The sequence below is a fragment of the Pseudomonas sp. Root71 genome (assembly GCF_001429045.1).
Taxonomy (GTDB): Bacteria; Pseudomonadota; Gammaproteobacteria; order Pseudomonadales; family Pseudomonadaceae; genus Aquipseudomonas; species Aquipseudomonas monachiensis.
In genome coordinates, this window is the sequence record NZ_LMHY01000003.1 from 171,039 (window position 1) to 214,792 (window position 43,754).

The 43,754-nt window shown below is 61.4% G+C and carries 41 protein-coding genes and 2 pseudogenes (1 of these 43 only partly in view); 22 read left to right on the top strand and 21 right to left on the bottom strand.

Going from position 1 to position 43,754, the window contains the following annotated elements:
* The 3 genes in view from ASD95_RS05335 to ASD95_RS05345 are tightly spaced (at most 15 nt apart) and all read right to left on the bottom strand, a layout consistent with a single transcriptional unit that may run on beyond the window.
* Window positions 1–1,106, bottom strand: the 5' portion of a protein-coding gene (locus ASD95_RS05335; protein ID WP_056723056.1) for a tripartite tricarboxylate transporter permease. 403 nt of this gene lie to the left of the window's left edge; only the first 1,106 of its 1,509 coding nucleotides appear in the window; its start codon is at window positions 1,104–1,106; its stop codon lies beyond the left edge, outside the window.
* A 15-nt stretch (window positions 1,107–1,121) separates the two neighbouring features.
* Window positions 1,122–1,604 (bottom strand): tripartite tricarboxylate transporter TctB family protein, encoded by a 483-nt coding sequence (locus ASD95_RS05340; protein ID WP_056723059.1) that lies wholly within the window; start codon window positions 1,602–1,604, stop codon window positions 1,122–1,124.
* 1 nt (window position 1,605) lies between these two features.
* Entirely contained in the window at window positions 1,606–2,571 is a 966-nt protein-coding gene (locus ASD95_RS05345; RefSeq protein ID WP_056723061.1) for a Bug family tripartite tricarboxylate transporter substrate binding protein, read from the bottom strand.
* A 312-nt stretch (window positions 2,572–2,883) separates the two neighbouring features.
* Between ASD95_RS05345 and ASD95_RS05350 the strand changes: the two genes are divergently transcribed.
* A complete protein-coding gene (locus ASD95_RS05350) occupies window positions 2,884–5,289 on the top strand; it encodes a DUF3772 domain-containing protein (RefSeq protein WP_056723064.1) in 2,406 nt (801 codons plus the stop codon).
* A gap of 105 nt (window positions 5,290–5,394) precedes the next feature.
* Here the strand turns inward: ASD95_RS05350 and ASD95_RS05355 are convergent, their stop codons facing one another.
* The 4 genes from ASD95_RS05355 to feaR (ASD95_RS05370) form a co-directional block, all read right to left on the bottom strand.
* Window positions 5,395–6,885, bottom strand: a complete 1,491-nt coding sequence (locus tag ASD95_RS05355) for an aldehyde dehydrogenase family protein (RefSeq protein WP_056723066.1) — start codon at window positions 6,883–6,885, stop codon at window positions 5,395–5,397.
* A gap of 48 nt (window positions 6,886–6,933) precedes the next feature.
* A complete protein-coding gene (locus tag ASD95_RS05360; protein WP_056723067.1) occupies window positions 6,934–7,323 on the bottom strand; it encodes a c-type cytochrome in 390 nt (129 codons plus the stop codon).
* A gap of 328 nt (window positions 7,324–7,651) precedes the next feature.
* Window positions 7,652–7,984 (bottom strand): hypothetical protein, encoded by a 333-nt coding sequence (locus tag ASD95_RS05365; protein ID WP_223542451.1) that lies wholly within the window; start codon window positions 7,982–7,984, stop codon window positions 7,652–7,654.
* 454 nt (window positions 7,985–8,438) lie between these two features.
* Window positions 8,439–9,347, bottom strand: a complete 909-nt coding sequence (gene feaR / locus ASD95_RS05370; RefSeq protein ID WP_056723069.1) for a transcriptional regulator FeaR — start codon at window positions 9,345–9,347, stop codon at window positions 8,439–8,441.
* Window positions 9,348–9,628: 281 nt separating this feature from the next.
* Here feaR (ASD95_RS05370) and ASD95_RS05375 point away from each other — a divergent pair, with 281 nt between their 5' ends.
* Window positions 9,629–10,951: a hypothetical protein gene (locus ASD95_RS05375; protein WP_056723071.1), complete on the top strand. Its 1,323-nt coding sequence runs from the start codon at window positions 9,629–9,631 to the stop codon at window positions 10,949–10,951.
* 239 nt (window positions 10,952–11,190) lie between these two features.
* On the opposite strand, the gene ASD95_RS05380 is transcribed toward ASD95_RS05375, so the two are convergent.
* Both ASD95_RS05380 and hpaC read right to left on the bottom strand, forming a co-directional pair.
* Window positions 11,191–11,487: a DUF6124 family protein gene (locus ASD95_RS05380; RefSeq protein ID WP_056723073.1), complete on the bottom strand. Its 297-nt coding sequence runs from the start codon at window positions 11,485–11,487 to the stop codon at window positions 11,191–11,193.
* A 237-nt stretch (window positions 11,488–11,724) separates the two neighbouring features.
* On the bottom strand, window positions 11,725–12,234 hold the full coding sequence (gene hpaC / locus ASD95_RS05385) for a 4-hydroxyphenylacetate 3-monooxygenase, reductase component (RefSeq protein ID WP_056723075.1): 510 nt from the start codon (window positions 12,232–12,234) through the stop codon (window positions 11,725–11,727).
* A 259-nt stretch (window positions 12,235–12,493) separates the two neighbouring features.
* Here hpaC and ASD95_RS05390 point away from each other — a divergent pair, with 259 nt between their 5' ends.
* A complete protein-coding gene (locus tag ASD95_RS05390) occupies window positions 12,494–13,123 on the top strand; it encodes a response regulator transcription factor (protein ID WP_053161157.1) in 630 nt (209 codons plus the stop codon).
* A gap of 152 nt (window positions 13,124–13,275) precedes the next feature.
* On the opposite strand, the gene feaR (ASD95_RS05395) is transcribed toward ASD95_RS05390, so the two are convergent.
* The 9 genes from feaR (ASD95_RS05395) to ASD95_RS05435 form a co-directional block, all read right to left on the bottom strand.
* Entirely contained in the window at window positions 13,276–14,196 is a 921-nt protein-coding gene (gene feaR, locus ASD95_RS05395; protein ID WP_056723076.1) for a transcriptional regulator FeaR, read from the bottom strand.
* A gap of 152 nt (window positions 14,197–14,348) precedes the next feature.
* Window positions 14,349–15,299: a PDR/VanB family oxidoreductase gene (locus ASD95_RS05400; protein WP_056723078.1), complete on the bottom strand. Its 951-nt coding sequence runs from the start codon at window positions 15,297–15,299 to the stop codon at window positions 14,349–14,351.
* A gap of 156 nt (window positions 15,300–15,455) precedes the next feature.
* Window positions 15,456–16,196, bottom strand: a complete 741-nt coding sequence (locus ASD95_RS05405) for an SDR family NAD(P)-dependent oxidoreductase (protein ID WP_056723080.1) — start codon at window positions 16,194–16,196, stop codon at window positions 15,456–15,458.
* Between the two features lie 10 nt (window positions 16,197–16,206).
* Window positions 16,207–16,707, bottom strand: coding sequence for an aromatic-ring-hydroxylating dioxygenase subunit beta (locus ASD95_RS05410; protein ID WP_056723082.1), 501 nt, complete (start codon window positions 16,705–16,707; stop codon window positions 16,207–16,209).
* The gene (locus tag ASD95_RS05415; protein ID WP_056723085.1) at window positions 16,704–17,987 is read right to left on the bottom strand and encodes an aromatic ring-hydroxylating oxygenase subunit alpha; all 1,284 of its coding nucleotides are present in this window, start codon (window positions 17,985–17,987) and stop codon (window positions 16,704–16,706) included. Before ASD95_RS05415 ends, ASD95_RS05410 begins: the two co-directional genes overlap by 4 nt.
* A 23-nt stretch (window positions 17,988–18,010) precedes the next feature.
* Window positions 18,011–19,159 (bottom strand): amidase, encoded by a 1,149-nt coding sequence (locus ASD95_RS05420; protein WP_056723087.1) that lies wholly within the window; start codon window positions 19,157–19,159, stop codon window positions 18,011–18,013.
* Window positions 19,156–19,626 carry a nuclear transport factor 2 family protein gene (locus ASD95_RS05425; protein WP_056723088.1) on the bottom strand — a complete coding sequence of 157 codons (471 nt, stop codon included), beginning with the start codon at window positions 19,624–19,626 and terminating at the stop codon, window positions 19,156–19,158. The genes ASD95_RS05420 and ASD95_RS05425 overlap by 4 nt, the downstream gene beginning before the upstream one ends.
* Window positions 19,627–19,629: 3 nt before the next feature.
* Window positions 19,630–20,001: a hypothetical protein gene (locus ASD95_RS05430; RefSeq protein ID WP_056723091.1), complete on the bottom strand. Its 372-nt coding sequence runs from the start codon at window positions 19,999–20,001 to the stop codon at window positions 19,630–19,632.
* 31 nt (window positions 20,002–20,032) lie between these two features.
* Complete coding sequence (locus ASD95_RS05435; protein WP_056723093.1) at window positions 20,033–21,196, bottom strand: acyl-CoA dehydrogenase family protein; 1,164 nt, start codon at window positions 21,194–21,196, stop codon at window positions 20,033–20,035.
* A gap of 321 nt (window positions 21,197–21,517) precedes the next feature.
* Between ASD95_RS05435 and ASD95_RS05440 the strand changes: the two genes are divergently transcribed.
* The 7 genes from ASD95_RS05440 (at window position 21,518) to ASD95_RS05470 (ending at window position 27,503) form a co-directional block, all read left to right on the top strand.
* Window positions 21,518–22,999: a PAS domain-containing sensor histidine kinase gene (locus ASD95_RS05440; protein WP_056723095.1), complete on the top strand. Its 1,482-nt coding sequence runs from the start codon at window positions 21,518–21,520 to the stop codon at window positions 22,997–22,999.
* Window positions 23,000–23,222: 223 nt separating this feature from the next.
* Window positions 23,223–24,371, top strand: coding sequence for an amine dehydrogenase large subunit (locus ASD95_RS05445; RefSeq protein WP_056723097.1), 1,149 nt, complete (start codon window positions 23,223–23,225; stop codon window positions 24,369–24,371).
* A gap of 11 nt (window positions 24,372–24,382) precedes the next feature.
* On the top strand, window positions 24,383–24,922 hold the full coding sequence (locus ASD95_RS05450) for a MauE/DoxX family redox-associated membrane protein (protein WP_056723100.1): 540 nt from the start codon (window positions 24,383–24,385) through the stop codon (window positions 24,920–24,922).
* A gap of 5 nt (window positions 24,923–24,927) precedes the next feature.
* Window positions 24,928–25,554 (top strand): methylamine dehydrogenase accessory protein MauD, encoded by a 627-nt coding sequence (mauD, locus tag ASD95_RS05455; protein WP_056723101.1) that lies wholly within the window; start codon window positions 24,928–24,930, stop codon window positions 25,552–25,554.
* 18 nt (window positions 25,555–25,572) lie between these two features.
* Window positions 25,573–26,094: a methylamine dehydrogenase light chain gene (locus ASD95_RS05460; RefSeq protein ID WP_008050506.1), complete on the top strand. Its 522-nt coding sequence runs from the start codon at window positions 25,573–25,575 to the stop codon at window positions 26,092–26,094.
* Window positions 26,095–26,197: 103 nt separating this feature from the next.
* Complete coding sequence (locus ASD95_RS05465; RefSeq protein WP_056723103.1) at window positions 26,198–26,719, top strand: hypothetical protein; 522 nt, start codon at window positions 26,198–26,200, stop codon at window positions 26,717–26,719.
* Window positions 26,720–26,831: 112 nt separating this feature from the next.
* Window positions 26,832–27,503 carry a class I SAM-dependent methyltransferase gene (locus tag ASD95_RS05470; RefSeq protein WP_056723106.1) on the top strand — a complete coding sequence of 224 codons (672 nt, stop codon included), beginning with the start codon at window positions 26,832–26,834 and terminating at the stop codon, window positions 27,501–27,503.
* Between the two features lie 191 nt (window positions 27,504–27,694).
* Here ASD95_RS05470 and metE read toward each other — a convergent pair whose 3' ends face one another.
* On the bottom strand, window positions 27,695–29,983 hold the full coding sequence (gene metE / locus ASD95_RS05475; protein WP_056723146.1) for a 5-methyltetrahydropteroyltriglutamate--homocysteine S-methyltransferase: 2,289 nt from the start codon (window positions 29,981–29,983) through the stop codon (window positions 27,695–27,697).
* Between the two features lie 298 nt (window positions 29,984–30,281).
* Here metE and ASD95_RS05480 point away from each other — a divergent pair, with 298 nt between their 5' ends.
* The 5 genes from ASD95_RS05480 (at window position 30,282) to ASD95_RS05500 (ending at window position 34,332) form a co-directional block, all read left to right on the top strand.
* On the top strand, window positions 30,282–31,319 hold the full coding sequence (locus ASD95_RS05480; protein WP_056723108.1) for a FecCD family ABC transporter permease: 1,038 nt from the start codon (window positions 30,282–30,284) through the stop codon (window positions 31,317–31,319).
* On the top strand, window positions 31,319–32,086 hold the full coding sequence (locus ASD95_RS05485; protein ID WP_056723110.1) for a heme ABC transporter ATP-binding protein: 768 nt from the start codon (window positions 31,319–31,321) through the stop codon (window positions 32,084–32,086). The genes ASD95_RS05480 and ASD95_RS05485 overlap by 1 nt, the downstream gene beginning before the upstream one ends.
* An 18-nt stretch (window positions 32,087–32,104) precedes the next feature.
* Window positions 32,105–32,989: a ChaN family lipoprotein gene (locus ASD95_RS05490; protein WP_056723113.1), complete on the top strand. Its 885-nt coding sequence runs from the start codon at window positions 32,105–32,107 to the stop codon at window positions 32,987–32,989.
* Between the two features lie 226 nt (window positions 32,990–33,215).
* A complete protein-coding gene (locus ASD95_RS05495) occupies window positions 33,216–33,821 on the top strand; it encodes an SCO family protein (RefSeq protein WP_056723114.1) in 606 nt (201 codons plus the stop codon).
* Between the two features lies 1 nt (window position 33,822).
* Window positions 33,823–34,332: a copper chaperone PCu(A)C gene (locus ASD95_RS05500; RefSeq protein WP_056723116.1), complete on the top strand. Its 510-nt coding sequence runs from the start codon at window positions 33,823–33,825 to the stop codon at window positions 34,330–34,332.
* 120 nt (window positions 34,333–34,452) lie between these two features.
* Here the strand turns inward: ASD95_RS05500 and ASD95_RS05505 are convergent, their stop codons facing one another.
* Together ASD95_RS05505 and ASD95_RS05510 are read right to left on the bottom strand one after the other, a co-directional pair.
* Entirely contained in the window at window positions 34,453–34,869 is a 417-nt protein-coding gene (locus ASD95_RS05505) for an organic hydroperoxide resistance protein (protein ID WP_046040328.1), read from the bottom strand.
* A gap of 121 nt (window positions 34,870–34,990) precedes the next feature.
* A complete protein-coding gene (locus ASD95_RS05510; protein WP_056723118.1) occupies window positions 34,991–35,320 on the bottom strand; it encodes a hypothetical protein in 330 nt (109 codons plus the stop codon).
* A gap of 184 nt (window positions 35,321–35,504) precedes the next feature.
* Between ASD95_RS05510 and potE the strand changes: the two genes are divergently transcribed.
* From potE to ASD95_RS29590, 7 genes and pseudogenes are all read left to right on the top strand, one after another.
* Entirely contained in the window at window positions 35,505–36,914 is a 1,410-nt protein-coding gene (gene potE / locus ASD95_RS05515) for a putrescine-ornithine antiporter (protein ID WP_056723119.1), read from the top strand.
* Window positions 36,911–39,196 carry an Orn/Lys/Arg decarboxylase N-terminal domain-containing protein gene (locus ASD95_RS05520; protein WP_056723121.1) on the top strand — a complete coding sequence of 762 codons (2,286 nt, stop codon included), beginning with the start codon at window positions 36,911–36,913 and terminating at the stop codon, window positions 39,194–39,196. Before potE ends, ASD95_RS05520 begins: the two co-directional genes overlap by 4 nt.
* A gap of 194 nt (window positions 39,197–39,390) precedes the next feature.
* Window positions 39,391–39,792: a hypothetical protein gene (locus tag ASD95_RS05525; protein WP_056723123.1), complete on the top strand. Its 402-nt coding sequence runs from the start codon at window positions 39,391–39,393 to the stop codon at window positions 39,790–39,792.
* Window positions 39,792–40,331, top strand: coding sequence for an HD domain-containing protein (locus tag ASD95_RS05530; RefSeq protein WP_056723124.1), 540 nt, complete (start codon window positions 39,792–39,794; stop codon window positions 40,329–40,331). The genes ASD95_RS05525 and ASD95_RS05530 overlap by 1 nt, the downstream gene beginning before the upstream one ends.
* 200 nt (window positions 40,332–40,531) lie before the next feature.
* Window positions 40,532–42,145 carry an arylsulfatase gene (locus ASD95_RS05535; RefSeq protein WP_056723126.1) on the top strand — a complete coding sequence of 538 codons (1,614 nt, stop codon included), beginning with the start codon at window positions 40,532–40,534 and terminating at the stop codon, window positions 42,143–42,145.
* 68 nt (window positions 42,146–42,213) lie between these two features.
* Window positions 42,214–43,582 (top strand): annotated as a pseudogene (locus tag ASD95_RS05540) (OmpP1/FadL family transporter).
* Window positions 43,583–43,632: 50 nt separating this feature from the next.
* Window positions 43,633–43,754 (top strand): annotated as a pseudogene (locus ASD95_RS29590) (DUF3313 domain-containing protein); the annotation flags it as partial.

Sequence of the window (43,754 nt, forward strand, 5' to 3'; positions counted from 1 at the left end):
CCAATGTACAGCGAGGCCACCAGCGTCCAGACCAGTTCCGCGGAGGTTTCGAACAGCATCGGCCCCGGTTGCAGGTTGTAGTTCTGGAATGCCGCCAGCAGAATCGCCGCGGTGGCGGACGTCGGGATGCCCAGGGTCAGCAACGGCACCAGAGACCCGGTCGCGCTGGCGTTGTTGGCCGCTTCCGGGCCGGCCACGCCTTCGATGGCGCCTTCGCCCTTGTTGGCGGAAAACTCCTTGGGGTACTTACTGAGTTTGCGTTCGGCGGAATAGGACAGGAAGGTCGGAATCTCGGCGCCACCGGCCGGAATCGAGCCAAACGGAAAACCGATCAGCGTGCCCCGAAGCCACGCAGGCACCGAGCGTTTCCAGTCGGCGCGGGTCATCCACAATGAGGTCAGGCGATGCCGGCCTTCGTTTGATTCCTTTTGATAGAGCAGGCTGTACAAGGCCTCGCCCACCGCGAACAAACCGACCGCCACCAGCACTACTTCGATGCCGTCCACCAGTTCGGGAACACCCAATGTGTAGCGGGCAATGCCCGAGGTCGAGTCCAGGCCGATCAAACCGATGGTCAGCCCGACGCCCAGTGAGGCAAACCCGCGCAGCATGGAAGCGCCGAGCACCGCCGACACGGTGGTGAACGACAGCACCAGGATCGCGAAATACTCGGTCGGGCCGAAGTTCAGGGCCAGCCTGGCCACAATGGGCGCAAACAGCGTCAGCAAAATCGTGGCGATGGTGCCGGCGACGAACGAGCCGATCGCCGCCGTTGCCAGCGCGGGACCGGCCCGGCCGTTGCGCGCCATCAGGTTGCCTTCCAGGGCCGTGACCATGGAAGACGATTCGCCGGGTGTGTTGAGCAGGATCGAGGTGGTGGAACCACCGAACTGCGCGCCGTAATAAATACCGGCGAACATGATCAGCGCGCCGGTAGGATCGACCTTGGCGGTGATCGGCAACAGCAGGGCCACCGTCAGCGCCGGACCGATCCCCGGCAACACGCCGATGGCAGTGCCGAGCAGGCAGCCGATGAACCCCCACATCAGATTGATCGGCGTCAGCGCCGAGGAAAAACCCATCGCCAGGCTTGAAAGAATGTCCACGGTGTCGAGCTCCTTTCAAAGCCAGATGTTGATCAGCGACGGCAGGGAAACCCCCAGCCCGGCGTTGAACAGCCAGTAGATCGGCAGGGTCAAGGCAATGCCGATGGCCAGGTCCCGCACGGGATGACGGCTGCCGAACCCCCGCGCCGAACAGGCGAACAGCAACCCGGCTGCCAGCACAAACCCGATCAGGTTGATCAGCAGCGCCACCCCGACAAGCCCCGCCGTCACCCAGGCCGCACCGGTTTTTCCACCGGGCACCGTGGTGGCGTCATTATCCAGCTCGCGAAAACCGCCACTGACCGCCTGATACCCCAGCAGCAGTCCCACTGCACCGAGAAACGCCGCCACGACATTGGGATAGACGTACGCCGGGAGGATCACGAAGCCCATTTCCGGCGGAAACCGGTAGGCGCCGATCGCCAATACGACGCTGATGGCGATCAGGCCGATGCCGACCGCCAATTGCGTCGGTACCACTGCGCGCTGTGTGGCCATCTCAAAGCAGCCCGACCTTGACCAGCATGGCGCGCAACCGCACGTGTTCTTCCTCGACGAATTTGCCGAAGTCATCGCCAGTCAGCACGCTGGGCGTCCAGGCATTGGCCTGGATATTGTCCTGCCAGACCTTGCTGTTGGTGGCGGCCACGACCGCGTCTATCACCTCTTTACGCTGCTGCAGGGTAAGGCCCGCTGCACCATAAACGCCGCGCCAGTTGCCGATCGTCACGTCATAGCCGCTTTCCTTGAGGGTCGGTGCATCAATGCCGGGAACCCGCTCCGGCGCGCCGATGGCCAGGACACGAAACTGACCAGTCTTGATGTATTGGCCCAGCTCGGCATAACCGCCGGTGATCACCTTGAGCTGGCCGCCCAGCGCCTGGGCAACCACCTCGCCACCACCGCCAAAGGCCACGTAGTTGACCTTGTTGACCGGCACGTCCAGCTTGCCGGCCAGCTCGGCAATGCCAATGTGATCCACCGAGCCCTTGGAGCCGCCGCCCCAGGTGATGCTCGTTGGACTGGCCTTGAAGGCCTTGATCAGATCATCGAGGGTCTTGTATTCAGACTCCTTGCGCACGGCGATCACGTTGTACTCGGTGAACAGCCGGGCAATGGGCGTCACATCCTTCAGGCTGATCTGCGGTTTGTTCTGTTCGATGCCCGCGACCATGATCGCGCCGACCACCAGCAATGCGTTCGGGTCACCCTTGGTGCTGTTGGCAAATTGCGCCAGTCCCAGGGTCCCGCCCGCCCCACCCTTGTTCTCGAAAGTCACGGCCTTGGCCGTATTGGCCTCGACCATGGCCTTGCCCAGCACCCGGGCGGTCTGGTCGTAACCACCGCCCACGGAACCCGGGGCCATGAATTTCACGGTATCCAGCGCAAAGGCTGGTGCGACAAGCACGGCAGCGGTCAAGCCGGCGGCCATGCAGCGACTGAAACGACGGATCAAGGCGGACATGGGTATCTCCTGATTGCATTGTTTTTATAGGTGCCGCTTGCCCATCGAGGTGCACGATAAGCAGGGGCCTGCAAACAAGCTTAGGCCATGGTTCCGTGGGTTGATCTGTTTTGCTCAAACCACCCGCCAACGGCGCCGCAACCCGCTGAGGGATCGCCTCGCTAACCTGAACGCTGTCAGGCCAGCCACCGGCTACATGAGTCACACCCAGGCAAAAACCAGCCGGGGCCCTTCCGACAAAACAATGCTCTAGGGTGCGTGTCTTGACCTAACCTCATTGGCTAAGTGACTAACAACCCGTCGAGCTCGCCGATGCGCAATGTCTTGAAGTCAATGATTCACGTCGCCTTCGCGGTTCTGGCGGCAAGCCCGGGATGGCTGTTGGCGGGGGACATGGCCGACGCCCCGACTCCTGCACTTGCCCCCGCTCCCGCCCCCGCGGCCCCGATCATCAGCATCTCCGACGGCGAATTGCTGGGGGTGCAGAACCAGCTCAACAGCCTCAAGCAGCAGGTTTCCCAGGCCAGCAATTACACCCAATTGGAAAGCTCACAGGACCAGGTACAAGTACTGATTCAGGAGATTGAACGCCTGTCTACATCGCTGCTGCCTGGACAGGCGCAATTGCAGGCGCAACTCAACGTGCTGGGGCCAGTGCCGCTTGACGAGAACGCACAGGTGACGTCTGCCATCACCACCCAACGAGATGCCCTCGGCGAGCAAAAGGACAAGATCGACAGCCAACTCAAAACCCTGGCCGCGCTAAAAATAAGTGCCGCCGAACTGATCACCCAGATTGCCAGCATCCGGCGCAGCCTGCTGGAAGCGGAAGTGACCCAGCAGACCAGCAGCATCCTGAACCCGGGTTTCTGGTCGCCATTGTTCGCTCTGCCGATCGAGGACCGTCAGCGGTTCAGCGCCCTCATCGAGCAACTCGAGGCCACGCACCGGGCCGCCTGGCAACCCGGACAACGCGGGATCACGGCCGCCCTGCTGTTGCTGGCCCTGGTCATATGGACCGTGGGGCGAAACCTCGCCGGCCGGGGCCTGGCGTGGCTGTGCTTTCATCGAATGCCTGCAGGCCGGTTGCGGCGCAGCTCCCTTGCGCTGGCGTCGGTGATCGCGACGCTACTGACCGCCGGCATCGCCCTGCAATTGCTGCACTTTGCCGGGACCCGGCAACTGCCCTACACCCCCCTGCTGGCCGACCTGGCGCAATACCTGGAAAAGCTGGCCTATACCTGCGTGCTGATCACCGGATTGAGCCGCGCGTTGTTATCCACCAAACATCCTTCATGGCGCCTGCCCGATATTGCCGACCCGGTGGCTCTGGCGATGGAGCCTTATCCGCGGTTGCTGGCCAGCCTGCTGCTGGTGCTGGTGACCCTGGTGCAGATGAGCAATGTCACCGGCATGAGCGCCGAAGTGGTGTTGTTCGGTCGGGGCATCGTGGCACTGGTCGCGGCACTGGTGATCGGTGCGCTGCTGTTGCGCGTCAGCAAGACACGCAGAGACCTGATCGTTGCCGGAGAAGCCCCCGAAGGCGTCACCACCTTCGCCGGTCTGATTTACACCTTCACCGGCGCGGCCGTGGTGGTGTCCCTGTTCGCCCTGCTGATCGGCTATGTGACGATGGCCCGGTTCATCACCTATGAACTGGTCTGGATATTCATCATCTTCGCCGGTTTCTACCTGCTGACACAGGTCTACCAGGACACCTGCGACTACCTTTTCTCGCCCCGGCAAGCCTCCGGCAAGGCGATCAAGCAGCTGTTGGGCATCGGCAATCCACGCCTGGAGCAGATCTGCACCGTCATGTCCGGGGCTGGCCGCGCCATCCTGATGCTGATCGGCGTCATTGCCCTGTTCGTCGGCGGCGTGGGGACGACGCTCGGGCAACTGGTCACCGGCACCGTGGCCATACTCGGCGGCGAAGGGCTGCGCAAGCTGAACATCGTCCCGGACAACCTGCTCAATGCCGTCCTCGCCCTGGTGATCGGCATCTACCTGATTCGCGCCTTCCGACGCTGGCTGGATAACGAGTTCCTGCCAAAAACCGAGATGGACCCGGGCATGTGCGCCTCGCTCAGCACCCTGTTTGCCAACATCGGTTACGCATCCGTGGTGCTACTCACACTGTCGTCGCTGGGGGTCAAGTGGACCAACCTGGCCTGGATTGTCAGTGCATTGTCGGTGGGCATCGGCTTCGGTCTCCAGGAGATCGTGAAGAACTTCATCTCCGGCCTGATCCTGCTCACCGAGCGTCCGGTGAAGGTCGGCGACCTGATCAGCATCAGCGGAGTCGAAGGCGATATACGACGGATCAACGTGCGGGCCACGGAAATCCAACTGGCCGACCGTTCGATCATGATCGTGCCCAACTCCCACCTGATTTCGCAGAACCTGCGCAACGTCACCCTCGGCGGCAGCGCCCAGGGCGTGGTGATACTCGAACTGATGTTCCCGCTGGATATCGACCCGGAGCTGGTGCAAAACCTGCTGATGGACACCTACACCGAGCATGAATCCATTCTGGATAAACCCGCGCCGTTTTTGCGTTTCAGTCAGCTGAAGCCTGAAGGCATCACCTTGACCATCACCGGTTATGTCGGCAGCCCACGCACGGTCGGCGCGATCAAAAGCGAGCTGCTGTTTGAAATACTCAAGCGGCTGGGGGCCGCCGGGATTGAACTGGCGAAATCGCCACCTGGCGCGTAACACCAATCCGTAGGAGCTGCCGAAGGCTGCGATCTTTTGATCTGATTTTTAAACCAGGATCAACAGATCGCAGCCTCGTGGCACTCGACAGCTCCTACAGGTATATCAATGGGCGATACACACCGACTTGAGCTCGGTGTAAGCCTCGATCATCGCACGCCCGAACTCACGGCCCATACCCGATTGCTTGACGCCACCGAACGGCATCGCCGGGTCGAGCAGCACGTGGGCGTTGACCCAGACCGTACCGGCTTCGATGCGTGGCACCAGGTTCATGGCTTTGCCCAGGTCGTTGGTCCACAGGCTGGCGGCCAGGCCGTAGCGGTTGTCGTTGGCCAGTTCGATCACGGCGTCTTCGTCGTCGAACGGCATCACGCCCAATACCGGGCCGAACACTTCTTCACGGGCCACGGCCATGCTGTGGTCGATGTCCGCCAGGATGGTCGGCTGCACGAAGAAGCCGTCGCCTTCCAGCAACTCGCCGCCAGTCACCACCCGCGCACCTTGCTGGCGGGCCAGTTCGATGTGTTTGAGCACGCTTTGTTGTTGCTTGCGCGACACCAGCGGGTTGATGGCCGCGTCGCAATTCATGCCGGCGCCAATCGGCATCGAGGAGACGGCGGCGGCCAGGGCTTCGACGAATGGGTCGTGGATCGAGCGGTGCACGTAGAAGCGCGAGGCCGCCGCGCAGACCTGGCCGTTGTTCAGCAAGCCGCCGAGGATCGCACCCTGCACGGCTTTTTCGATGTCGGCATCGGCGAACACGATCATCGGGTTCTTGCCGCCCAGTTCCAGGGAGAAGCGCGTCATGTTTTCCATGCACGCCACGCCGACGCTCTTGCCCACGGCGGTGGAACCGGTGAACGACACTTTGCTCACCAACGGATGCGCGGTCAGCACGCCGCCAACGGAGGCGCCGCCACCGGTGACCACGTTGAATACGCCGGCCGGGATGCCGGCTTCCATAGCCAGTTCAGCCAGGCGCATGGCGGTCAGCGGGGTTTCCATGGCCGGCTTGATGATCACCGTGCAACCGGTGGCCAGGGCTGGCATCAGTTTCCAGGCGGCGATCAGCAGCGGGAAGTTCCACGGCACGATACCGACCACCACGCCCACGGGCTCGCGCTTGGTGAACGCGGTGAACTTGGCGCCCGGTGGCAGCGGGATCGACACATCGAAAGTCTGGCCTTCGATCTTGGTCGCCCAGCCGGACATGTAGCGCATGAATTCCACGGTGGCGTTGAGGTCCAGCGCGCGGGCCATGTTGATCGACTTGCCCTGGCTCAGGGTTTCCAGCTGGGCCAGTTCTTCGGCGTGTTCTTCGACCAGGCGGGTGAAGTTCAGCAGGATGCGTTCACGGTCCGCCGGGCGCAGGCTCGACCACACACCGGACTTGAACGCCTTGTGGGACGACTGCACGGCGCGCTCGACGAGTTCCAGCGGCGCATCCAGGGTTTCACACAGGGTTTGCCCGGTGGCCGGGTTGACCACGGCGATGCTGTCACCCTCGGCAAGCACCCACTGGCCATCGATGAAGCAGCCGTGGCGACGTGCAAGGAATGCAGCAACCTGGGGCAGGATTTCAACGTTGCTCATAATTCACCTTTCATTCAGACGAGTTGTTCAGGCGCCAATCCGGCCTGATCAGTGTTGTTCTTTGAGGAAGCACGCGACCGCCTGGCGGTCGTCGGCGGAAGCCAGGCCCATATAGGGCATGTAGGTACCCGGCACGAAGGCCTGGGGCTGGGTGATCAATTGCGTGATGTTCTCGGCCAGCCAGTCGACGTCTTTGTCGCGCATCGCCTGGGAGTAGCTGAAACCCGCCAGCGAGCCGGACTTGCGCCCATACACACCGAACAGGTTCGGCCCCATCATGCCGGTCGTGCCCTTGGTCACCGCGTGGCAGACGCTGCACTCGGTGGCAAACACTTCGCCGCCACGGCGCGTGTCCGGGGCACACTCAGCGGCGGACACCGTCTGGACCAGGGTGAAGGACAGCAAACCGATCAGGGGCACACGCAGCGAAGTGAACATAGGAAAACGACCTTGAAAATCCATGCGCCCGCCGGCAGGCGAACACCAACACTAAAAATGCCGAGGCAACGGTGCTTCGGCAGGTTGGTAGGGATTGTCGGTGGTCGCCGGCACGCAGGTTTTGCCCTGCGTGCCAGTTGTGTTGGCGGTTGTGCCAGATTGCGCGGGAGCTGCCGCAGGCTGCGATCTCTTGATCTTCATGCTCTCGATATCGTCGACAGCAAGATCAAAAGATCGCAGCCTGCGGCAGCTCCTACCGGAAGGTGCACTCAATTTATGCAGTGCAGATTTGCGAGACCAACACTTGTACTAGCCAATCAGGTGATGACTACTTGAGCTTTTTCAACTCTAAAAGCTCGTAATCCGCTTCCGGATTCAAGCCATACTCTGACAACACCTCATCAAATTCTGCCTTTGAAACATTCTTGTAGTTTTTTAGTTTGGCCAGAGCCACCGCTAAAGATGGTGAACGCATTATCGACCTGCCGCTCTTCGAAACCTCCACACTACTGGAGTCAAAATAAAGTATTTCGTAGCTTTGTATATTTAACATCATGAAGTCTCTTTGCAGGGTCAGGTATAGCATTCCTGCCACACCCACCGTCACATCCTCTGCCACTTTGTGCCCCAAGGCCTTCGGCAATACGCGGAGATGAGCCATATTCAAGCTCATCGTCAAAACAAGGAACGTCCCAAAAATTTTCGCATTTCATTTTTGATTACTCGCTATTAGAGAGAACGCCACCAAAATCAAGTGACGCATTTGCTTTTAATAACTTTCAAAACAGAGCGCAAGAAACGATTTCTTTTACACGTAGGAGATTTCACTCAATATAAAAGGAGGGTTCGCACAGGACATTCGGAATATTTTTTTGCTTATCAACATCGTAAAAGCATCATTACATCGATAAGTTTTTATAAGCTTTTAAAAACAAAATAAACGTTAACCACAAAGCGAACGATGCTGGCGTCGGCCTTCTGTAGGTCGGAGTAGGAAATTTCTTTCTTTTTCCAAAGTATCTTTTTTGAATTTGCATTTTAGCTTTTTAAAAAGGCGACGGACGGCAACCTTGCTGATCGGTTGCCATTGCGTGACGGGATCCTGACCGGACCACTCAATTCGTATACCGCTTCCGATACTCACCCGGCGAAACGCCAAACCGCGCCTTGAACGCCGTAGAGAAATAGCTCGAATCGTTAAAGCCCCACTCATAGCCCAGTGCACACAGCTTGCCCTCGCCCCGGGCATGGCGCAGTTGTTCGGCGCAAAGGTCGAGGCGACGGTTTTTCACGTATTGCGCCACCACCAGGCCGTGTCGGGAAAACAGCCGGTACAGGCCGCGCACGGAGACGCCCACCTGGGTCGCCAGCCATTCGGGGCACAGCGCCTCGTCACCAATGTGCTCATCGATAACGCGCAAGGCCTTGCGGAAGGTGCGCACCTGGGGTGAGTCGTCCAACTCGCTCGCCCCCATCGCCGGACGCAGCAGGCTGATCACCGCGTCCAGCGTCGCTTCGCTTTCTGTGTGACTGAGGCCTTGTTCCGTTGAACCGAGGATCAGGCGCTGGGCCAGCCCCGCCATCGGCGCCGACGCCTGAATGCGTTGCGCGGGTTTGACCGTGGTGAAGCGCAGCTGCTGCTCCACTCGCTCCCTGGGCAGTATCAATGACAACTGACGGGCGTTGTTGCGGTAGACAAAGTTGCTTGGGCGCGTGGAGTCGATCAGCGTGATATCCCCCGGCAACAGAGTGATGCAACTGCCCTGCTGCTCCATCACGGCTTCGCCGGCCAGCTGGAACGCCGCGTAATAATGCGAGTCTTCGCCCTGATCGATCTCATGCTGCGTGCGGAACAGTCGGGCCTGGGCCACGTCGACAAAACTCATCTTGAGCTCACCGCTGCGGTACTCATCGATCGAGCCCGCAAACTGCGTCCCCAACACATTGGCACCAAAGCGCCCGCACACCTGATTGACCTTGTCGAGCCATTGATCAAAGCGCTCGACCTGTTGTGCATTGCTCATCGCAGCCTCATCCATTGCATTAGTCGCTGCGAGGCGTCCTGCACTTTTCGTTCCTGTCGCTGGCCACCGCGAAATACCGCGGCGGCCATGCCCATCCGTGCGCGATTGCTGCGCAGCGCCTGTTTTCGCGCACCAGGAACCGGCGTCGTGGCAACGCGCCATGCAATCTGGCATGCACAACCAACTAATTGGCAAACAGGGAAAAGGGCAAACAATGGCCGCGTCTTAGTATCCGGACAGACCGCAAACCTGCGCTCAAGAACAAGAACGGATGCCACACCATGCTCAAGTCCCCCTTGCTTCGTCTCTCGACGCTCGCGCTGATGATCAGTGCCGGCAATGCCGGTGCCTATGAACTCTACGCCGACGACGACAGCCATCTGAACGCTACCCTCGAAGCCGTGTTCGGCATTTTCCACAGCCAGGAAAACTACGCCCTGTCCGGTCGCCTGAGTGAAGGCAGCTCGTCGTGGCGCGAGGGCTACATCAAATACGGCTTGAGCTTCGATCAAGGCCTGGGCGGTATGGGCACCGCGTACGGCGCGGGGAACATGCTCAGCTCCGGCACCTGGGGCGATGGCGATGCCGCCGGCTTCACCGATGGTTCGGAACGCACCACCAAGTTCGAAGACGCCTACCTCGGCTGGCGCTCGGCCGATCTGTTCGGCGCGTTGGGCAGTGACGGTGTCGACCTGTCCTTCGGCCGACAGAACATTGTGGTCGGCGACGGCTTCCTGATCGACGGCGACGCGCTGAACATGGGCAAGGGCCTGGCCGACGGCGAATTCAACCGTGGCGGTGCCTACTACCTGGCGGCACGCAAGGCCTTCGACGAAACCGCCGTATTGCGTCTGGGCGGCAAGGAAGGCTGGCGCAGCGACCTGATGTGGCTCAAATCCGACAACCGCGCCCAGGCCAAGACCGAAATGTACGTCGGCACCCTGGAGCACGTGGCCGAGGCCGGCACGGTCGGCCTGACCTTCATCAAGACCACCGATATCGATGAACAGTACGCCTCGCCGATCCAGCTCGAACGCGACGGCATGAAGACCTACAGCCTGCGTGCGGCGGGCAACGCCGGGGTGAAAGACCTGTTCCTGTCCGGTGAATACGCCAAGCAGGACAAACCAAACACCTCCAGCGAAGACGCCTGGTACCTGGAAGCCGGCTGGACCTTCTCCGACGCAGTCTGGACACCGAGCGCCAGCTACCGCTACAGCCGCTTCTCGGAAGGCTACGACACCCTGTTCTACGGTTTCAGCCGTGGCTACGGCACCTGGTTCCAGGGCGAAGTGGCGGGCAACTACGCCGGGCCGTTCAACAGCAACTCGCGCATCCAGAACGTCACGCTCAAAGTCTCGCCGCTGGAGAACCTCAACATCGGCGCAATGTACTTCAACTACGACACCATCGACCGCAACCTGGGCAACACCGATGGCCACGAAGTCGACCTGTATGCCGAATGGCACGTCAACGACCACCTGACCGTGATGCCACTGGTGGGCATCTACCAGCCGGACAAGAGCGCCGAAGACGGTGGTACCCAACTGGGTAACAACGACAAGAACGTCTACGCCCAGGTGGTGTTCGCCACCGGTTTCTGATTTCGGCCGAGGGGAACTTTCGTATCTGAGATTTGCAGTGCCTGATACACCGCCTTCGCGGGCAAGCCCGCTCCCACATTTGGATTTCTGCTGCACACAAAATCCGTGTACACCGCAGATCCCCTGTGGGAGCGGGCTTGCTCGCGAAGAGGCCATCACATCCAACATCTCCACTGACTGACACTCCGCAATCGTCGGAACGCCGCCCGGAGCAAGCTCGCTCCCACAGTGTTTAGTGGTTAGCCGGGCCGATCGACCTGATCCAAAGCCCGATTCACCGCCAACTCCCCCAGCATGATCACTTGCGCGATGCCCAGCAGGGTGTTGCGGTGCGTGCCTTCCAGGAATCCCGCCAGGTCATTGGCCATGACGTTCGCCGAGGCCAGCGATTCGCAGGCGTGGGCCAGCAGGGTTTCGGTGTCGATGTCGGGGTTGATGGTGAACAGCGTGGAGGGTTTGTGCGGGGTGGCCATGATGTGCAGGGCCGGGTTGGGACAAGCGTCGTTGTCCGATGGATCAGGGGTAACCTTCAACATCCTTCGGTCTCCAGGGCGCACAAGCCGGCGGATTCTGGCGTACCTGTAGGCAACGACGCAAGGCGCTGTAGCTTGCAGGAAGTGACGCCTACAGCTGTTAAACAACCCACCAATACACACCCAATCCGTAGGAGCTGCCGAAGGCTGCGATCTTTTGATCTTGCTTTTCTGTTAGATCGAGAAAAGCAAGATCAAAAGATCGCAGCCTTCGGCAGCTCCTACAAAAGAAGGTCTCAATCAAGCCGCGCTGGCATGCTCAACACGATGAAACAAGCGGTTGAAATACACCAGGCTGTCACGCGGTTCGCGCACGCCCACCTTCGTCAGTTCCACGAACATCACCGAATGCGAGCCCACTTCCTTGCACTCGCTGATCCGCCCTTCAAGCTGCACCAGGGCATCGCGCAGCACCGGCACATCGGCCGCGCCGTCGTCCCACAGGTCCCAGGCAAAACGTTCGTCCATCGGCACCTTGGTCATGCCGGCGAAATGCCGGGCCAGTTCTTCCTGCTCGCCACACAGCACGTTGACGCACAGGTGGCCATTGGTGCGGAACACGTCGTGGGTGGCGCTGTTGCGGTTGACGCACACCAGCACCGTAGGTGGCGAGTCGGTCACCGAGCACACGGCGCTGGCGGTGATGCCGCAACGACCGCCGGGGCCGTTGGTGGTGATGATGTTCACCGCGGCAGGCAGCTGCGCCATGGCGTTGCGAAAGTCGATTTGCTGCTGGCTCAGGTCGGCCATGTCGATGCCCCTTCCTTCAGGAGGGCCGCGATCTTGCGGCCCGTAGGTGATGGAACAAGACTAAGGCTGCGGGCGCGGCGCAACCATTCTGACGATCCCCATGGCAGGGTTGGGTTTCCGCTAGTCGACTAGGTGGTTTCTTTATCGCAAGGGCCGGTCACAGTGGGTATTCTGCATACTGGTTCCAGAAAGATGAGCCAATGCGTGCCGCACGCTCCCGTGCGAAAACAATAATTAGAAAACTTTCGTGGCAGCCCCGATGGAAATCCGTAAACCGATTGTTTATATCGTTGACGACGACAAGGACCTGCGAACCTCACTGGCCTGGTTGCTGGAGTCGGTGAGTGTGCAGGCGCAGTGCTTTGCCGGCGCCGAAGAGTTCCTCAGCCAATACGACCCCAAGCAGCCCGCCTGCCTGGTGCTCGACGTGCGCATGCCGGAAACCAGTGGTTTCCAGCTGCAGGAAATCCTCAACCAGCGCGGCAGCACCCTGCCGACCATTTTCGTCTCGGCCCATGGCGACATTCCGATGTCGGTCACGGCGATGAAGAACGGCGCGCTGGATTTCGTCGAGAAGCCCTACAACCCGCAGCAGATGATCGACCGCATCCAGGCCGCGCTGAAGACCGCCGTGCACGCCCAGGCCGATCAGCAGCAGCGTCAGAACCTGCAAGGCAAGTTGGCACTGTTGACCAGCCGTGAGCGGGAAGTGTTGATGCTGGTGATCGATGGCAAGGCGAGCAAGGTGATCGCCCGGGAGCTGAACATCAGCGTGAAGACCGTTGATGTGCACCGTACCAAGATCAAGGAGAAGATGGGCGTGAGCAGCATCGCCATGCTGGTGCGCGAGGTGCTGCATTTGCCGGTGGATGAGCCGGTGCGGCACTGATCATTCTGTATTCGCCGTCAGGCCGCCATCGCGGGCAAGCCCGCTCCCACATTTTGATCTCGGCCGGACACAGACTTTGTGTTCACCGCAGATTCAATGTGGGAGCGGGCTTGCTCGCGAAGGGGCCGGCACATTCAACATCAATGGCGGATTCAGATCTGGCTATACCGCTTGCGATAAGCCCCTGGTGACACGCCAAAGCGCGATTTGAAGGCCGACGAAAAGTAGCTCGAATCCGAAAACCCCCACGCATAACACAACGCCGACAGCTTCTGTTCGACATCGGCGCGGCGCAGGTTTTCGGCGCAGAAGTCCAGGCGGCGGTGCTTGATGTATTGCGCCACCACCAGGCCGCGCTTGGAGAACATCCGGTACAGGCCGCGCACGGAAATCCCGACTTCACGGGCAATCAGCTCGGGGCACAGTTCTTCGTCGCTCAGGTGCGCGTCGATGAAGGCGATGATCTTGCGAAATTGCCGCTCGTGGGCGTCCGCACCGCAGTCGCGGGCGCTGATGCCCGGCAGCAACAGGCTGGCCAGGGCATCGAGCACGGCTTCGCTTTCCTGCATCTCCAGCCCGTCCTGCTGGCTGGTGTCCAGCACCAGCTTGCTGGCCATCGCCGCCAGGGGGCTGCCGGCCGCGATGCGCGTGGCGCAGTTGACGGCATTGAAGTGCGAACCGCGCTCGACCACCTGGCGCGGCAAAATCAGCGACAGCTGTCGGCAATCGTAGTTGTAGATCATGTCGCTCGGACGGCTGGCGTCGATCAGGGCGATGTCGCCACAGCCCAGTTGCGCGCGGTTGTCGCCCTGCTCCAGTTGCGAGCTGCCACGCAGCTGGAACACCGCGTAGTAGTGGCCGTCGCTGCTGGTGCTGACGTCCTTGCTGGTGCGGTACAAATGCACGTGCGCCATGTCGACCACACTCAGGTTGATCGCGCCGCTGCGAAATTCTGTCAGTTCGCCATAGAAATCGGAGTCCAGCGCCCGGGCATCGAAACGCCCACAGGCCTGGTTCACCTGGCTCAACCAACTTTCGAACGCCTCGTTGCGCACCGTCGATGCTGTAATCATGTCCGCAAAGCCTCACGTTTTTGTTGTTATTTTTCGACCGCTTCATCGAGCGGTTCGTCAAAACGGTAATTTCTGTAGCCATCTCCTCCTTCGACGGCAGCCGGGCGCCCATTCAACAGACTCCGGCCCAAGCTTTCCAGTGAACTTTCGGTTTAAAGGTCCAGTACCAGACGAGCGGAAAGTGCCCGTGATACACAGGCACAGATCTGCTTGTTGGAGGCCTTTTCCTTGTTCGACAGGCAGTTGTCGCGGTGCTCCGGCAAGCCGTCCAGCACCTCGACGATGCAGGTACCGCAGATGCCTTCGCGGCACTCGGTGTCGATGTCGCAACCATGGGCCTGCAACACGTCGACCAGGCTGGCATTGGCCGGCACTTGCAGCACCACGCCGGAACTGGCCAGTTCCACTTCGAAGGTGCCCGCCGGGGCGCTGTTGGCGGCCGGGTCTGCGGCGAAGTGTTCCAGGTGAATGGCATCGTCCGAGCGACTGCGGGACGCCACTTCCACCACTTTGTTCATGAAAGGCGCCGGGCCGCAGGTGTAGACGTGGGCCGCAGCATTGGCGCGGTTCAGGCATTCGCTCAATGCGCCGTCCAGATCCGCAGGTTCAACGCCGTAGTGGAACTCCACGTTATCAGCGAAATTCGTCGCCAACAGTTCGGTAAACGCCGCGTACTGCGCCGAACGAGCGAAGTAATGCAGACGATACGGCTGGCCGCTTTCCGCCAGTTTGTAGGCCATGCTCAGCAGCGGCGTGACGCCGATACCGGCGGCGAACAGCACGTGTTCGCTGGCCGTTTCATCGAGGCGAAACAGGTTGCGCGGCGCACCCATTTCCAGCTCCATGCCCTCTTCCACTTGCTCGTGCAACGCCAGTGAACCGCCGCGCGACTGCGCTTCTTTCTTCACCGCCACCAGATACGCACGGCGATCCTGTGGCGGGCTGCACAGCGAATACTGGCGGGTCACCCCGGTCGGCCCGGTCAGGTCGACGTGGGCACCCGGTTCATAGGTGTCGAGCGGCTGGCCGTCACTGCGCACGAGGCGAAAGGAACGGATATCCAGCGCTTCGTCGACGATCCTTTCGATCTTCACCTTCATCATTGCATCACCTGAATACTGTTGTTTGTGTTAAACACGCTTGCTACCCCTGTAGGAGCTGCCGAAGGCTGCGATCTTTTAGAAGCAAGATCAAAAGATCGCAGCCTTCGGCAGCTCCTACGGGTTCATTTGTCCGGCCAAGAAATCCATGGCCAGCGCTCAGCGCATGAACAAGCCGCCGTTGACGTCCAGGCACGCGCCAGTCACGGAGGTCGCGTTATCGGCGATCAGCAGTAACACGCTGTCGGCGATGAACTCGGGATTACCGAGGGTGCCGGCCGGGATCATTTTCAGGATCTGTTCCAGTCGCTCCGGGGCCACGGTCTCGCGCACCACGGGCAAGTCCAGCGGGCCTGGCGAGATGCTGTTGACCGTCACACCCTGGGGCGCCAGCTCGCGGGCGAAGACCTTGGTCAGGGTCGCCACGCCGCCCTTGGCCGCCGCGTAATGCGCGCCGGTGGCGGTGCCGCCGTTCTGTCCGGCCAGGGACGCGATGTTGACGATGCGCCCGAAGCCGCGCTCGGCGAAGTGCGCGCCGAACACCTGGCAGGCAACAAAGGTGCCGCGCAGGTTGATCGCCATCGACTCGTCGAACTCTTCCGGCGTGATGTCCATCAGCGCCGCGACTTTCGACACGCCGGCGTTGTTCACCAGAATGTCGGTGCCGCCCCACTGCTCAGTGAGCAGGTCGCGAGCACGCTGGAAGTCGGCTTTGCTGCGCACATCCAGCTCGATTGCCACGGCAGTAACGCCGCTGCCATCCAGCTCGGCAGCCAGTTGCTGCACGCCATCAAGACGCACATCGGCCAGGCCGACGCGATAACCCGCGGCGTGCAGACGGCGGGCGATACACTCGCCCAGTCCGCGCGAGGCACCCGTTACAAGGGCTACTCGACTCATGATATTGCCCTCACAAAAGGAAGCCGAGCGCGCTCAGGCTGTCGGTGGAGTTGATCAGGCGCACCACTTTGCGCTCCAGGGTCGGCACGCCGTCGGTGAAGCGGATACGGTGGTTCAGGTCGGCCACGAACGGCGTGTGCACGCCGCGCTTGTAGGCGTACAGCAACTGCGCCGAATTGACTTCGACGATGTCGCCGGCCGCTTCCACCAGGCGGAAACGCGAGATGGTGCGGATGGTTTTCGCCGCGTCCACCGCCGACGGCGAGTAGCCGGCGGTCAGGCGTTCGATGCGCAGGTCACGCATGCGCGCATCGTCGTAGGCGTAGTTCAGGGTCGCCTCGAAGTCTTCGGTGTCCGGGTCGATCGGCACGATGTACTTACCGCTTTCGCTCCACAAGGTCGCCCACTCGGCGTAGTTCTTGTGGTCGAGCAGTTCGGCTTCGCGCCAGATGAATTCGATGGCCTGGGCCAACGGGCCGGAAAAACCGTTCAGGGTGTCTTGATTGCTCATTGGCTCATCATCCTTTTCCACATGTCGTAGGCACCGCGCATGCCGCCTTCGTCGGTGGCGTGGCTGACCTTGTCGCCGTTTTCAGCGGTGATTTCGCGGTTCAGGCCGCGGTTGACCAGGATTGGCGCATCGACGCCGGCATACGAGCCGCGCTGCACGCGGTCCCAGGCTTCGGCATCGTCAGGGCTGCCGAAACCGAACGGGCCCTGGAAGTGTTCGTGGATGCGCATGCGTTCGCGGTTGGCGATTTCCGGGCCGCCGTCCATGCCAAGGGCCACGTGACGGATCTCGGTTTCGCTGACCGACACCGGGCGCAGTACGCGGAAGAACGACATCGACATCGCCACGTTCGGGAACAAGTTCAGGTTGAAACCGGCGCCGTGCAGCGAGCGCACGATGCGACGCACCTGATCGGCCGGCAGGGTTTTCGACAGTTCTTCTGTGACGTGAGCGAAGCGTTCCTGCAACTGTTCGGTGCCGTCGTCATGATCGAGATCGACGTGCTCCGGCACCATGACCATCACGCTGTGGCCGTTGCCCAGCGAATGGGTCACGGCTTGTTCGTCGGTCATGAACGAGAGCATTTCCGAGGTTTCTTCATCGACCGACGACATGAACGACTTGTGCACGATCGGGAAATGGTAACCGTCGGTGGTGTTTTCCAGCTGGATCTTCCAGTTGCCCTTGAAGCTGAACTTGTGTTCGCCCTGAGTCTTTATCGGGTAACCGGCGCCCTGTTTCATGAACAGGTCCATCCAGTGTTTCGCGCCGCCAAGGAAGTCTTCCAGCGGTTCGATCTCGTCGTTGTAGCTGGCGAAGACCATGCCGGCGTAGCTTTCGACGCGCAGGCTGGTCAGCGGCAATTCGGATTTCTCCAGGATGCCTTCGTAGCCATCCGGATACGGCAGCGCACGCAACTTGCCGTCCAGGCCGTAGGACCAGCTGTGGTACGGGCAGGTGAAACCGGTGGCGTTGCCCTTGTGCTTCTCACACACGGTGGCGCCACGGTGGCGGCAACGGTTTTCCAGCACGTTGATGTTGTTCTTCTTGTCGCGCACGACAATCACCGGGCGACGGCCGATGGTGGCGGTCTTGAAGTCGCCGCTGTTGCGCACTTCGCTTTCGTGGGCAACCCACACCCAGGTGCGGTAGAAAATCTTGTCCAGCTCGGCTTCGAACAGCGCCGGGTCGTTGTACAGCGAGACGTCGACGCGGTCGTGCCGGACCAGGTCTTCCGGGCTTTTCGACGATGCGATCAGCTGATATTCATGAGTGCTCATGCGGTTCTCCTCATGGCTTCTTTTTATGATTTTGATTTAGAGCCAGGCCGCTCACCGGCCATGCTCTGTTGCAGTTGCGCACCAAAGGCGCAGACCAGTTCGTCCTGACCCTTGCGACCGACGATTTGCAGGCCGACCTTCAGCCCGCCGCAGTCGAGCTCCACCGGCACCGTCAGGGCCGGGTGGCCGCTGAGGTTGAAAGGCCGAACCAGCGAGGTCATGCCGGCCACGGCTTTGCTGCTGGCGCGGGCTTCGCTGAGGGTCGGCGGCAGGCTCGGCATTGTCGGCAGCAGCAATACGGCAAAGTCTTCCAGCGCCGCGTCCACTTGTTGGGTGAACGCTGTGCGCACGGCTTCGGCTTCGGCCAGGTCTTGGCGCGTGGTGCGGCTGGCCGCCAGCAAACGTATTTCCACATCGGCGCCGATCAGGCCCTTGCCGGTCAGGTGACCGAACGCCGCCCAGTTTTCGAAATTGATCACGGTCAGGCCGGCGGCGAACGCCGCTTCGAATTCACTCAGGTGCAGGTTGTTGCGACGCCATCCGGCGCGGTCGGCGGCGGCTCCGAGACTTGCTTGCAGATGCGCATCGCAGGCCACCTCGAGAAAACCGACCCTGGCGCCGTCACCTGGCAACCCTTGAGCGGTAAAGCCCGGGCAGATCACCTGCATCGCGGCGATCAGGTCGTCCATGCTTTTGGCGAACGGCCCGACACAATCGAGGCTCGATTCCAGCGGATGGGCGCCGACACGGCTGACACGGCCATAAGTCGGCTTGAGCCCGGCAATCCCGCAGCAGGCTGCCGGCACGCGCACCGAACCACCGGTATCAGTGCCGATGGCGATGTCCGCCAGGCCTGCCGCGACCGCCGAAGCCGAACCGCTGGACGAGCCGCCAGGAACGCGATCCGGCGCTTGCGGATTGATCGGTGTGCCAGTCCAGTCGTTGATGCCGGTCACGCCGAACGCCAGTTCATGCAAGTTGGTCTTGCCGACGATCTGCCAGCCAGCGTCGAGGATCGCATCGACCACTTCGGCGTTTTTCGTCGCCGCCGGTGCATCGGCGAAGGCGCGGCTGCCCGAGCGGGTCGGATGGCCGGCGATGTCGATGGAATCCTTGATGGCGACGCGCTTGCCGTTGCCGCCGAGGAGGAATTCGCTGATGAAAGTACTCATGCATTCAGCTCCGTGTTGAACAGCCGTTGCGTACGGAAATGCGCGATCAGCCAGACGCCGTCGACACAACGAAAATCGATGTTCAGGCGCGTGCCGAACAACTCGTTGCGGCCATCGGCGTACGTCGAGATCTGCTGCATGATCCACTGCCCCTGCGCCGCCTTGCCGGCGACCACGATCGACTCGCTGGTGAGGTAATGCAGGTTCAGCTTGAAGTGGTCGGACGGCGGCAGATAGCCGCCGACAAACGCCGCCACCGCTTCACGCCCCTGATGCTGACCGAAGGTCTGTGCGGTCTGGGTGCCGAGGCCTTCCCAGATCGCATCCTCGGTGAACAGTTGCGCCAACTGACTCAGATGAATCGCCGCCCGCGGCACGTCGCACAGGTCCATGTAGCGCGCCATCAGGCGACGCACTGCGCTTTCCCCTTCGAGCGTCGCCAGACGCTGCAGCAAGGCCTCGTTCATGGCTTACACCTTGGCCGCATCAGGAATGGTCAGCGGGCGACCGATGCGCGCTTCGATCCTGGCGTAGCGCCACAGGCTGTACTGGCCGACCGGCGTGGTGCGGAACAGGTTGCAGGCGTCGATTACCGACTGGTGGCAGTCGACGTCGGCCATGATGTACACGGTCCAGGGCGAGGTGGTGGATGGGCCGACCATCAGGCGGTCGTCATCCATCGCGCCGAGCACGGTGATGCCGGGCATGGCGCCGAGGTCACCCATCATCTGGCTGAAGCCTTTCCACACGCTCAGGCCTTCGCCGGTGGGCAGGTCGAAAAAATTCTGGGTGATGCCGATGCAGAAGACGACGCGCAATGGTTCTTGGGTGGTTTGCGACATGGGTGCGATTCCTTGAAAAAGTAATGGGGATTCAGATGTAGCCCGGGAACGGCGGCACGCCGAGGAACACCGAGCCGGCGCCGTCGTACAGGCCTTCGCTGAGGAAGGCGTGCTGAGTCACCACCATCGAGTCGCGCAGGTAGCGTTGCAGCGGATGGCGCAGGTAAATGGCGGTGGTGCCGGCCAGGCTGTAGGCGCTCTGCACCACCTCGGCACCGGCCTGGGACACGTGAATCGCCGACAGGCGCAACAGGCTGGTCTGCTCCGGGGTGACCGGGTTGCCGGCCAGGATCGAGTTCCACACCTGTTCGGTGGCGTTGTAGAAGAAACCGCGGGCGGCGCTGAGCTTGGCTTCAGCCTTGGCGATCTCGATGCGCACGTAGGCGCGGTCGGACAATTTCGGCGCGCCGGTGATGCCGCTGCCGCCAGCCATGCGGCTGATTTCGTCCAGCGCTGCACGGGCCAGGCCGAGGTTGACCACCGCCAGCACTTGCGCGGCATAGGCGATCGACGGGTAGCGGAACAGCGGTTCGTCGATGGTCGCGGCTCCGCCACGGATGAACGTCCAGCGCTCATCAACGCGTTTATCGCTCACTCGCAGGTCATGGCTGCCGGTGCCCTTGAGGCCGACCACTTCCCAGTTCTCGACGATGTCGACCTGCTCCGGGCGGAACACAGCGGTGCGCGGCTTGCCGCCGGCAGCGCCGATGCCAACGCCCAACAGGTCTGCGCCTTTACAGCCGCTGGCGAATTTCCAGGTGCCGTTGACCTGATACCCGCCTTCCACGGTCTCGGCCGGTTGCAAGGGGAACAGGCCGCCGGCGAATACCAGGTCAGGGCTTTCGGCGTAGAGCTCAGCCAGGGTTTCCCGTGGCAAGGCTGCCAGGTAGACACCGGCGCTGCCGAAGCTGGCCACCCAGCCCGCCGAGCCGTCGGCTTCGGAGATGCGCTCGATCATTTCCAGGAACAGCACCGGTGCCAGGGCGTCACCACCGAAGCATTTCGGCGTGGCGGCGCGAAAAATGCCCACCTGCTTGAAGCGCTCGATCATGTCCCGAGGCACGTGGGAGCCGGCGTCGAATTCTTCGCGACGCTGGCGAACCTCATCCAGCACTTGCTGGAATAGCTGACTCTCTACCATTGGCACGACCGGGGCGGACACAGGGTCTTGTTGCGCGACAGCTGAACGCAGCATGGGCTAGTTCTCCGTTTTGATTATTGTTAGTAGGCTCCGCTGCTCCCCTGCCTGTAGGAGCTGCCGCAGGCTGCGATCTTTTGATCCCGACAAATCAACATCAAAAGATCGCAGCCTTCGGCAGCTCCTACAGAGAAGATGTGTGGATGCCTTTGCATTGAGGTCCAGTGTAAAAACCGCGTCCCGGCACAACTATTGGTGCGTGCAACCCCCCCGCTAAAGAAATCCCCTAGCCCGCCACCGATTACCTCTGAGCGCATCCCGCTGTGCGAGCAGGTATAAAACGCCATACTGCAAATCTCTGCCGCCAGGGGCCGTGCGATGTACCAGCCAAAACCGAACGACTTTTATGCGCTGATCGAAGCCATGCCGCTGTGCATCATTCTTCATGACGCGCACACCAAGGAAATTCTCTGGGCCAACGGCGCTGCCCTGGCGGCGCTGGGCTTTACCCTGGAAGAACTGACGCCGCTCAAGGCCCCGGACATGACCCGCGACGCCCCGAAGTACCGACGCTCGGTGGGCTTGCGCTGGCTGGAAGGCGCCGCGCGCACCGGGCAACGGGCCATCGAATGGTGCTATCGCTCCAAGCAAGGGGTGGAGATTCTTTCCGAGGCGGTGGCGACCCTGGTGCACCTGGACGATCGCGATGTGCTGATGGTGCAGTTCCGCGACATTTCCAAGGAAGACAAGGTCAAGCGCGACCTCAAGCGTTTCGAGAGCCGGCTCAAGGCCTTCATGCAGGACCTGGCCGAAGGCGTGGCGGTGCTCGGCCCCGAGGGTGATATCGGTTTTATCAGCGACTCCGGCGCGCACCTGCTCAACAGCGAAGTGCACCAGCTGATGGGCAAGAACTTCCTGGCCTGGTGCGACGACGCATCCGGCCAGCGCCTGCTGCAACAGCTTGCCCAGGAGAGACCGAAGCACGCGCCGTTCAACGTGCATTACAAGGTGCAGCGCCGCGATGGCGAATGGCGCTGGCATGACGCAACCTGCCGCTACATCGAGATCGAGGACGATCTGGTCGGCCACCTGCTGCTGTTCCGCGACGTGACCGAACAGGTGCAGGCCGAAGAGGCACGGCGGGTCAGCGAGCAGAAACTCGAATACCTGGCGCGCTACAACGCCATGGGTGAAATGGCCGTGGCGATTGCCCACGAGTTGAGCCAGCCATTGGCGGCGACCCGCAACTTTATTGAAGGCGCGGTGATTCGCCTGGGCAACGCCGGCGAAACCGATCAAGGCGTCGCCTGGGGCTTGCAGAGCGCCGTGCGGCAGATCGAACACGCCTCGGTGATCATCAAGAGCGTGCGCGATTACGTGGTCAAGCTGGAGCAGAGCGAAGAGCTGCTCGACCTTAATGAGCTACTGCGCGAAACCCGCTACTTCATCAGCCTGCGGGCCGATCCGAGCCTGGTGCGCGTGGAAATAGTCACCGCCTCAGAACCGCTGCGGGTGAGTTGCGAGAAGGTGCTGATCGGCCAGGTGATCCTCAACCTGGCGTTCAACGCCATCGAAGAAATGGCCGACCTGCCTACCGAACGACGCTTGTTGCGTATCCATGCCAGCCGCGAGAACGATGTGGCCCTGGTGCGCATTGAAGACAGCGGGCGCGGCATCCAGGCCCAGGCACAAGAGAAGCTGTTCGACGGCTTCTTCTCGTCCAAGGTCAGCGGCAACGGCATCGGCCTGGCGCTGTGCAAGAACATCATCGGCCGCCACCGTGGCGATATCTGGGCGCAAAACCTGGAGCCGTGCGGCGCTGTTTTCAGCTTCTCCCTTCCCCTCGCTTCCCTCGTCTAAAGCAAAAGATCGCAGCCTGCGGCAGCTCCTACGGGGACCTCATTGCCCTGTAGGAGCTGCCGCAGGCTGCGATCTTTTCGCTCTTCCATACGACTGGCACAGACACACAAACACTTGGCAGGCAGGGCAATTCTCGCGATCGCGGGGCACGGCAGAATCAAAGGGTAAAAATCTGCCAAAGCACCCGCGATCCGCGTTACCAACAATTCAGGAAGTTCCCCTTATGCGAACAAACAGGATCTCCGTACAGTCAGCGCTAGGCCTGAGCCTGCTTGTACTCGGTTTGAACAGTGCCCGCGCGGACTTGCCCGCCGGTACGATTGGCCAGACCGTTCTGGCGTTTCCACCCGAAGCTCACCGCGCGTTTGTCATCGACGTCGAGTTCGACAGCTTCGTGGCGGGCCGCGTGACCGTGGTCGACCCGGACCAGAAGCGCATCCTCGGCATGGTGCCGACCGGTTTCGCGGCGCCGTCGACCCTCAGTCACGACAAGAAAACCCTCTACAGTGCGGACATCTGGTATTCCCGTGGCACCCGCGGCACCCGCACCGACGTGCTCACCGCGTGGGACAGCTCGACCCTGTCGCCGGCCTGGGAAGTGCTGATCCCGAACAAGCGCGCCGAATCGCTGACCCAGCGTTACTCGCTCAAGCCGAGCGGCGACGACAAGTTCGTCTACGTCTACAACTTCACCCCGTCGACGTCGGTGACCGTGGTCGATACCCAGGCCAAGGCCGTTGCCACGGAAATCGCCATCCCCGGTTGCGTACTCAACTACCCGGTCGGCAACCGCCGCTTCGCCTCGCTGTGCGGCGACGGCAGCCTGCAGGTGGTGACCCTCAACGATCAGGGCCAGGAAACCGCGCGCAGCCGCACGCCGTTCTTTGATCCGAACGCGGAAAAACTGGTAGAGCGCGCGGTCAACGTCGGCGATACCTACTACTTCACCACCACGACCGGCACCGTACGCCCGGTGGATTTCGCTGGAGATGCGCCGAAAGTCCTGCCGTCCTGGTCGCTGGTTTCCGACGAGGAAAAGAAAGCCGGTTGGGCGCCGGGGGGCTGGCAGTTGATGGCCGTGGCACCAAAGCTGGACCGCCTGTACGTGCTGATGCACGACGCCCACGAACCGTTGAAGTGGGAAGACCCGAGCCCGTTGATCTGGGCGTTTGACCTCAAGACCCACAAGAAGGTGGCGACCCTGGAAGCCCCGGTTCCGGTGTGGAGCATGCAGGCCACTGGCGACGACAAGCCGTTGTTGCTTGGCACCGACGTGGAAGGCGGTTTGCAGATTTTCGATCTGAAGACCAACAAGCTCACCGGCAGCATGCCGAAAGTCGCCAAAACCGCGACTCAGGTTCTGAGCTACTAAGAGGTTCGGCCATGCACACAGATCCGATCTTCATCATTGCCAGCGCCGTCGCCATCGCGGTGTTGCTGGCCAACGCCGCGACCCACAAGTTGCGCGCGCCGGCCCGCTTCGCCCGGCAACTGGCGGACTATCAACTGCTGCCCGAGGCGCTGGTGCGCCCGACGGCACGGCTGGTGCCGCTGCTGGAACTGGCCATCGCCTTTGCCCTGCTGGTGCCGGTCAGCCGTGGTTATGCCGCGTTGAGCGCCGCCAGCCTGTTGGCGCTGTACGCCGCTGCCATCGGCATCAACCTGTGGCGCGGTCGCGCCGACATCGATTGCGGTTGTGCCGGCCCCGACCAGGCACAGCCGCTGCGCCCGGTGTTGCTGGCACGTAACAGCGCGCTGGTGCTACTGGCGCTGGTGGCCAGCGTGGCGCCGGTTGCCCGCGACCTCAACCTGTTCGATGGCTTCGTGACCCTGGCTGCGGCCGCCGTTGCGCTGCTCATCTACGCCGCGGCCGATGGCCTGCTGGCGAACTCCCCTCTTCTGCTCAAATTGATTGGTAGGTAATCGAAATGGAAGGCTTGATTGTTTCCAACGTTCTGCTCTGGGTGCTGCTGGTGGCCGTGGCATTTGTCGTCATGGGCCTGGTGCGGCAGATTGGCGTGCTGCACGGTCGCCTGGCGCCGGCCGGCGCGTTGATGGTCGACAAAGGCGTGGCGGTCAATGAACCCGCGCCGCAAGTCACTGCCAGCGACCGTCACGGTCGTCCGGTGAACTTCGGTTATGCCGGCGAGAAATCGCAACTGCTGTTCTTCCTCTCGCCGACCTGCCCGATCTGCAAGTCGCTGCTGCCGGCGATCAAGTCCATCGCCAAGGAACAGGCCGGCACGCTCGACGTGGTGTTCGTCAGCGACGGCGACATGGATGCCCAGCAAGCGCTGATCCGCGAACATAAACTCGAAGACACCACCTATGTGGTCGGCCCGGAAGTGGGTATGACCTACCAGATCGGCAAGCTGCCGTACGCCGCGTTGATCGACAAGGCCGGCACCCTGCGCGCCAAAGGCCTGGTCAACTCCCGCGAGCACCTGGACAGCCTGTTTGAAGTCGAGCACTTGAAGCACGCCACGCTGCAGCAGTACCTCAATGCCCAACCGCACACCCACGATCACGACCACAGCCACGGCCATAGCCACTGATAAGGCAGGGAGACCTTTATGAAACTGCTGGATCTGTTGTTTGAGCGTTCGTCCCGCCGTGTCGCCGACACCACGTCGCGTCGTAAATTGCTGGCACGCATGGGTTCGCTGATGGTGGCCGGTGCCGCCCTGCCCCTGCTGCTGCCGCTGGACCGCACCAGCAAGGCTCTGGCCGCGGAACCCGCGCAGGCCGGCGACCCGGGTGATCCAAACAGTTGCGACTACTGGCGCTACTGTTCCATCGATGGCTTTCTGTGCAGTTGCTGCGGCGGGTCGGTGACGTCCTGCCCACCGGGCACCGAAGCCTCGCAAGTGACCTGGATCGGCACCTGCCGCAACCCGGCCGACGGCAAGGACTACATCATTTCGTACAACGACTGCTGCGGTAAGCAAAGCTGCGCCCAATGCGCCTGCACCCGCAACGACAGTGAAGAACCGGCCTACCGCCCGTTCAACAACAACGATGTGAACTGGTGCCTGGCCGCCAAATCCCACATCTATCACTGCACCGTTTCGGTCATCCGCGGCGTCGCCGTTTAAAACAAACGCGCTTTGCGCCGGTTGTTCGCGCAATCGGCGGCTTTTTTATTTTGTCCGGCTGTTTTTTTAACTTTCGCCCGCAACAAGCAAAAGGTGCTCAGTCATGCGCAAGTTGCTACTCCTCGGTCTCGTCTGCGCCCTTGGCGCCCCGCTCGCCTATGCCCGGGCCATTCCCGACCCGAACCAGCATCACGCGCCGGGCAATGAATCACTGCAAACCCCGATTGCCCAGGCCGGTTACAGCGTCGGCGTGAACTACCAGCTGCAATGCGCCGGTTGCCACCTGGGCGACGGCACGGGTTCGGCCGCCAACGACACGCCACGGATGAAAGGCTTTGTCGGCAACTTCCTGAAAGTCCCCGGTGGCCGAGAATTCCTCGTGCGGGTGCCGGGCATGTCGCAGTCGGCGCTGAACAACGCGCAACTGGCGGACTTGCTCAACTGGCTGATGCGCAAAGACGGCATGGCGGGCGACAGTCTGCCGGCCGACTATCAGCCCTACACCACCGAAGAAGTCACAGAGTTACGGGCCAAGACCATGCTCAACCTGCCCGGCACCCGTAGCGGGTTGATCAAGGCCATGCGCGCCAAGGGCATCGCGATCGATGACGGGATGAACTACTGAGGACAGTCTGTCGTTGGTGCCGGGTAAAACCGGCTGAAAACAAACCAGTAGAATGGACGATCGGAACCCTTGCCCTATCCTTTCATCCAACCCATCACGCCGGACATCGACCATGTCAGCCCCCGAAACCACCCTCCTCGACAGTTGGCACCACAACGCCCGGGCCTGGATCGACGCCATACGCTCGGGCACCATCGAAAGCCGCCAAAAGGTCACCGACCAGGCCATCGTGCTGGCGGTGCTGGGTCGTCAGCCCGAGCGTGTGCTCGACCTGGGTTGCGGCGAAGGCTGGTTGTTGCGTGCGCTGACAGCCCGGGGTATCGAGGCGGTCGGCGTGGATGGCGATGGGACGCTGGTGGCGGCGGCGCGGGCGGCGGGCGCTGCGCCGGTGCATTTGGCGAGTTATGAACAGTTGTTGGAAGCGAAAGTCGACATCGGCCGCGACTACAACCTGATCTGCGCCAACTTCGCCCTGCTGCACCAGGACATCATCCCCCTGCTCGCCGCCATGAACACCCTGCTCGCCCCTGGCGGCGCGCTGGTGATCCAGACGCTGCACCCGTGGGCGGCTGCGGCGGGCGATTATCAGGATGGCTGGCGGGAAGAGACATTCTCCACGTTCAAGGGGCAGTGGCAGCCCATGCCGTGGTATTTCCGTACCTTGTCCAGTTGGCTGAATGCGCTGGACATGGCGGGATTTACTCTTGCCAGCCTGCAGGAGCCACAGCACCCGCAAAGCCCCGTGCCGCAGTCATTGCTGTTGGTGGCCGAGCCACGGCGCTGAGTGGTTTTAACAACGCACACAGTTATTGTGCCCGCCGAAAATCCCTGTGGGAGCGGCGGTGCGGCGATCCGACTTGCCCGCGAAGAGACCGGCACATTCGACATCGATGTCGCCTGACACACCGCCTTCGTCGGATCGCCGCCCGGACCAAGCCCGCTCCCACAGGTTTCAGTGGCGCATCCACTAAAGCGTCAGGCCCATTCTTTACGCAGGTGGCGCGCAGCGTTGACCATGTGCACCAGCGCCGCTTCGGTTTCCGGCCAGCCGCGGGTCTTCAGGCCGCAGTCCGGGTTGACCCACAGGCGGTCGGCGGGAATGCGCTTGGCGGCCTTGCGCAGCAGGTTGGCCATTTCCGTGGAGTCCGGCACCCTTGGCGAGTGGATGTCGTACACGCCCGGGCCGATTTCGTTGGGGTAGGCAAAGGCTTCGAACGCGTCCAGCAGTTCCATGTCCGAACGCGAGGTTTCGATGGTGATCACGTCGGCATCCATGGCGGCAATGGACTCGATCACATCGTTGAATTCGCTGTAGCACATGTGGGTGTGGATCTGGGTTTCGTCACGCACGCCGCAGGCGCACAGGCGGAACACTTCGGTCGCCCAGTCCAGGTAGTGCTGCCACTGCGCCTGGCGCAACGGCAGGCCTTCGCGGAACGCGGCCTCGTCGATCTGCACGATCTTGATCCCGGCGGTTTCAAGGTCCAGCACCTCGTCGCGAATGGCCAAAGCCAGTTGACGAGCCTGCACTTCGCGGCTCACGTCTTCACGGGGGAACGACCACATCAGCATGGTCACGGGACCGGTCAGCATGCCCTTCATCACCTTGTCGGTGAGGCCCTGGGCATAGCGGATCCACTCCACGGTCATGGCTTTCGGGCGGCTCAGGTCACCGTAGATCACCGCCGGTTTCACGCAGCGCGAACCGTAGCTCTGGACCCAGCCGAAACGGGTGAACACGTAGCCGTCGATTTGCTCGGCGAAGTATTCGACCATGTCGTTGCGCTCGGCTTCACCGTGCACCAGCACGTCCAGGCCTAGCTGCTCCTGCACTTGCACGGCGTGACGAATCTCGCTGTGCATCGCCTCGGTATATTCGGCTTCGGTCAGCTTGCCTTGCTTGAACGACTGGCGAGCCAGACGGATCGACGCGGTTTGCGGGAACGAACCGATGGTGGTGGTCGGGAACAGGGGCAGGTTAAGGCCGGCGCGCTGTTTCTCGATACGCTGGGCAAACGGCGAATGACGCTGGCTGTCCTGGGCGGTGATGGCAGCAACCCGCGCCTGCACGGCCGGTTTATGAATGCGTGGCGACGCAGCACGGCTGGCCTGCACGGCGCGGCTGTGAGTCAGCGCTTGCAGCACCTTCGGCGCTTCCGGTTCGCTGACAGCCTGAGCCAGCACCGCGACTTCTTCACACTTCTGCACGGCAAACGCCAGCCAGCTTTTCAGTTCGGCATCGAGCTTGTCTTCACGCTCCAGATCAACCGGGCTGTGCAGCAGCGAACAGGATGGCGCGACCCACAGGCGATCACCCAGACGCTCGTGAGCATGTTGCAAGGTAGCCAACGTGTTTTCCAGATCGCAGCGCCAGACGTTACGGCCGTTGACCACGCCCAGCGACAGAACTTTGTAGGCCGGCAGGCGATCGAGGATGGTCGGGTACTGCTCAGGCGCACGCACCAGATCGATGTGCAGGCCATCCACCGGCAGGTTGGCGGCCAGGCCCAGGTTCTCTTCCAGCCCACCGAAGTAAGTGGCAACCAGCTTCTTCAATGGGTCACGCTGAATCAGGTTGTAGGCCCGCTCAAAGGCGTTCTTCCAGGCCTGTGGCAGGTCGAGCACCAGGATCGGCTCATCGATTTGCACCCATTCGACACCCTGTGCCGCCAGGCGCTGGAAGATCTGGCCGTACAGCGGCAGCAGGCGATCCAGCAGTTCCAGCTTGTCGAATTCGGCGCCCTTGGCCTTGCCCAGCCACAGGTAAGTCAGCGGGCCAATGATCACCGGCTTGACGTTATGCCCCAGTGCACGGGCTTCTTCGACTTCTTCGAACAACTGGTCCCAACCGAGCTGGAACTGCTGATCGGCGCTGAATTCAGGGACGAGGTAGTGATAGTTGGTGTCGAACCACTTGGTCATTTCCTGGGCGTGCGCGCCGCCGCAGCAGCTGTCGCTCACACCACGGGCCATGCCGAACAGGGTTTGCAGGCTGGCCTTGCCATCGTGCGGGCGGAAACGCTCCGGGATCACACCGAACATCAACGAATGGGTCAGGACCTGGTCGTACCAGGCGAAGTCGCCAACCGGCAGCAGCTCGATACCGGCGTTTTTCTGCAAGTCCCAGTGGGTCTTGCGCAGGTCGCGGCCCACGGTACGCAGACCGGCTTCGTCGAGTTCGCCCTTCCAGAACGCCTCTTGCGCCTTTTTCAGTTCACGGTCGCGACCAATGCGCGGAAATCCAAGGGAATGGGCCACAGCCATGTCAAATAACTCCAATGCGTTCAATGGGGCCATTGTCGACAGTGCCAGTGAGTGAGACAAACTCATTTTAATCTTGATGATCACAAGTTCTCCTCATGATCGATAACGCCATACATAAACACCTGATCTGGCGTGACCGAACCGTGGCGTGTGCGTAAGCCGGGCGTCGATGGCATCATCACCCGCTACGAACCCCTCTGATCGGCCAAGGAATAGTCCCGATGCGTATCAAGACACTGCCGGCCCGTGCCACGGCGTTCTACCCGGACGCCAAAGCGCGGACCGCCGGGATCAGCCCATGACGGCCATTTTTCGGCCGCGTCCGACGTTGATCTTTTTGCTGTTGTTGCTGGTTCTGGTGTTCTGGCTGTCCCTGGCCCTCGGGCCGGTCAGCCTGCCGCCGGGAGATACCTTGCTGGCCGGGATGCGTCTGCTGGGGTTGCCGCTCGAAGGTGGCGACACGCAGCAGGCGGAGTTGATCCTCGGGCAGATTCGTCTGCCGCGCAGCTTGCTCGGCATCGCCGTGGGTTCGGTACTGGCGCTGTCCGGCGTGGCGATGCAGGGGTTGTTCCGCAATCCCTTGGCCGATCCGGGTCTGGTCGGTGTCTCCGGTGGTGCGGCGTTGGGTGCCGCCATCGCCATCGTCGGCGGCAGCCTGCTCGGTGGCTTGCCGCCGGCCATCGAACCTTATCTGCTGTCGGTGAGCGCCTTCGCCGGCGGCTTGATTGTCACGGCGCTGGTGTACCGCTTCGGTCGCCGCAACGGGCAGACCGACGTCGCCACCCTGCTCTTGGCGGGTGTGGCGATGACGGCCATGGCCGGTGCCGGGGTCGGTCTGTTCACCTACCTGGCCGATGATGCGACCTTGCGCACCCTGACGTTCTGGAACCTGGGCAGCCTCAACGGTGCCAGTTACCCACGCTTGTGGCCCCTGTTGATTGTCACCGTAGGCGTGGCGTTGTGGTTGCCCCGTCGCGCGGCGGCGCTCAATGCCATGCTGCTGGGTGAATCGGAAGCGCGTCACCTGGGTTTTGACATTGAGCGGATCAAGCTTGAGCTGGTGTTGTGCACGGCGCTCGGCGTCGGCGCGGCCGTCGCGGCGGCCGGGCTGATCGGTTTTATCGGTCTGGTGGTGCCGCATCTGATGCGCCTGCTGGTGGGTCCGGATCACCGGGTGTTGCTGCCCGCCTCGTTGCTGGCCGGTGCCAGCCTGTTGTTGCTGGCCGATCTGGCGGCGCGCCTGTTGTTGGCGCCGGCCGAACTGCCCATCGGCATCGTGACTGCACTGATCGGCGCTCCGTTCTTTCTATATCTGCTGGTGCGAGGGCGTTCCTGATGCTGCGGGCAAACAACTTGCTGGTACGTCGTGGCAACCGCACGGTACTGGCAAACATCGATATCGAGTTGCGCCCCGGTGAAGTGCTAGGCGTGCTGGGGCCGAACGGTGCCGGCAAAAGCACCCTGCTCGGGGCTTTGTGTGGTGAACTGGCGACCAGTGAAGGCAGGGTCAGCCTCGACGAGCGTCCACTCGCCGACTGGCCGGGTCAGGAACGGGCCAAACGCCTGGCCGTGCTGCCGCAGAGTTCGAGCCTGAACTTTGCGTTTTCGGTCAATGAAGTCGTCGGCATGGGGCGCTTGCCCCACGCCAGCGGCCGCGTGCGTGATACCGAAATCGTCGCCGAGGCGCTCAAGACCGCCGATGCCCTTCATCTGGCCGGACGCAGCTACCTGGCCCTGTCGGGCGGTGAACGCCAGCGCGTGCATCTGGCGCGGGTGCTCGCTCAGCTCTGGCCAGGTGCCGAAGGGCAAACCCTGCTGCTCGATGAGCCGACATCGATGCTCGATCCACTGCACCAGCACACTATTTTGCAAGCCGTGCGCGACTTCGCCGAGCGTGGTGCCGCGGTGCTGGTGATCCTGCACGACCTCAACCTGGCCGCACGTTACTGCGATCAACTACTGTTGTTGCAACAGGGCCTGCCCCACGCCTACGGTCCACCGGCAGAGGTGCTGACCACCGAGGCGCTGGCGGCGGTGTATGGTCTGGAAGTGCTGATTCAGCAACACCCGGAACGTGGCCACCCGTTGATCATCGCGCGCTGAGACCAATAAGGAAAACCGATGCGCTTTGTGTTGCTCTGTGCATTCAGCCTGCTGGCTGCCTGCCAAACCCATCAGGTCACCCCACTGCCGGCGCCGATCGCCCCGCAAGGCCGTGATCACACCGACCTTGGGGTCATTCGCGAACTCGCCACGGGCCGTACGTTGACGCCGCAACAACTGGTCGAACGACTGGCCGTTGCACCTCGGGTATTGGTCGGTGAACAGCACGACAACCCGGACCACCACGCCCTGCAATTGTGGCTGCTGCGCGAACTGGCGGCGCAACGCCCACAAGGCAGTTTGTTGATGGAAATGCTCAATCCAGATCAACAGGCCAGGGTCGACGCCGCGCAAGCTGCGACCCGCGCGGGCCAGCCACCGATCGATGCGTTCAAGGCGCTGGCCTGGCAGGCCAATTGGGACTGGAGTGTTTATGGCGCACTCGTCACCTACGCGCTGCGGCAACCGTATCCGCTGCTGGCGGCGAACCTGGACCGCGCGCAGATCATGCAGATCTACAAACAGCGCCCGCTACTCACGGGGCAAGCATCCACCACTCAACAGGTGCAGGCGACCTTGCTGGACGACATCCGCGAATCCCATTGCGGCCTGCTGCCCGAAGCGCAGATGCCGGCCATGCTCGCCGTGCAGCAGCAACGTGACCGGCGCATGGCCGAGCGCCTGATGGCCGCGCCGAAGCCTGCGTTGCTGCTGGCCGGTGCCTTCCACGTGCGCAAGGACCTGGGGGTGCCGCTGCACCTGAAGGATCTGGGTGCCGGTGAAGGGAATGCGGTGCTGATCCTGGCCGAAGCGGGCAAGACCGTGACCGCCGAGAGTGCGGATTACGTGTGGTACACCGCTGCGCAACCGCAACAGGATCATTGCGCGAAGCTGCGTCGTTAAAACGACCCGACAGATTGCCCTGAACCTTTGTGGCGAGGGAGCTTGCTCCCTCGCCACAAGAGCACTTTCACCCTGACAGCGCGACACTATGTCACGCCTGTGCGCCGGTCCAATGGTCGTATCCGCACCTCCGGCACCGGCACAGTTTGTTAACATCCCTGCGATTTTTTCGTCTGTACAGTCATCACGCTGTCATTTCAGCCTGTTCAACAGGATGCTTTTTTTCATGAGTACTTTGTATACCCGCCGGACTGTCCTGCAAGGCATGGGCCTGTTGAGCCTGGGCCTGCTCGCCGGTTGCGACGACAGCAGCAAGCTGTCGTTCAACTACGGCAAGGACCTCAGCGACAAGATCATGGGGCGTAACTTCAAGCTCAAGAACCCTGAGGGCGAAACCCGGATGCTGGGCAGCTATCGCGGCCTGATGCCGATGGTGTTCTTCGGTTTCACCCAGTGCCCGGCCGTGTGCCCGACCACCCTGGCCCGCGCCGCACAGGCCAAGAAACTGATGGGCCGCGATGGCGAAAGGCTGCAGGTGGTCTTCATCACCCTCGACCCTGAACGCGACACGCCAGAGTTGCTCGACAAGTACGTCAAGGCTTTCGACCCGAGTTTCGAAGCCCTGTACGGCACGCTGGAAGAAACCGCCGCCACCGCCAAGGAATTCGGCGTGTTCTTTGAGAAAGTCCCAAGCGGCGATACCTATACCCTCTCCCATACCGCGACCAGCTATGTCTTCGACTCCCGGGGCAATCTGCGCCTGGGACTGTCCGCGTCCCTGACGGCCAAAGAGTGCGCAGAAGACCTGCTCACCGTGATGGAGGTTTGCTGAAATGAATGCCCCGCAGGCTAAAAACCGCTTCGTGCAACGCTGCAAGCAACTGGCACTGGGCCTGTCCCTGGTCGGCCTGGCCCTTCAGGTCTCGGCACAAACCCGGGTCGACGACGCCTGGGTCCGCGCCACCGTGGCCGGCCAGCCGTCGAGCGGCGCCTTCATGACCGTCACCGCCAGCAGCGACAGCAAGTTGCTGAGCGTGCAAACGCCGGTCGCCAAGCTGGTGCAGATTCATGAAATGAGCATGAAAGACGACGTGATGAAGATGCAGCAGGTGGACTCCGTGGCTCTGCCGGCCGGCAAGCCGGTGAGCTTCGATCCCAACGGCTATCACATCATGCTGATGAACCTCACAGGCCAGATCAAGGACGGCGACAAGGTGCCACTGACCCTGACCGTCGAAAACGCCAAGGGCGAGAAAGAGTCGATTCAGGTAGAAGCCGTTGCCAAAGCGATTAACACCATGGATCACGGCACGATGATGCATGATCACAGCAAGATGAATTGAATTTCTCGTAGTATCGCAACACAAAAAAAAGATCGCAGCCTGCGGCAGCTCCTACACCGATTTCGTAGGCGCTGCCGCAGGCTGCGATCTTTTTTTAGATCAAGACCTTTTCACGTCAACTTAAACAAGCTTGAGCACCACATTGATGTTGTTGCGCGTGGCTTTCGAGTACGGGCAGTACTGGTGCCCGGTGTCGACGATTTTCTGTGCGGTTTCACGGTCCAGCCCCGGCAGGCTGACATTGAGCCGCGCCTGCAGCAGGTAGCCGCCTTCATTGGTGCCCAAGTCAACCTCGGCATCGACCGCCACATCCTTGGGCAGCGCCACTTTCATTTCCCTGGCTGCAACCTGCATGGCGCCGATGAAACAGGCTGACCACCCGGCAGCGAACAGTTGCTCGGGGTTGGTTCCGCCACCGCCCGCACCCGGCGACGACAGCTTCACGTCGAGGATCCCGTCGGAGCTGCGGGACGCGCCGTCACGCCCGCCCGTGGTGTGGGTTTGGGCGGTGTACAACACTTTATCGATCTGGCTCATGATGACCTCCTGATTGAGTTGTAAAAAACCGGTTTCACCCCATCGGGTCGCTGGGATGGTCAATCAATATAGTCGTCACAGCCCCGCACGGCGGTCGATCCGACCGACGCCCGCTTCTTCTTTATTTACGCGCCAACTTGTACCTGACGCAGTCCTCATAAAAGCTCTGGCGTACAGCAGCCGGTTTGAATCGCGACGGACTGTCATAAGTTTGCTCTGTAATGCCAAGAGCCATCATGCGCATCCAGCTTTTAGCGAACTTGTAGACCTGGATTTTCTGCCGGGCGGCATACAAGGAAACCCCTGAGAGCTTGAGTTCCTGTGCCCTTGCAGCGGTGCCCGCCCCCCAACTGCACATGTACTGATCTTTGGCGGCCAGTTCTTTTGCTTGAACCGAAGTGGCTATGCCCGCAACTACTAGCGGGACTAATGCGATCCATATCTTGCGCATTTCGACCTATCTAACCAATTGAAAACCAAGTAATTTTGCAGATAACTTTGAAACTTGGGGGCCAGCATCCTGCCTTTTTTGCAAATAAATGAAAAAGCCGGATGGGGGGTCGTCAATTTCTTGCGGGATTTCAAACCTTTGCTATAGCTAAGGTTCTCAATCGCCAACTAAGTGAGGCAACGGAATGTCAGTCGCAAAGAAAATGAGTGTGGGGCAACTGACAATGTTGACCGCCGTCAACATGTTGGGCTCAGGAATTATCCTGCTACCGACTAAACTCGCCGAAGTCGGTGCGATTTCTATCCTCTCCTGGCTGATAACGGCCACCGGCTCCCTCGCTCTGGCCTACGCCTTTGCGCGATGCGGGATGCTCAGCCGCAAGACCGGCGGCATGGGCGGTTATGCCGAATACACCTTCGGTAAAGCAGGTAACTACATCACCAACTACACCTACGGTCTCTCGCTGTTGATTGCCAACGTGGCGATCAGTATTACCGCCGTCGGCTACATCCAGGTGTTGTTCGGGATAAAGCTTGATTCGCTGCAAGTAGGCCTGGCCACTATTGCCCTGTTGTGGATCACCACTTTCGCCAACTTTGGCGGTGCCCGCATTACCGGCCGGATCGGCGCGGTCACGGTCTGGGGGGTGATTGCACCGGTGGTACTGGTATCCACGGTGGGCTGGTTCTGGTTCGACAGCAGCGTTTACGCCGCTGGATGGAACCCCCACGACAAGGGCTGGTTCGAAGCGGCAGGCGCCTCGGTGGCAATTACCCTGTGGGCCTTCCTCGGCCTGGAATCGGCTTGCGCCAACACCGACGCGGTGGAAAACCCTGAGCGCAACGTACCGATTGCCGTGCTGGGCGGCACCCTGGGGGCGGCGGTGATCTACATCGTCTCCACCAACGTCATCTTCGGCATCGTCGGCAACGAAGAACTGGTCACGTCCACCGCGCCGTTCGGCCTGGTGTTCGCCAAGATGTTCACCCCAATGGTCGGCGATATCGTGATGGCGGCCATGGTGCTCGCCTGCATCGGTTCGCTGCTGGGTTGGCAGTTCACCATCGCCCAGGTGTACAAAAGCTCGGCCGACACCGGCTACTTCCTGCCGATCTTTGCCAAGGGCAACAAAGCGGGAACGCCGATTGTCGGCATGCTGGTGCTGCTGGCGGCACAGACCGCGCTGGCCCTGCTCACCATCAGCCCCGACCTGAGCAAGCAGTTCGACACCCTGGTCAACCTCGCGGTGGTCACCAACCTGGTGCCGTACATCCTGTCCATGGCCGCACTGATGACCATGCAGAAAGTCTCCAACGTGCCGGAAGGCAAGGCACTGGCCACCAACGTCATCGCCCTGATCGCGGCGGCCTACAGTTACCTGGCACTGTACAGTTCCGGTGAACAGGCACTGATGCTGGGCGGCGTGGCCACGATCGTTGGCTACACCCTGTTCGGCTTCGTCAACAACCGCCTGATCCGCCTCGAAGCACTCAACAACAGCGTACCGACGCAAACCGTCAGCGCGCAGCACCTCACTGCCGAGCCAGTGCCGGTGAACAATCTGAATACAGCCACTATGGAGGTTCAAGCATGACGGAATATAAACACTCGCTGGGCATGCTGGCGCTACTGGTCAGCAGCCCGCCGGACAAGCGAACGGTGTTTGGCCGCGCCCTGGACCAACTGGTCCAGGACGTAGAGGGACGTGGTGTCAGCGTACTGGCCTCGGAAAGCCTCACCGATGCCGCCTCGATCCTGCGCTCGGACCCTGCCATTCAATGCGTGCTGATCCGTTGGGAAATGGACACCAGCGAAGGCCACGCCGACTGCACCAAATTGCTGGTCAAGCTGCGCGAGCGCAACACCCGCGTGCCGGTGTTCCTGATCAGCGACCGTACCACCGCGTCGAGCATTCCGTTATTGGTCATGCAGCACGCCGACGACTTCATCTGGCTGCCCGAGGACACCTCCCGCTTCCTCAGCGGGCGCATCCTGGCGGCCATCGAGCGCTATCGCCAGGCCGCCCTGCCGCCGATGTTCGGCGCGCTGGTGAAGTTTGCCCGCAGCTATGAATACTCCTGGCACACCCCAGGCCATGCCGGCGGCACCGCGTTCCTGAAAAGCACAGCGGGTCGGGCCTTCTACGAGTTCTTCGGGGAAAACCTGCTGCGCTCCGACCTGTCGATCTCGGTGGGCGAACTCGGTTCGCTGCTCGATCACAGCGGCCCTATCGGCCAGGGCGAACGTTATGCCGCCAAGGTCTTTGGCGCCCACCGCACGTACTACGTGACCAACGGCTCGTCGATGTCCAACCGCGTCATCCTCATGGCCAGCGTCACGCGCAACCAGATCGCCCTGTGCGACCGCAATTGCCACAAGTCCGCCGAGCATGCGATGACCCTGTCCGGGGCGATTCCGACCTACCTGGTACCGACCCGCAACCGCTACGGCATCATCGGCCCGATCCTGCCGCAGACCCTGAGCGCCGAAGGCGTGAAAGCCGCCATCGCCGACAACCCGCTGGTCAAGCAAGGCATCGACCCGACGCCGGTGCACGCCATTGTCACCAACTCCACCTACGACGGCCTGACCTACAACGTCACCCGCGTCGAAGAACTGCTGGGTGAAAGCGTGGACCGCCTGCACTTCGACGAAGCCTGGTACGGTTATGCGCGTTTCAACCCGCTGTACAGCGGACGCCATGCCATGCACGGCGACCCGGCCGATCATGACAAGTCCGGGCCGACCGTGTTCGCCACCCAGTCGACTCACAAGCTGCTGGCCGCCCTGTCCCAGGCCTCGATGATCCACGTGCGTGACGGGCGTAACCCGATCGAACATGCGCGCTTCAACGAGTCGTACATGATGCACGCCTCGACCTCGCCGAACTACGCGATCATGGCGTCCTGCGACGTCAGCTCGGCGATGATGGAGGCACCGAGCGGGCAGATCCTCACCAACGAGTCGATTGAAGAAGCCATCAGCTTCCGCCAGGTGCTCTCGCGCATGCATAACGAGATGCTGAGCAAGGACGACTGGTTCTTCACCTGCTGGCAGCCGCCGACCGTACAGGTTGGCGCAGCGACCGTGCCGTTCCATGAGGTCGACCCGGCCACGCTGAAAACCGACCCGAACTGCTGGGTCCTGCACCCGAACGCGGTCTGGCACGGCTTCGGCGACATCGAAGACGGCTACTGCATGCTCGACCCGATCAAGGTCTCGGTGCTCAGCCCGGGCATGGGTGACGACGGCAACCTGCTCGCCTCCGGGATCCCCGCTTGCGTGGTCACGGCGTACCTGGGCCGTCAGGGTATCGTGGTCGAGAAAACCACCGACTTCACCATCCTGTTCCTGTTCTCCATCGGCATCACCAAAGGCAAGTGGGGCACGCTGCTCAACGCCCTGCTCGACTTCAAGCGTGACTACGACGACAACGCCGAGCTCGAGCTGTGCCTGCCCGACCTGTACAACGCCAACCAGCATCGTTATGCCGGCATGGGCCTGAAGGATCTGGCCAACGAAATCTTCGCCGCAATGAAGAAGCACAAGACCACCGCCAACATGTCCCAGGCCTTCGGCACCTTGCCAAAAGCCGAGTTCAGCCCGGTGGAGGCCTACGAAAAACTGGTGCGCAACGACATCGAACTGGTGACGCTCAACGAAGCCGCCGGGCGTCTTGCCGCGACCGGTATCGTGCCGTATCCACCAGGCATCCCGCTGCTGATGCCGGGTGAGAACGCAGGGCCTGCGGACGGTCCGTTGCTGGCGTATCTCAAGGCACTGGAAGCCTTCGACAAATCCTTCCCCGGCTTCACCCATGACACCCACGGGATCGAAGTCGAAGACGGCGTTTATCGGATGCTGGTACTGAAATAGGTCACGCAGTTTCACCGCAACACCTGTGGGAGCGAGCTTGCTCCGGGCGGCGCTCCGACGATAGCGTTTTTGCAGTCAACATCACTGTTGCCTGACACGACGCCATCGCGAGCAAGCTCGCTCCCACATTGCTTTGCATCTCCCCAAAAATCCCTATGGGCAAACTCGATCACTGCGCTCTATGATTGATTCCCATGACCACCACTGCTGCGATCCGCTCACCCTGCCCGCCCGGCGCCTGCGACTGCGGGCGCGACCCGCTGCTGGAAACACCAGGGGCGGACCTGCGCATTCTGTTTCTGACCCGCAACGAAGAAAAACGCCTGATCGAGCGCCTGGAGAACCTGCAGAGCCTGAGCGATCTGGAGCACCTGCAACGGCGCATGCTCGAACAGTTGGGTATCCGCGTGCACATCGCCCCCGGTTTCAACGAAGTGCGCACCATGCGCGGCATCGGCATCCAGGTTGGCGAACTGCCGGGGCTGTGCCGCAAGACCCGCGCCAACATCCCCGCCGCCATTCGCCGGGCCATGGAAAAGCGCCCGGAGATCGCCTACGACCTGCTCAATGCCAACGACCTGTTGCGTGACGCCTGATGACACCTCTTCTCGAACTCCCCCTCACCGACGAGATTCTCACTTCGTTCGCCCTGGCCATCGGGGCCGACCTTCAGGGCTACCGCAACCATATTTACCGGGTGCTGAATTTCCATGGTGCCCTGCGTGGTGCCGAAGGCCTGCCCCCGGACGCGGTACAAATCGCGGCGGCGTTTCATGACCTGGGTATCTGGACCGATGACACCCTCGACTACCTGCCCCCGTCCATCGCCCTGGCCACCGAGTACCTCGACAACCGGCAACGACCGGAACTGAAAGATGAAGTCAGCGCGCTGATACTTGAGCATCACAAGCTGCGCCGGTATCGCGGTGTCTACGCCGACAGTGTCGAACCCTTCCGCCAGGCCGACCTGGTGGACGTATCCCTGGGCCTGGTGCGTTTCGGCTTGCCCCGCAGCTTCATCAAAACCGTGCAGGCGACCTTTCCCGATCACGGTTTCCACTCGATGCTGATCAAGCTTTCCGCCCGGCAGCTCATCCGCTCGCCGCTGCGGCCGCTGCCGATGTTTCGCTGGTAACACAAACGTCTGCCTTCCCCTCTGACGTCGCCATTGCCGGAAAGCCATTTCGCGGCAATGTGCCTGAAACACTAACTTTCTGACTATTCACTACTGGATATTTCGAAATTCAAACCTACGCTCTTCGCGGGGGGTAACGCATTTCAACGACGGTTGGGGGCTCGTCTCTATGTACTCACGCTAGTGCGCAGGAGCTCGACATGAACCGGACAACCTTTTCCTCGATGTTTGCAGTCCCCCTTTTACTGTCTGCAATGGCGTTTCCCGGTCAGGCCCTGGCCGCCGACAAGGCCCCCAACATTCTAGTGATCATGGGCGACGATATCGGCTGGTCGAATATCGGCGTCTACAACCAGGGCATGATGGCCGGCAGAACCCCCAACCTCGACCAACTGGCGAATGAAGGCATGCGTTTCACCGATTACTACGCCGAAGCCAGTTGCACCGCTGGACGCGCCAATTTCATCACCGGCGAACTGCCGATTCGTACAGGCATGACCACCGTCGGCCAGGCTGGCTCGCCCGTGGGCATTCCTGCCGAAGCCGTGACCATCGCGACCGCCCTCAAGGCCATGGGTTACGCCACCGGCCAGTTCGGCAAAAACCACTTGGGTGACCTCAACCAGTTCCTGCCCACCGTCCACGGTTTCGACGAATTCTTCGGTTACCTCTACCACCTCGATGCCATGGAAGACCCGGCGCACCCCAATTATCCGAAGGAGCTGCTGGACAGTGTCGGCCCACGCAACATGGTCCACAGCTGGGCCTCCACCACCGATGACACGACGGTGATGCCACGCTGGGGCAAGGTGGGCAAGCAGAAAATCGAAGACGCCGGCACGCTCTATCCGGAGCGGATGAAAACCGTCGACGAGGAAATTCGCGACAAGGCCTTCTCGTTCATCGACAAGGCCAAACAGGACAACAAACCCTTCTTCGTCTGGCTCAACCCGACCCGCATGCACATCGTCACGCACCTGTCCGACAAGTACCAGGCCATGCGCAACTCGGAAAATGGCTGGTCGGAACAGGAAGCCGGCATGGCGCAGCTCGATGACATCGTCGGCGACGTCCTGGCGAAGCTGAAGAAAGACGGCATGGACGACAACACCATCGTCATTTTCACCACCGATAATGGGGCCGAGAACTTCACCTGGCCCGATGGCGGTACGACGCCGTTTGCCATGGGCAAGGGCACGGTGATGGAAGGTGGCTTCCGGGTGCCGGCGATCATTCGCTGGCCGGGCAAGGTACCGGCCAACCAGGTCGCCAACGGCATCATGTCCGGCATGGACTGGTTCCCGACCCTGGTCGCGGCGGCGGGCAACCCGAACATTACCGCCGAACTGCTCAAAGGCAAACAATTGGGCGACACCACCTACAAAGTTCATCTGGACGGCTATGATCAAACTCCAATGATCACCGGAAAAGGACCGTCGAACCGCCATGAAATCTTCTACTTTGGAGAGAGCGCCTTGGGTGCAGTGCGCATAGACGACTACAAATATCGCTTCATCGACCAACCGGGTGGCTGGATGGGAGCTAAAGTTGCTGTGGATGTGCCGATCCTGACCAACCTTCGACTCGACCCGTTCGAGCGCATGGGCTGGCCGGAAAACCAGGCCGCGCAGGGTTCGCAACAGTACTTCGACTGGTTCAAGTTCCAGTTCTGGCGTTTCGTGTTCGTCCAGCAACAGGTGGCCAAACTGGCGGAAACGGCGATCGAGTTCCCGCCGATGCAAAAAGGCGCAAGCTTCAACCTCGACTCGGTTAAAGCCAAGATCGCCGCGGCTCGGGCAGAGATGGCCAAATAACAGCCGAATCCACGGGTGGCTGGTGCAGTCCACCCGTATTCGAAATGGACAATTGCTGAGGGATTTCAATGCCAATAAAAACAGCTGCCCTGCCCACTTCTGCGCTTCTTGCCCTGTGCTGCCAACAAGCCTGGGCCGGTGGCATCATGCTCTATGAAATCGGCACCGATAACGCCGGCCTGGCCAACGCCGGTGCCGCCGCCCGTGCCCAAGGCCCCTCGACCATCGCCAGCAACCCGGCGGGCATGAGTTTTCTGCCGGGCACGCAAATCACCGGTGGCTTGCAGGTGCTGTACGGCGACCTGAGCTTCGACCGCGACTCCGGCACCAACACCCCGGGCACAGGCAGTGGCAATGCCCTCGATCCGATGCCCGGCGCCAGCTTCTTCATCAGCCATGAACTCGACGAGCACTGGAGCGTCGGTTTCGGTTCCTATGGTGACTTCGGCCTGGCGCTCAATTACGACAACGACTGGTCCGGCCGCTACTTCGCACAAAACTCCAGCTTGCTCGGCTTGTCACTGGTACCGAGCGTGGCGTATCGCTTCAACGAGCAGTGGTCGGTCGGCCTCGGCGTCAAGGCCATGTACGGCATGTTGCAGGCCGACACCGCCATCGACCGCTCCCCTTTCGGCTTCACTGACCGCGCTGACGGCCAATACAAGTATCAGGACAACACCTGGGGCTATGGCGCCAACGTCGGTGTGATCTACGCCCCGCAACCCGGCACGCGCATCGGCCTGACCTACACCAGCCAGGTCGACCTGGACTTCAAGGACCGGCTTGATGTGAAGGGCGACGGACGTCTGCTCGACAGAGTCAACAACACCAACACCGAACTGGACATGAAGGTGCCGCAAACCGTCACCCTGGTAGGACCGGCTTGATGTGAAGGGCGACGGACGTCTGCTCGACAGAGTCAACAACACCAACACCGAACTGGACATGAAGGTGCCGCAAACCGTCACCCTGAGCCTGTTCCAGCAACTGGACCGACAATGGGCACTGCTGGCCTCGGCCAACTGGCAGGACTGGTCGGAATTCGGCGACATCGCCGTAGAGGTCGACACCACGGCGTTCGGMTCGCAATCGAAGACCGTCGACGCCGGCTTCAAGGACACCTGGCACCTCTCCCTTGGCACGCAATACCAGGCCACCGAGCAGTGGTTGTGGAACTTCGGCGTGGCYTACGACAGCAGCGCCGTCTCGGACAGTAACCGCAGTGTAGTCGTGCCGATGAACGAATCCTGGCGTATTGCCACCGGGGCCACCTATGCTCTGGACAAGGACACCGATGTCAACGTCAGTTGGGCCATGGTCTGGCTCGGCGACATGCCGGTTGAGCAGACCAAATCCGTATCGGGCAATCGAGTATCCGGTCAATTMGACAATGCCTGGATTCAAGCCTTGAGCGGAAACATGACCTGGCGATTTTGATGTCTTGTAAACAAAAGAACGAAGATTTCTTCCAAGGAGTAAACACCACTATGAATCTGTCCCGAAAACTGCTCGTCGGCGCCACGCTGGCCAGTCTGCTGCTAGGCGGTTGCACCTCGAAAGTGACTGAGAARGAGCAATACTCAGGCTTCCTGTCCAACTACAACAACCA

Excerpts from the sequence above, each read along its gene's own strand:
- ASD95_RS05340 (WP_056723059.1), bottom strand. The coding sequence starts at position 1,604 with ATGGCCACACAGCGCGCAGTGGTACCGACGCAATTGGCGGTCGGCATC.
- ASD95_RS05345 (WP_056723061.1), bottom strand. The coding sequence starts at position 2,571 with ATGTCCGCCTTGATCCGTCGTTTCAGTCGCTGCATGGCCGCCGGCTTG.
- ASD95_RS05350 (WP_056723064.1), top strand. The coding sequence starts at position 2,884 with ATGCGCAATGTCTTGAAGTCAATGATTCACGTCGCCTTCGCGGTTCTG.
- ASD95_RS05355 (WP_056723066.1), bottom strand. The coding sequence starts at position 6,885 with ATGAGCAACGTTGAAATCCTGCCCCAGGTTGCTGCATTCCTTGCACGT.
- ASD95_RS05360 (WP_056723067.1), bottom strand. The coding sequence starts at position 7,323 with ATGTTCACTTCGCTGCGTGTGCCCCTGATCGGTTTGCTGTCCTTCACC.
- ASD95_RS05365 (WP_223542451.1), bottom strand. The coding sequence starts at position 7,984 with ATGGCTCATCTCCGCGTATTGCCGAAGGCCTTGGGGCACAAAGTGGCA.
- feaR (WP_056723069.1), bottom strand. The coding sequence starts at position 9,347 with ATGAGCAATGCACAACAGGTCGAGCGCTTTGATCAATGGCTCGACAAG.
- ASD95_RS05375 (WP_056723071.1), top strand. The coding sequence starts at position 9,629 with ATGCTCAAGTCCCCCTTGCTTCGTCTCTCGACGCTCGCGCTGATGATC.
- ASD95_RS05380 (WP_056723073.1), bottom strand. The coding sequence starts at position 11,487 with ATGTTGAAGGTTACCCCTGATCCATCGGACAACGACGCTTGTCCCAAC.
- hpaC (WP_056723075.1), bottom strand. The coding sequence starts at position 12,234 with ATGGCCGACCTGAGCCAGCAGCAAATCGACTTTCGCAACGCCATGGCG.
- ASD95_RS05390 (WP_053161157.1), top strand. The coding sequence starts at position 12,494 with ATGGAAATCCGTAAACCGATTGTTTATATCGTTGACGACGACAAGGAC.
- feaR (WP_056723076.1), bottom strand. The coding sequence starts at position 14,196 with ATGATTACAGCATCGACGGTGCGCAACGAGGCGTTCGAAAGTTGGTTG.
- ASD95_RS05400 (WP_056723078.1), bottom strand. The coding sequence starts at position 15,299 with ATGATGAAGGTGAAGATCGAAAGGATCGTCGACGAAGCGCTGGATATC.
- ASD95_RS05405 (WP_056723080.1), bottom strand. The coding sequence starts at position 16,196 with ATGAGTCGAGTAGCCCTTGTAACGGGTGCCTCGCGCGGACTGGGCGAG.
- ASD95_RS05410 (WP_056723082.1), bottom strand. The coding sequence starts at position 16,707 with ATGAGCAATCAAGACACCCTGAACGGTTTTTCCGGCCCGTTGGCCCAG.
- ASD95_RS05415 (WP_056723085.1), bottom strand. The coding sequence starts at position 17,987 with ATGAGCACTCATGAATATCAGCTGATCGCATCGTCGAAAAGCCCGGAA.
- ASD95_RS05420 (WP_056723087.1), bottom strand. The coding sequence starts at position 19,159 with ATGAGTACTTTCATCAGCGAATTCCTCCTCGGCGGCAACGGCAAGCGC.
- ASD95_RS05425 (WP_056723088.1), bottom strand. The coding sequence starts at position 19,626 with ATGAACGAGGCCTTGCTGCAGCGTCTGGCGACGCTCGAAGGGGAAAGC.
- ASD95_RS05430 (WP_056723091.1), bottom strand. The coding sequence starts at position 20,001 with ATGTCGCAAACCACCCAAGAACCATTGCGCGTCGTCTTCTGCATCGGC.
- ASD95_RS05435 (WP_056723093.1), bottom strand. The coding sequence starts at position 21,196 with ATGCTGCGTTCAGCTGTCGCGCAACAAGACCCTGTGTCCGCCCCGGTC.
- ASD95_RS05440 (WP_056723095.1), top strand. The coding sequence starts at position 21,518 with ATGTACCAGCCAAAACCGAACGACTTTTATGCGCTGATCGAAGCCATG.
- ASD95_RS05445 (WP_056723097.1), top strand. The coding sequence starts at position 23,223 with ATGCGAACAAACAGGATCTCCGTACAGTCAGCGCTAGGCCTGAGCCTG.
- ASD95_RS05450 (WP_056723100.1), top strand. The coding sequence starts at position 24,383 with ATGCACACAGATCCGATCTTCATCATTGCCAGCGCCGTCGCCATCGCG.
- mauD (WP_056723101.1), top strand. The coding sequence starts at position 24,928 with ATGGAAGGCTTGATTGTTTCCAACGTTCTGCTCTGGGTGCTGCTGGTG.
- ASD95_RS05460 (WP_008050506.1), top strand. The coding sequence starts at position 25,573 with ATGAAACTGCTGGATCTGTTGTTTGAGCGTTCGTCCCGCCGTGTCGCC.
- ASD95_RS05465 (WP_056723103.1), top strand. The coding sequence starts at position 26,198 with ATGCGCAAGTTGCTACTCCTCGGTCTCGTCTGCGCCCTTGGCGCCCCG.
- ASD95_RS05470 (WP_056723106.1), top strand. The coding sequence starts at position 26,832 with ATGTCAGCCCCCGAAACCACCCTCCTCGACAGTTGGCACCACAACGCC.
- metE (WP_056723146.1), bottom strand. The coding sequence starts at position 29,983 with ATGGCTGTGGCCCATTCCCTTGGATTTCCGCGCATTGGTCGCGACCGT.
- ASD95_RS05480 (WP_056723108.1), top strand. The coding sequence starts at position 30,282 with ATGACGGCCATTTTTCGGCCGCGTCCGACGTTGATCTTTTTGCTGTTG.
- ASD95_RS05485 (WP_056723110.1), top strand. The coding sequence starts at position 31,319 with ATGCTGCGGGCAAACAACTTGCTGGTACGTCGTGGCAACCGCACGGTA.
- ASD95_RS05490 (WP_056723113.1), top strand. The coding sequence starts at position 32,105 with ATGCGCTTTGTGTTGCTCTGTGCATTCAGCCTGCTGGCTGCCTGCCAA.
- ASD95_RS05495 (WP_056723114.1), top strand. The coding sequence starts at position 33,216 with ATGAGTACTTTGTATACCCGCCGGACTGTCCTGCAAGGCATGGGCCTG.
- ASD95_RS05500 (WP_056723116.1), top strand. The coding sequence starts at position 33,823 with ATGAATGCCCCGCAGGCTAAAAACCGCTTCGTGCAACGCTGCAAGCAA.
- ASD95_RS05505 (WP_046040328.1), bottom strand. The coding sequence starts at position 34,869 with ATGAGCCAGATCGATAAAGTGTTGTACACCGCCCAAACCCACACCACG.
- ASD95_RS05510 (WP_056723118.1), bottom strand. The coding sequence starts at position 35,320 with ATGCGCAAGATATGGATCGCATTAGTCCCGCTAGTAGTTGCGGGCATA.
- potE (WP_056723119.1), top strand. The coding sequence starts at position 35,505 with ATGTCAGTCGCAAAGAAAATGAGTGTGGGGCAACTGACAATGTTGACC.
- ASD95_RS05520 (WP_056723121.1), top strand. The coding sequence starts at position 36,911 with ATGACGGAATATAAACACTCGCTGGGCATGCTGGCGCTACTGGTCAGC.
- ASD95_RS05525 (WP_056723123.1), top strand. The coding sequence starts at position 39,391 with ATGACCACCACTGCTGCGATCCGCTCACCCTGCCCGCCCGGCGCCTGC.
- ASD95_RS05530 (WP_056723124.1), top strand. The coding sequence starts at position 39,792 with ATGACACCTCTTCTCGAACTCCCCCTCACCGACGAGATTCTCACTTCG.
- ASD95_RS05535 (WP_056723126.1), top strand. The coding sequence starts at position 40,532 with ATGAACCGGACAACCTTTTCCTCGATGTTTGCAGTCCCCCTTTTACTG.